Below are 57,441 nucleotides of genomic sequence, written 5' to 3'. Positions count from 1 at the left end.
GGCATCTAAAAGGCTTACCCGCGCGAGCAGGACGGTTGGAATTGATGGGGACCATTATTTTAGTTACGCCCGGCATTGTGATCAGCACCGGATTATTTTTATTATTACGCGATCAAGTCGATGTATTTAGCCTCGCTTTTTGGGTGGTGATACTGGTAAATAGCTTGATGGCGCTGCCGTATATTATTAAAACCTTGTCGCAACCTATGCTACAAACGGCGCAGCAATACCAATTTTTATGTCAAACTTTAGGCATGACTGGTTGGACGCGTTTTCGCTTGGTTGAATGGCGGGCACTGAATAAACCGATCGCACATGCTTTCTCAATCAGCTTTATGTTTTCGATGGGAGATTTAAGTGCGGTGGCATTATTTGGTAATCAAACCTTTACCACTTTACCATTATATTTATTCCAATTATTAGGCAGTTACCAAATGGATGCGGCCGCGGCGGTGTCCCTATGTTTACTGCTATTTAGCGTATTATGCTTTGCTTTAATTGAAACCGTGTTCAAACGCGGCAGTTGTTAAGGTTATTTATTTGCTTATTGATTAAGAAGAAGTTGCCACATGCTTGAGTCTGCTATTTCCATCCAACAGGTCATTTATGATTACCAAGAGGAAACCTTTAATTTTGACTTAGTTGTTGAAAAAGGCGCGATCATGGCATTAATGGGGCCAAGTGGCTCGGGTAAATCGACCTTGTTGAGTTTGGTCGCCGGTTTTATTGAACCCAAAAAAGGTGATATTAAAGTTCAGGGCTCGTCGGTTGTAGGATTAGCGCCTTACGAAAGACCGCTGGCAATGCTGTTTCAAGAGCATAATCTATTTAGTCATTTAAGCGTGCGGCAAAACATTGGTCTGGGTTTGCATCCTGGGCTTAAACTCACTCAAGCTCAAAAGCTGCAAGTACAACAAGCGGCGCAACAAGTTGGGTTAGACACTTTATTAGATAGACTACCGGAGCAGTTATCTGGCGGACAACGTCAGCGGGTGGCATTGGCAAGGTGCTTTGTTCAAGCGCATTCGATTTGGCTGCTAGACGAACCGTTTTCAGCTTTAGATCCTATTTTGCGGGAAGAAATGTTGCAGCTGGTGGCAAGGCTTGTACGGGAACGTTCAATCACGGTATTGATGGTGACGCACCATTTAACCGATGCTAAAGCGATCGCTACCCATTTTGCTTTTATGGAGCAAGGTAAGGTCAGTGAACACGGCCGAATTACGAGTTTAGATGAGTTGCATCCCAACCCTCATTTAGCTGCATTTATTAAAGCAAGTGGTTATTAGGCACTTGCTTAGATCGTGGTATTTTAATTGTGATGATGAGTCTGAAGTTGCGATAACTTCTCGCCTACTTCTTGATGGCTAAAATCGACTAAATAAGAAACGCAAGAAAAGAAAATAACCATATACCCCAACATTTCAGTGCCTTCTTCCGCGACGTTTTTGACCGCTCTTTCTGGGTGGGCTTGCATTAAACCATCCCATAATGATCCCATGCAAAAAAGACGAGAGAACACAAATAAAACCCCCATGCCTAAACACATTGAAATAAAGTTGTGGCTTTGCACGAATAAGCAGAAGGTTTCTATGGTTTGTTGTTTTTGTTTTAATGCATAAATAATAGAACTGGCAGCAACAATAGCAGCAGGGTACACCCAAAAACCATGAGAAATAAGGTCAAATAATCCATCGAGTTCGCGGATCAACAAGCAAGCAATACACATAAGAATAAAAAACGCAGAAAGCTTTTCAATAAAATATAATAGGGGTGATCGTTATTCATGTTTTGATCTCACAGTTATTGTATTAATCATGTTCCCAATATTCTTTGGGCTATGGGTCGCAAGGTGAGATCCTTCGCATCTTACTGTGTGTTATGTTACTTGGCTCGAATATATCGCCAGTGATGATATTAAATCAAACATTTTACAATGTATGAACATGTACAGATAATAGTGTTTAATTCTATAAGATGTTTATTTATATGATTATTTCATAACAATATGGAATTATATAAGATTGATATTATATGTTTGTCTTACTTTATACGCTTTAATTAAGTGCTAAATAATGAGTTTTTACCTCTGTAGTCTGTGACAATTAATACAGAATAAAGTAAGATTACCACCCAAGTTAAATGATGATTACTTGGGGTGATACATGTAATGTCAATATAAAAACACCGTTATTAATAATGAGTTATAAATTCTCCTCGGCAAATTCCGCTAAACGGCTGCGTACTACGCCATTTAAGTGCACGTTAACGCTGCCTTCAAAGCTTTTAAATCGCTCTACCATATAAGTTAACCCTGAAGTCACAGGGGTTAAATAAGTGGAGTCAATTTGCGCCAAGTTACCCGAACAGACAATTTTAGTACCTTCACCGCAACGAGTAATAATGGTTTTTATTTGTGAGGCGGTGAGGTTTTGGCACTCATCGAGCAATACAAATGCATTTTGAATCGAACGTCCGCGCATAAAGTTTATCGACTTAAATTGAATGTTGGCTTTATCGCAAATGTATTTAAGCGAGCCCTCGGTGTTGTGGTCGTTTTTATGCAACGCTTCTAGGGTATCGGTGATCGCGGCCAGCCAAGGCAGCATTTTTTCTTCTTCGGTGCCGGGCAAAAAACCAATCGCCTCACCAATATCTGGCGTGTTTCGGGTCACGATGATCTTATCGAACATCTTGCGTTCAATCGTCATTTCCAAGGCAGCAGCCATCGCTAACAGAGTTTTACCACTGCCGGCCGCACCGGTTAAAATAACTAAATCAATATCGGGATCGAGCATGGCATCCATCGCCATGGCTTGATAAATATTTTTGGGGTGAATATCCCATGCTTGTCGGTGCAATAAATGCTCTCGACCTAAATCTCTTATCTTGGCGGTCGTTGGGCTTAATTCGGCCACTCGACCTGCAAAGTCGCTATCTTCATCAATTAAATACTGATTGATATAAGTAGGCTCTAGGTTTTCACGAGCAACGGTATGAAAGGTTTTACTGCCACAGTTTTTACTTTCGACTTGCTTGAAGTTATCCCAAAAGTTGCCTTGGTATTCGGTGAAACCTTTGGTGAGAAACTGCACGTCATCAATTAATTGATCGCTGCGGTAATCTTGCACATGCTCAATACCCGCGCCTTTAGCCCGCAAGCGCATATTAATGTCTTTGGTGATCAAGATAACTTCGCGCGGCGCTCGGCGATGTTGCAGTGCCAGTACCCCATTAAGGATGCGGTTATCACCCATTTTATCGGCAAAGGCTTTATCTCTGTCTTGAATATCGTAATCGGCCAGTATTGATATGGTGCCACTGACTTGGCTTTTATCGGTAACATTTTGCCCAAATGGGATGCCTTGGGAGATCTCATCTGGCGTGGCGTCGTGGAAAATCGCTTCTAAGCCACGGATCGCTACTCGAGCATCACGCGCCACATCGCGTTTACTGTCTTTAATGCGATCAAGTTCTTCTAATACCGTCATGGGAATAACGACATCGTGTTCTTGGAAGGAATAAATCGCGTGAGGTTCATGTAGCAGGATGTTGGTATCAAGGACAAATATTTTACGCGATGAGGTATCGTGGTCGGCTGGGGTGATGAGTGTCTTTTGGGTAGTTGCCATAACTTCTCCATTTTTCGCAATACGAAAGGTTAGCCATGTTCTTTTTGAGTATAAGCAAGATTTTGGCTTTCCTCCTGACATTTTTAGCGCCATGACACAATAACGGTGAAATGGTGACACTTTTATGTCAGTCGGCAAATATTAATGCGATTCAAGGTGATAAAAAAGACGCTGTGCAGTAAGATGTGCAGCTTTTTTATCAACAGGTGAATTGTGGGTTTTATTTTTGTAAAAGAGCCATTTTTACAAGAAAAACACAAAGCTTGGAACTAAAATACATACAGTATTGAATAACAATTTTGGTTAGAGGTAGTCGATTACATGGCATTTGCGTTAGGTCAGCGTTGGATTAGTGATACAGAAAGTGATTTAGGTTTGGGTACGGTGGTGGCGATAGATACGCGTACCGTGACTGTGATGTTTGCGGCCTCTGAAGAAAATCGGTTGTATGCCCGCAGTGACGCCCCGATCACTCGTGTGATTTTTAACGTTGGTGATGTGATTGAAAGCCAGCACGGTTGGAGCTTAAAAGTAGAATCCTTACAGCTTGATGGCGAGGTATTGACTTACATTGGGACTCGTCAAGACAACGAAGAAACCGATGTAGCGCTACGTGAAATCTTTTTAAATAACCAAATTCGCTTTAATAAGCCACAAGATAAACTATTTGCCGGTCAAATCGAGCGTATGGATAATTTTGTGTTGCGCTACCACGCGCTTGAAAACCAATACCAGCAACATAAAAGCCCAATGCGCGGTCTGTGTGGCATGCGCGCCGGTCTTATTCCGCATCAACTTTATATTGCACATGAAGTCGGTCGTCGTCATGCGCCACGCGTATTGCTAGCCGATGAAGTTGGGCTAGGCAAAACTATTGAGGCGGGGATGATCATCCATCAACAAGTCCTAAGTGGCCGTTCAGAGCGTATTTTGATTGTGGTGCCAGAAACACTGCAACATCAATGGCTGGTGGAAATGCTGCGCCGTTTCAATTTGCATTTTTCTGTATTTGATGAAGAGCGTTGCGTTGAGTCGGAATCGGAATCGGGTAATCCGTTTGATAGCCAGCAATATGTCTTATGTTCATTAGATTTTCTGCGTAAGCAATCGAAGCGCTATGAGCAAGCTTTGGCCGCGCAATGGGATCTATTAGTGATCGATGAAGCACACCATTTAGAGTGGAGCAACGATGCGCCAAGTCGTCAATATCAAATGGTCGAAGGGTTAGCCGCTAAAATTGCTGGTGTGTTGCTACTGACCGCCACCCCAGAACAACTTGGGCATGAGAGTCACTTTGCTCGCTTGCGCCTGCTTGACCCTGATCGTTTCTTTGATTATCCAACGTTTGTTAAAGAAGAGCAGCAATACGCGCCAGTAGCCGAAGCGGTTGCCAGTTTAGAGTCTGGAAAATCACTGACCAATGATGAAAAAAATAGCATTACAGAACTGCTTTCGGAGCAAGATGCTGAGCCACTGTTCCGCATTTTAGATGGTTGCCATTCCAAGCAAGAATTCGATCAAGAGCAAAAAGCGTTAGCTCGCCAAGAGTTAATTGATAACCTAATGGATCGTCATGGTACTGGGCGTATTTTATTTCGTAATACCCGCGCCGCGATCCAAGGTTTCCCAACGCGTAATGTGCATTTACTTGAAATGCCAATGCCTGAGCAATATACCCGTGCAATGCGAGTGGCTAAAATGATGGATGGCGAGTTGCCAGAAGGCACTCAAGCATTGAAAAACCTGTATCCAGAAGAAATCCTACAAGATCTTGAAGGCGATAAATCCTCTTGGTGGAATTTTGATCCACGGGTCAGTTGGCTGCTAGATAAAGTGTTAGCCAAACGCTCAGAAAAAATCTTAGTGATCGCTTCGCGTGCCACGACGGCATTGCAACTGGAACAAGCCTTGCGTGAACGTGAAGGCATTCGGGCGACGGTGTTCCATGAAGGGATGTCGATTTTAGAACGAGATAAAGCGGCGGCGTATTTCGCTCAAGAAGAAGGCGGCGCGCAAGTCTTGATTTGTTCTGAAATTGGCTCAGAAGGTCGCAACTTCCAATTTGCAAATCAGTTAGTGATGTTCGACTTACCGTTTAACCCTGATCTACTTGAGCAGCGTATCGGTCGTTTGGATCGTATTGGTCAGATGCGCGATATTGATGTGTTTGTGCCTTACTTGACCGATTCTGCTCAGTCGATTTTGGCCCATTGGTATCATCATGGGCTTAATGCTTTTGCCGAAACCTGCCCAACCGGTCGTTCGGTATATGATCAATATTCTGAGCAATTGGTGGCGATGCTAGCGGCGGTGGATGTCGATGAATTAACTCAACTGGTTGAAGAGTCAGCCAAGCTGAATAAAACATTAAAAGCGCAATTAGAACAAGGTCGAGATCGCTTACTTGAGATCCATTCTAATGGCGGAGAGAAAGCGCAAAAAATTGCCGAGCAAATTACAGCGGGCGATAACGATACTAACTTGATCACTTTCTCTTTAGGCTTGTTTGACACCATCGGCCTAAACCAAGACGACAAAGGTGAGAATGCGCTGGTGGTGACGCCATCGGAGCACATGTTAGTGCCAAGTTATCCTGGTCTGCCGTATGAAGGGGCGACCATTACCTTTGATCGTGAAACGGCGCTGTCGCGTGAAGATATGCACTTTATCAGTTGGGAACACCCAATGATCCAAGGCGGCATTGATTTATTGCTGAGTGAAGGGGTCGGCACTAACGCGGTCTCGTTACTGAAAAACAAAGCACTTCCAGTTGGCACTATGTTCTTAGAGTTAATCTATGTGGTCGACGCCCAAGCGCCAAAACGCAGCGGTATTAACCAATTTTTGCCTAAAACACCGATTCGTTTATTAATGGATGGCAAGGGTAATGAATTGTCGGCGCAGGTACCGTTTGATACCTTTAATCGTCAATTAAGCCCAATTAACCGTCACATGGCGAGTAAAGTGGCCAGTTCAGTGCAAGATCAAATTCACGCCTTAATCGACAAAGCAGAAGAAGCAGTACTGCCTCATTTAGCGGAGGTGCGTCAAAGTGCCAATAGTGAGATGGAGCAAAAACTGAATGCTGAATTAGAGCGTTTGCAGGCGTTAAAAGCAGTGAATCCTAATATTCGTGATGAAGAAATCGAGATCATTGAGCAACAAATCCAGCAGTTATCGGGCTATATAAAAAGCGCTCAATTGCAATTGGATTCATTGCGTTTAATTGTGGTCGCGCATCAATAATATATCACCGCAGTGACTCTTATATTTATAGCCGTGACACTTGAAGCTTCAAGTCTAACGGCTATATTTTTAGCCCCTAGAGAACCTCATTTATGGCTTTACTCGAATACCTTCCTCCTACCGAGCCTTGGACGGAGATTGTTTATCAAGATCAACATATATTAGTCGCCAATAAACCGGCGGGCTTGCTTTCGGTTCCTGGGCGATTAGCCGAACACTACGACAGCATTTGGAGCCGTCTGCGTGAAAGCTACCCGAATATTGAAGTGGTGCATCGGTTAGATATGGCCACCTCTGGCTTAATGCTATTTGCGTTAACCAAAGAAGCAGAGCGGCATATAAAAAAACAGTTTCAATACCGACTGACGCATAAAATTTATTATGCTCGGGTATGGGGCTTGGTTGAACAAGATCAAGGTGAGATTGATTTGCCTTTAATTTGTGACTGGCCAAATCGGCCAAGACAAAAAGTGTGTTATCAAGATGGTAAGCCGTCACTCACCCGTTATCAAGTGGTGGCGAGAGAGGCGAAAACGACTTTAGTGCGCTTATTGCCTATCACAGGCCGATCGCATCAATTGCGAGTGCACATGATGGCCATCGGGCATTCGATAGTGGGGGATGAGTTTTACGCCACTGGTGACGCGTTCGAGTTTTCTGACCGTTTACAATTGCATTCGGCTGAGCTAAGTTTTTATCATCCGCGTGATAATCAACTCGCCACTTCGTTTGTGGAATGTGATTTTTATCCCACCGCTGAAGCGCAAATTTTGCAACACTTTAGCGCGCTACCCGAACTGCCAGATTATAAAACACTGGTGTCATCTTAAACCATTGTGTTTACACCTCGCATGATTAGAAAAGGATTTCTTATGCCAATCACGCCTAGCAGTTTACCCAGTAAGCCAACGGTTATTTTTCTCGATGTAGGGACGATCCCCGAGCAGATTAAAGTACCGAACCTGACCTTTGAGCATCAATGGCAGCAGTTTGACTTTACCAATGAAGAACAAATTATTGAGCGGATTCATGCGGCAGATATTGTGATCACGAATAAAGTCAAACTGAGCGCTGAAGTTCTCGCTTATGCGCCTAATTTACGTTTAATTGCGGTGGCGGCAACCGGAACCAATAATATTGATTTGGACTATTGCCGTGAAAATAACATTGCGGTGAGCAATGTTCAGGGCTATGCCACGCGTTCGGTGCCAGAACACACCATCGCGATGATGTTTGCTTTGAAACGTAACTTGGTGGGGTATCATCAAGATATTGCAGCCGGTGTATGGCAACAACAAAAACAGTTTTGCTTTTTTACCCATTCGATCAGTGATGTTGCAGGCTCGACTATGGGGGTCATCGGTAGTGGCAGTTTAGGTAAAGCGGTCGCCAAACTGGCAGAAGCGATTGGAATGCAGGTGATATTTTCAGAGCGAAAAGGCGCCAAAACGTGCCGAGCTGGATACGTTGCATTTGAACAAGTATTAGCACAAGCCGATGTATTAACGCTGCACTGCCCATTAACCGAAACCACCACCAATTTAATCAGTCAGCCCGAGTTGCAAGCCATGAAAGCCAATGCGATCCTCATTAATGTTGGACGCGGTGGTTTGGTGAATGAGCATGATTTGATCGAGGTATTAAAAAGCCAGCAAATCTCCGGCGCAGGGTGTGATGTATTTACCCAAGAGCCCGCCGATGAAAGTAACCCATTGATTGCCAATATGGACTTACCTAATTTAATTCTGACGCCACATGTGGCGTGGGGCAGTGATTCTTCTATTCAAGCTTTGTATAATATATTAATGGATAACATTGTTAAATTTCAACAAGGTAGCCGTCAAAATAGAGTGGTGTAACTTCAGTTTGTAGGTTTGAACGTTAAACGTTTTATTTTCTGAGTCCAATTGCCGATATTTCCCTTGCCTAAATTGGTTGCCTCTTATACAATTCGCCGTCCTGAAATCTCGGTCTTTTATTTTTTTCGTTCCTTGTTTCCTCCGGACGGCCGAGCCCATGTGGAAACTAATAATCCGTAAGGAGCAACCTATGCGTCATTACGAAATCGTATTCATGGTGCACCCTGATCAAAGCGAGCAAGTTGCTGGCATGATCGAGCGTTACACTGGTTCTATCACTGAAGCGGGCGGTACTATTCACCGTCTAGAAGATTGGGGTCGTCGTCAAATGGCTTACCCAATCAACAAACTTCACAAAGCTCACTATGTTCTTATGAACGTAGAAGCTGGCCAAGAAGTGATTGACGAGCTAGAAACTGCTTTCCGTTTTAACGATGCAGTTCTACGTAACATGATCATGCGCACTAAAGGCGCTGTGACTGAGCAATCAATTATGCTTAAAGTACGTGAAGAGCGTGCTGAACGTGCTCCACGTCGTGAAGAACGTGAAGAGCGTTCTGAAGCTAAGCCAGAAGCAGACGCTGAGTAATATTTGATGACCAATCGATTGGAGTTAAGCGGCAGTGTCGTAAAAGCTCCAGTTAGAAGCCTAAGTCCTGCCGGCATCGCCCATTGCTTTTTTAGCCTTGAGCATCGTTCGACAGTGATGGAAGCCGACTTACCTAGACAAGTTTATTGTCGTATACAGGTTGTCGTTAGTGGGCAAAGGTCGCAAGCATTAACTCAACATTTAGTTTTAGGCAGTAACATTAAGGTAGGTGGCTTTGTCGCTTATCAGATCGGCCGAAATGGTTTGGGAAAATTAGTGCTACATGCTGACAACATTACTCAAATTTAAGATCAGGAGATAGCCCATGGCTCGTTTCTTCCGTCGTCGTAAATTCTGCCGTTTTACTGCAGAAGGCGTACAAGAGATTGATTACAAAGACGTATCAACTCTTAAAAACTACATCACTGAAGCTGGTAAAATTGTACCTAGCCGTATCACTGGTACTAGCGCTAAATATCAGCGTCAGCTAGCTCGTGCTATCAAGCGTTCTCGTTATCTAGCACTTCTTCCATACACAGATAAGCATCTGTAATTGGTCGCAGTTAAATAATTTAAGAGGACTCAGATAATGCAAGTTATTCTACTTGATAAAATTGGTAACCTAGGAAATCTTGGCGACCAAGCAAGCGTTAAATCTGGCTACGCTCGTAACTACCTTATCCCACAGGGTAAAGCAGTTATGGCGACTAAAGCTAACGTTGAAGTTTTTGAAGCTCGTCGCGCTGAATTAGAAGCTAAAGTTGCTGAGCAACTAGCTGCTTGTCAAGCACGTGCTGATAAAGTTAACGCATTAGAAGCAGTTGTTCTTGCTTCTAAAGCAGGCGATGAAGGTAAACTATTCGGTTCTATCGGTACTCGCGATATTGCTGATGCAATTACTGCTGCTGGCGTTGAAGTTGCTAAAAGTGAAGTTCGTCTTCCTGAAGGCGCACTACGTAACATTGGCGAATTTGATATTAGCATCCAACTTCACTCTGAAGTTTTTGCTGAAGTTAAATTACAAGTTGTTGCTGCTGAGTAATTTCAGTTCAGAAACAATGAAAAAACCGACTCTCGTAGTCGGTTTTTTTTCGTCTGAATGTTGAGCGAGATAATGATACCAACTCCATAAATTTAATCATCGTTCAAAATTGAGTACAGAGAAAAGTGTCAAAGGCCATGGATGGGCTTTCTCAAGCGACTAAGGATGGATTAGCGTCTTTTCGCGTATTCAAATTGATCAAATATTAAATGGAATTAGTATAACTACGATGGGTATTATTTAAAGCTAAACAATAAATTGATAGTGACAGTACTGTTGGTTTTTTCTAAGTTGTTGGGAACGCGACTTAAATGCTGACGGGATTGGGCAATTTTGAGTGCGATGCTTTCGGATATTTGATTGACAATGCTGATTTCAGAATCAAAACGAGTATTGCTTGAACCGGAAACCAGCGTACCTTCAAAGTTAAATGAGGTATTTTTAAATGGTTTCCAGAAGGCATTAAAGTTAGCTCGAATAATGGGTTCATTCACATTTTCCGGGAAAATGGCGTCATCATCATCGATCTCATCAGTATTGGGTTCTTGATAACGATAACCCGGACCGAATTCGACCTCTACTTTCATATCTTCGGTATTGGTGACTTGATAACCTAAACCGGACGAAATAGTGTAATCATGGAAATAAGAATCATATTTAGAATCGATTCCTTTAAAGTTACCGTAAGCATACATTTTAGGGCTGAGCTTATAGTCACTTTGTAACTGGTAGGTTTGCTCGCGTTCATCGACTTCGCCATCTTCATTTTTCATGTAGATTTTGATTTCGCCATTATTGCGTAAGCGACCTTTAATGTAAGAAAGTGATAGGCGGGTATTTAATGATTGTTCATCGTCATTGCCTTGCTCGGAGCGGTAACCAAATTCAATCTCTGATGTCCAAGGAGAGGGTTCTCGTGGTGCCTCATCTTCCTCTTTATTATCATCTTCATTTAATAATTTGGCAATCGCGGCATCATCGATTTCGCTATCGGTAGTATTGTCATTCTCAGGCGCTTGTGTTTTTGAGCCGTTAGCCCCTGAAGTTTCGTTGGTTGTTTTATTTTCTGAGGAATCGCTTTGTACCTCAGTGGCTTTTTCTGGTACTGGTTGTTCAAAGGTAATGGCTGGTTTTTCTACTTGAGTGCTATCGCTATTCGTCGCCATATTCGGATTTGATGCGCTATCTTCATCTGACGTTGATGATGTTTTTGAGGCAGCAGGATTCGCACTTTGAGTCTCATCTGAAAGTGAGGTAACAGGATCTGGTGTTATCTCTGTTGATGTTGTATTGGCATCAGCACAATAAACTTGTCCGCTACACAATAAAAACAACAGAGGCAATAAACGTTTTGACGCCAATTCACTTACCTAAGTTAATCAAACTAATCGTTAATCAAACCAATAGCTCATAAAATAAAGAGTTAATAAAACCATGCGATTATAGCCGAGTATAATAACACGGCTGTCATTATAGAGTTAATTCTGTATTTTATGCGATCGTGTGATTACAAATCGACACACTCCGTTATAATGGACGACTAGAATCTGCAACCAAGTGATCCCATGGCTGATAATCAAACTCGAAAAATCATCGACTCTCAAGTCGATGCTCTTAAAGTACCACCGCACTCTTTGGAAGCGGAGCAATCTGTTTTAGGTGGTTTATTACTTGATAATGAACGCTGGGATTCTATTTCAGGCAAAGTGGTCGGTAAAGATTTTTATAGTCGTCCGCATCGTTCTATTTTTGGCGCGATTAAATCGATTCTAGATGATAATCAACCATTAGATCTGATCACGTTATCAGAACATCTCGAACAACGCGAAGAGTTAGAATCGGTTGGAGGTTTTGCTTACTTAGCTGATTTAGCAAAAAACACCCCAAGTGCTGCCAATATCAATGCTTATGCAGATATTGTATGTGAGCGAGCGGTGGTACGCAGTCTAATTGGGATCGCCAATGAAATCGCCGATGCCGGTTATGATCCGCAAGGTCGCAGTTCGGCCGATTTATTGGATATGGCCGAAAGTAAAGTCTTTGCCATTGCCGAAGAGCGTACAACCGAAAACGAAGGCCCTCAAAGTGTTGATACAATTTTAACCAAAACTCTTGAGCGGATTGAGATTTTGTACCAAACGCCACAAGATGGTGTCACTGGTATTAATACCGGTTTTGGTGATCTGAATAAGAAAACGGCGGGACTACAAGGTTCGGACTTAATTATTGTGGCGGCGCGCCCATCGATGGGTAAAACCACCTTTGCGATGAACTTATGTGAAAATGCCGCCATGGATCAAGACAAGCCTGTGTTGATTTTCTCTTTAGAGATGCCCGCTGATCAGCTCATGATGCGTATGTTAGCCTCACTCTCTCGGGTTGACCAAACTAAAATTCGTACCGGTCAACTTGATGATGAAGATTGGGCGCGGATTTCCTCGACGATGGGAATTCTGACGCAGAAAAAAAATATGTATATTGATGACAGTTCGGGACTTACGCCAACTGATTTACGTTCTCGCGCTCGTCGTATTGCGCGTGAAACTGGAGGGTTGTCGATGATCATGGTCGATTACTTGCAGTTAATGCGAGTGCCAGGCATGCAAGATAACCGTACTTTAGAAATCTCGGAAATTTCACGCTCATTGAAAGCGCTGGCCAAAGAGTTAAATGTTCCGGTGGTGGCACTGTCTCAGCTGAACCGTTCTTTGGAACAACGCGCCGATAAACGTCCGATTAACTCGGATTTACGTGAATCGGGAGCGATCGAGCAAGATGCGGATTTAATTATGTTTATTTATCGTGATGAAGTTTACAATCCTGAAAGTGATTTAAAAGGGATCGCGGAAATCATTATTGGTAAGCAGCGTAACGGCCCAATCGGTTCGGTTCGATTAACCTTCCAAGGGCAATATTCCCGTTTTGATAACTATGCAGGCCCTGCATTTGATGATGAGTAACTCAATCGTATGAATGACAGTTCAAATCCAACGGCAAATAATAATGCTTTGCAGGCTGCAACCGCGTACGTTAATTTATCCGCGCTTAAGTCTAACTTAGCACGGATAAAGCAACAGGTGCCATCGAGTAAAGTAGCGGCAATCATTAAAGCCAATGCCTATGGTCATGGCGTAGTGCCTGTCGCGGTGAGTTTAGGCGACGCTGATGCTTTTGGTGTTGCTCGTTTAGAGGAAGCGATTGAATTACGGACCGAAGGTATCGAAAAACCAATTTTATTATTAGAGGGTTTTTATGCCGCCAGTGATGTGAAAATGCTTAGCGAATATGATTTACAAACGGCGATTCACTGTGAAGAACAACTGCTGGCTTTAGAACAAGCATGCCTCACTAAACCGATCACGGTATGGCTAAAAATCGATACCGGAATGCATCGGTTAGGGGTTCGGCCTGAGCAGGTAGAGCATTTTATTGAGCGTTTAACCGCGTGCGATAATGTGCAACAACCGCTGTGCTTTATTAGTCACTTTGGTTGTGCTGATGAATTAGATAATCCGATCACAACGCAACAAATTCAAGTGTTTAAATCTCTAACCGATAACCTAGGTCCGCGCTCTCTGGCTGCATCATCTGGTATTTTAATGTGGCCTGACAGCCATTTTGATTGGATCCGACCGGGTATCATTATGTATGGTATCTCGCCTTTTTCGGATTCTAATGCTCAACAATTAGGTTTTCAGCCAGTAATGACGTTGACTTCACATTTGATTGCAGTGCGGGACGTTAAAGTGGGGGAAAGTGTCGGTTATGGTGCGACGTGGACCTCAAAGCGAGATACTAAAATGGGCGTGATCGCGATGGGCTATGGTGATGGTTATCCACGCACTGCGCCCAACGGGACACCAGTTTTGGTTAATGGTCGTAGAGTTGAATTAGCCGGTCGTGTGTCGATGGATATGCTTACGGTGGATCTTGGACCTGATAGTCAAGATGAGGTCGGTGATGAGGCTATTTTCTGGGGCGAGAATTTACCTGCAGAAGAGGTGGCGCAGCACATAGGCACCATTGCTTATGAATTGGTCACTCAACTGACCGGCCGCGTAATATTAAAATATACTCAGGAATAACACCTTCCATGCATGGATTGGCAATGATGTTCAAATCGCTTTTATCGCCACGCCAGATCTTACTTGCCGGCGTATTAGTTTGTACCTCATTGTCGGTTAGTGCTAATGGACCTAAAAGCTTGCCAACCCCAAGTAACCCAACTGCAGACAATACTCAATCGTCATCTGAAACTCACACAAAAGCGCAATCAGGTTCTGGCTCATCATGGTATTCCGATTTTAAAGTCGTGCCTTTTGGTTTTATCTCTAGCAGTATCGGTAACTCGATTGGCGCGGCAGGGGTATTAAAAGGTGCCGGTCAACCCCAAGCGGCTTTAATTGGTGCTGGCTTTGTGTCTGATAAAGGCAGTTATATGACCTATTTGGGGGGGTATAACTACCAAATAGCCAATAACTGGTTATTGAATATGGATGGTTATAGCGCTCGCTTTAAAGATTATGACTACTATTTAGGCGCGAACTCGCACAATAATTCCAACTATGACGATTCGGTAGAAAGCGATGGCCAAGAATCACGCTTGCAAGCTTCTTTTCGTTATATTCTGCCAATCGGCTTAGGGGCAGAACTGGGAGGAGCGGCTGGTTTCGCGCCAACTCGAGATGTGACCTCGGCCAACCCTCTAAAAAGTGGTGTCTCCACCTTATGGATCAGACCTTTCTATAAAACGCGTGATTTAGATGATTATGAGGATTATGAATCAAATTCCACTTGGGGAGTTGAGATCAAAGCGGATTGGGATAATCGTGATGATATTCGTAATACCACCACCGGCTCTCGCACTCAACTCGGTTTAACCTATGCGCCCGACTTGGGTAACGATAACCCTTGGACCACATGGGAATTTCAAAACAGTCAATTTTGGGATTTAGGTTCGCTGGGCAAATTATTCAACAAGCAAGTCTTAGCGTTTGATTTTTATACGGCGGGTACGCCAAGTTGGGATAACGGCAGTGCGGGTAATGAGCACCGTCCGCCAGAGTATGCAGGCGTTCGCCTTGGTGGCATATTTCGTCAGCGTGCTTTTTCCGGTGGACGATTTACCGGACGAGCGGCAATTAACTACAGTTTAGAATACCGAGTCATGCCCGACTGGCAGCCACTGCAAAATTGGCCTATTTTTGACTTGTACAATGTGCCTTGGTGGCAGTGGGTGGTGTTTACCGATATTGGTCGAGTGGCAGATGACTATGATATCTCAACCTTGCATAAAGATATGCAAACCAGTGTTGGCGGCGCGATCCGTTTCCAAGTTGAAGGGGTTGTGGTTCGAACCGAAATGGCTTGGGGCGATGAAGAAAGTATCTTCCGCGTCATGATTAATCAGCCATTTTAAATTTGTTAACTTACATCAGCTATTTTAAAACGATTCAAAACGACAAAAGCTACAGAGATAGATAAGACCAGTATCAATGATATAACGCAATATCGATCATAGAAATCGTTGCGATAATCAAAACAGATAATAATTAACCATACCGCCAAGTTAGTTGAGTGGGTATGTGCTCAATAATTTCAATGAAGATTGAGTGTGAATTTATTTTTAATCGGGGGTTCGCTTTATCGGTATGTCATCGATAGAGAGGAATAAATCCAACAGACATCAGGATCATCATCATGCTGAAAAATATTAATCCAACCACTACCGAGGCGTGGAAAGCGCTGACCGCTCACTTTGAAAGTGCGCAAGATATGGAACTCAGTGAGTTGTTTGCCCAAGACAGTGCGCGTTTCTCTCAATTCTCGGCTAAATTTGGCTCGGAAATTTTGGTGGATTACTCTAAGAATTTGATCAACCAAGAGACCATGACTCACTTATTCTCTTTGGCTCAGCAAACCGAATTACAATCTGCGATTGATGCCATGTTCAATGGTGAAACCATCAATAAAACCGAAGGCCGTGCGGTATTGCATACTGCGTTGCGTAATCGCAGCAACAAATCTGTTGTGGTTGATGGTCAAGACGTGATGCCTGCCGTTAACGCGGTATTGCAAAAAATGGAAGCGTTCACTAACCGTATCGTTTCAGGTGAATGGAAAGGTTACACCGGAAAAGAAATTACCGATGTTGTGAATATCGGAATCGGTGGCTCAGATCTTGGCCCATACATGGTGTCGGAAGCATTGGCATCAAGCAAAACACGTTTGAATATGCACTTTGTCTCTAACGTAGATGGCACTCATATTGTTGAAACATTAAAAGATTTAAACCCAGAAACGACTTTGTTTTTAGTGGCATCAAAAACCTTCACCACTCAAGAAACCATGACTAATGCTCATAGCGCTCGTGATTGGTTCCTAGCCACAGCAAATGACAGTGCCCATGTTGCAAAACACTTTGCTGCGCTTTCAACTAATGCTAAATCAGTCGCTGAGTTTGGTATTGATACTGACAACATGTTTGAATTTTGGGATTGGGTCGGCGGTCGTTATTCACTTTGGTCGGCAATTGGCCTATCAATTTGTTTATCGGTTGGGTTTGATAATTTCGTTGAGTTACTCGAAGGCGCGCATGAGATGGATAACCACTTCTCAAGCACAGAGTTTGAGAGCAACATTCCCGTGATCTTGGCGTTAATTGGTATTTGGTACAATAACTTCCATGGTGCAGAGTCTGAAGCTATCTTGCCGTACGATCAATATATGCACCGTTTTGCCGCTTACTTTCAACAAGGCAATATGGAATCCAATGGCAAATGTGTTGACCGCAATGGTGATATGGTTGATTACCAAACAGGCCCAATTATTTGGGGTGAGCCAGGAACTAACGGCCAACATGCGTTCTACCAATTGATCCACCAAGGGACCAAATTAATTCCGTGTGATTTTATCGCGCCAGCTATTAGTCATAATCAAGTGGGCGATCATCATCAAAAACTGATGTCAAACTTCTTTGCTCAAACAGAAGCGTTAGCGTTTGGTAAAAGCAAAGCCACGGTTGAAGCTGAGTTTGCGGCGGCAGGAAAAACTGCTGAAGAAATGAAAGATTTAGTGGCATTTAAAGTGTTTGAAGGCAATCGTCCAACCAACTCAATCTTAGTCAAGCAAATAACCCCTCGTACATTAGGTAACTTGATTGCTATGTATGAACATAAAATCTTTGTACAAGGTGTGATTTTAAATATCTTCAGTTTTGATCAGTGGGGCGTGGAACTTGGTAAGCAATTAGCAAACCAAATCTTACCTGAACTTGCGGATGCAAAAGCGGTGGATTCGCACGACAGTTCAACCAATGGTTTGATTAACGCATTCAAAGCGTTTAAAGCTTAAGTTGATAACTAGTCACCATTTCAGATAGTAAGTGGAATGGTTATAGCAAATAAAAAGGTTGGCATTGCGCCAACCTTTTTTGTGTCTTGGATTTAGAGATCTAGATATTTAGCTTACACGCAGTTTTTGCAAGTACCATGAGTTTCAATCACATGGTTAGTCAGCTTAAAACCATGCAGATCGATATTCTTGGTCAGCAGCGCTACTAACGCTTCATCTTGCAACTCACTGACATCACCACATTGATCGCAAATCAATAAATGTGAAAAGTGCTTATGTTCATGGCTATGCTCACCAAAAAAACAGCATGAAACAAAGCTATTGGTCGATTCAACCCGATGGATAAAACCTTGTTCTAGCAGAAACTCCAGCGCGCGATAAACCGTCGGTGGCTTAGCTTGTGGTTCATTGATTTTTAATTTATCTAATAGCTCATAAGCGGTGGATGAGCCTTTTTGTTGCCAAATGAGCTCTAGCACTTGTTGGCGTTGCGAGGTTAAGCGAACCCCTTTTTGCTGACAACGTTCAAGAACTTGCTGTAATAAGCGTGTATTCAAAATAAGAACCTTTCTTTATAAAAACACGGAAATTCGTGCTTGGAGTCGCTGAAATAGAGTAGTCGAGCTGAATTATTCAATGGTGTATGCCATTTGTGCCTATGGTAAAATATTTAGCCTAATAATTCAGAGATATTTATCCCATTAAGACTGCCATGAAAAATTACCCATTACAAAGATTCAGCGTCGCTCCAATGCTTGACTGGACTTACTTTTAATTAAATAAAGGTTTCTTGTGTGTTGAGGCGTACTATAGGAGTACTGCAAATTTTAAAATAGTAGGTTATAATGTGGTCATATTCTCTGGGGAGGGATGACAATGCGAATTTTAAAACCACTATGTCCAGTCTGTTCTGGTCGCAATACGCGAGTGAGAACCAGCCGAAATGAAAGCAATATGTTCCAAACTCTATATTGCGATTGTCTAAATGAAGATTGCCTTACTCGATTCAAAGCTGAACTAACAACGGTAAGTGTTATTCATACTTTAGCTGATGAATTATCAAAAGTACCAGCTAAGCAAAGCAATCCACTAAATCAAATCTCTTTAGCCTTTTAAGCCTCATCTTTAAATGGATTAGCAAACTGAATCACAGGTTTGCCGAAAATCTTATTTACTCCCGTCAATAATTTCTGCATTGGTCGCACTTCGTTTTCATAGTAAGTGCGATTGTACTTTTCAGGATCACCTAACGCGCTACCTTGTGCTGGAATAATTCCAGATAATCCAGCAGGGAATCGATGTGCAACCATAATGTCCTGCGCTGAAATATTCTTAATATTCACAAACTCATCTTTGGTAGCAATGTCACCAATCGGTAGAATTTGCACACCTTTCTCTTGCCCATTCGGGATATTCAAAAGCATAGATTTAAAGTTACCAGCACCACGGCTATTTTTGAGTGCCTTGGCAAGTTCTTCCTCGACTTCTGGCGTCATGTTCGGGTCGGTAGTGTAGAGAATGAAACCCAAGTGCGCCCCGTTTAAATAATATTTACGGCGAAAGCGTGTAGCCTCTTGTGAAAGCAATGCTGACTCTAATCCGCTTAAGTAATCCGGTAGGCCATAGATATTCTGCTTAGGGTCGTAAAGTTTAATGTGAGCAATTTCATTAGGTTTAAACCAGGTAAGTTGGTTCGTGTCTTCATTAAGGCGAGCAAAGCGATTGTTTTTACCTTTGCGCATAGGCTGAAAAGGAACATGTCCAAGACGAACCGGCACACGAAATGCGTTAGTAAAAACTTGAAACCCACACTGGCCAAAGCCGACTAAATCTTTAGCAATATTCATCATCTCGCCAAAGGTTAAGTATTCATTTTCAATAAAATCTTTTGCAATGATACGGGCACGAGCTTCCACGATTGAACCGTGATAACTGTTCGCTATCATCATGTCGGAAAGGTCATCAGGTTCAATTGGTGGGGTATAAATACCGAGTGCTTCATCAAAGGTGACTTCATCATATTCGGCAGGCGTCGGGATGCGCTCAATAGAACCAAACTCTATTTGGGTTATTTGGTTATTTTGCGGCTCTGGATTGCTTACTTGAATATCGTCTAACTGAATTAATTGATCATCTGCCATCTTATAAACCTAATCTTAAAGTTGTTTTCCCACGTCTTGCCACGTTTAATCCCTCTTTGATAAGGGCGTGACAAATAGCAAAGAAGCTATCTGCATGGCCTGTTTCTTCACTGCGTTCTGCTACAAATGTCATGTTGCCGTGTCCGGTGGTTTTACGTTTTATTGCCATGAACGACACGCCAATATTTTTAAAATCATCTCGCCAGCGCAAACGTCCCTGGTGAACCACATCAAGGGCTTTTAACACTAGGTCCTGTTTGGATTGATAGGTGTAGTTGATCAGCATGGCTCTTGGGAAAAAAGCTTGTACTTGTTCGGCTACACCGCTACCAATACCAGAGCAATCCACACCAATATGCTGAACGTTATATTTATGCGTTAAGTTCTCGATTTGGTCTGATTGCCACTGCCAGTTAAATCCTTTCCATTCATGCTCTTCAATCACTCGAAAATATTTATATTCATCATCCGGTGGGGCGATGACATAACAGCGTGCCTGGTCGTTAATTCGTGATGGGTCGTAGCCAATCCACACAGGCTTATCACCAAGTGGTCTCATTGATTGATGGTTGAAGTCTTCCCATTCACCCATAAACATCGGGCATTTTTCAATATCAGCTAAGCGGAATATGCTGTCGGCTTCATCCATGAACTGACAAAGGAAAAGATAAGCGAACGCATCCGAGCTATAACGCTCCTGAAGGTCTTCTTTATCAATTTTGTTGTTACCACCTGCAATGGCATCATCAATGGTGATAACAAAGCGCCAGCGTTTATCTGGGCATACTTGCGGTGTCTTTCGTAATACCTTGTATTCTAAATCTTCGGTAGGGAATTCAATGCTTGTTCGTTTCGGATCTTTACCTTTCCACCATTTACCCGTCCAAAGTGAATAAGCTTTGTGCTGTTTGGTTGATGGTGTTGAAAATACTGTAATAGTTCGATCAGCAAGTGTGGCCATTGCCGAGGCTACTTCGTACATCTTGTCGAATTTATTGATCCAAAATGCTTCATCGATGTAGACGTCGCCTGAATAAGATTGAGCGGTGTTCAAGTTGGTACCGAGAAAGTGAGCCGTTGCGCCATTGGATAAGCGAATCGGGTTCCCTGTTAGCTCAAGGTCTAAAAACTCTTTAGCAATGTGTACCATGTAAGAGCGGAATACTTCGGCCTGTGCTCGTGATGCCGAAAGGAAAACTTGAGTCTTTCCATCCACAACCATTTTAAATAACGCTTCGCCAGCCGCTTCATAAGTTAAACCAATTTGACGACTTTTTAATGTCCACCGCTCTTTGTGCTTACGGGCATTAAATTGAATTTTTTGGTACTTATAAAGGGAATCAATCCATTCTTGAAAATCATCTTCGGTTAGGTCTGAAACATCATTTCGTCTTGGCTTTTTCTTTTTGCCAGAGCTTTTAGCTGTACCGCTTGAGTTTGAGTGGTTGTCTAGGTTGGCTTCACGTTCTTTGAGTGATTGAAAGCGTTCTTCAAGTTCGCAGCTGGCTTTGCGGATTTTAACCAGGTTATCAACGATGCGATCAATTTCATCGAGTTCGGTCTTGGTTTTCTTTTCACGCTTGGTGAGTTCCAGCACGCGGTTTTCAAGTTGCATCTCAAGACTGAACTCAGACATCAACGAGTTCCAATTGCCTTTATTTATCCAGCTATACACCGTCCTTGGGCTATTAATACCCAATTTTCTCGCGATTTCGGTAGGAGTCAGAGAAGCCAGATAAAGCTCTTTTGCTTTGGCTTTTATTTCGTCTGAATACTTGCTTTTACGTGTCGTTTTCATGCTTCAATATTAACGACATCCCACCTCGTAATCTTTTCCCTTTGTTGTATATAAGCCCTTTAACAACAAGGCTTTATGAAAAATAAAATCAAGTTGGTTAATCTAGTTGTATTGAAAAACACAACACATTCTTAGGTTTTATTTATGCCACTTCAAACAGGTTTTAAGCGTATCGGCTCAGCAGGAAAAACAGTTGATGGACGTAATGTTCAAAAGAACTGGTTATCTGAAATGGCTGAAAGTTATGACGCGGAAAAATATGGCGCAGTGATTAACTTAAATCATTGGGACCCTCGTTGGGCTGGTAGCTATGGAAAAGTGTTGGCGTTGAAATTAGGAGAGAAAGACGGCAATCCAATTTTGCTGGCAAATATCGAACCTAAAGAACAATTAATCGCTTTGGCAAAACAAGAAGTGCTTTACACCTCGATGGAAATTAATACGAATTTTCAGGACACAGGCAAGGCATATTTAACCGGCCTAGCACTTACGCCAAAGCCTGCCAGCGTAGGCACTGAAGAACTTAAGTTTTCTTGTGGTCAGCCAAAAGATGAAACCCATTTATTTAGTGAATTCCTCCCCGTTGAATTGAGCTTTTCTGAGCAAGAAACTGAAACAGAAGAAGCAAAGTTCTTCACTAAATTAAAGAACTTCTTTGCAGGTTCAACCCATGATCAATCCACCCCTGATGAACATTTAACTACAACTGACCCCGAGGATGATTCTGATATGAGTCTTTCAAAAGAACAGGCTGAAAAGCTAACCGTGGCGTTAACCGCACTGACTGAAAAACTAGAAACCTTTTCACAAGGCGGGCAACCGGCAGAAGAGCCGAAAACGCTTGAAGAGCAATTTGCAGAATTGCAGGCAGAACATAAAGACCTGCAAGCCAAGTATGCTCAATTAGAAAAGGGTGAGCCAGAAGATAAAGGCGAACAATCTACCGAGCTTTCAGCTATTCAAGAGCAGCTTACAAAACTCAGTGAGCAACTAAAGCAAGCAACAGGTGAACAGCCTGGTACTGACTTTGGTGTGCAAACAGGCGGTGAAGCGGAAGATCACTTCGTTTAATTCGCTAGTTTTTCACTCGATTATTTATTTCTAGGAGACATTTATGTCAGGTATGCGAACCGAAGCCTTACGCAAGGCGGTAAAAAATTACTGCTCAGGTATGGCGAAATCTTTCAACGTGGAGACCACTTCCGAATATTTTGAAGTGTCTGTACCGAAAGAAACCAAATTAAAAGAAGCGTTAATGGCATCGGCTGAAATGCTAAAACGCATCAACTTTCTTGATGTAGAGCAAACCGAAGGCCAAGCCGTAACGGTTGGTAAAGATCAACTTTCCACTGGTCGTGTGAAAAAAGGTCGCTTTGCTGGTACGACACCAGCCATTGACGGTAATACCTATAAGTTGAAGAAAACCGACTCTAAGGTGCAAATGGAGTGGGAGAGAGTGGCGATTTGGCTTAACGCTGGTAAACAAGGCGAATTTAATAAGCTATTGACTAAATATGCCAACGATCAGTTTGCGGCCGATTTAATCCGTGTTGGCTGGAATGGTACACACGCTGCCGAAGAAACCGATCCAGAGCAATTCCCTAATGGTGAAGATGTAAACGAAGGTTGGCACGCACGTGTGAAGCGTTTAGCCCCTGCGCAAGTGGTAACAGCTAACACTAGCGACGACATCATTTACTTTGACCCTGACGGCACCAAAGACGCTGACGGTAAGCCCTTGTATGACTATAAAACAGTCGATGCAATGGCAAGTGATTTGAAAAATAACCACTTGCATGAGCGTTATCGTGAAGCGCATGACGCGATTGTGTTAATTGGTCGTGATTTAGTTGCCGCTCAGCAATACAAACTTTACACCGAAGCGGATAAGCCGAGTGAGCACATGGCTGCGCAAAAACTTGATCAGTCTATTGCTGGCATGCCTGCGTATGTTCCACCGTATTTCCCTGGTAACCGTTTAGTCGTGACGACCTGGGCCAACCTTTCTATCTATAACCAAAAAGGCAACAAACGTCGCAAGGTGAAAGATAACGATGATGCAGGTTGTGTCGAGTCATCTTACTGGCGTATGGAGGACTACATGGTGGAAGACCTAGAAAAGTACGCTGCGTTTGATGAAAACGCGATTGTGATTGGTTCAAAAGATATTGCACCACCTGCACCAGCTATTACCACAGAACCGCAAGATACGTCTGTGGCCATTGGTGATACGGCAAACTTTACCGTAGTGGCTGACAATGCTGATTCATTCTCGTGGACGCTTGATGGTACTGATTTAGGCGAAAGCTCAGATACTTGCGCAATTGATACCACTGGAAAAGCGGCAGGCGATTACACCGTGGAAGTAACTGCAATTGGTGAAGGTGGCAGCGTGAAAGCAAGCGCAACACTCACCGTAACTGAACCAGCATAAGCAATACGATAAGGGCATTCACATGACTTCACCTCTGCAACGTAGACGAGCACGATTAAACCGAGAAAGCGTATTAGTGAAACAGGCAATAGCGAAAGGCATTACGCCAGCTTTTTCTAGTACGCATTCACCCCAACCCCAGTCGGATTGGTCGCTAGTTCGAGGCACGCTTGCAGAGGATAAGCGCAAGCTGAAAAACATGAAGCAACATGCAGACAAAATCGCGTTTAAAGCTCGTGTGATGCCTCATTATCGTCCGTACCTTGACCGTACTGATGCACCTAATGATTTCTTAGCGCAAATGATGGTGTGGCTATTTGATATTAATGATCTAGCGGTGGCGATCCCATTGGCAGAAATGTTAATTGATTTAGGTGCAACGATGCCGGAAGGCTTTAAATCTGAAATCCCTGATTTCGTAGCCGATATGGTTTTTAACTGGACCGTCACTCAATACAAAGCAGGGCATTCAGTAGAGCCGTACTTTAGCCAAATCTTTAAATACGTCACTGAAGTGTGGAAGCCCTACGAAATTGTCATGGTTAAGTATTACAAGCAAGCAGGCTTGATGGTGCTAGGCAAGCATGGAGTGAAAGTAACCCATGTTGCTGACCCTGAATTATTGCAAAAAGCATTGGCGTTGTTTGAACAAGCCGATGCCATTTATACCCATGCAAATTTGGGTACTAACTCCGGTGTGGGTACTCGAATTACTCAAATTAAAAAGCGTTTAGCAAGGCTTAGTGAAGGTTTAGATCCTGAATCAAATGAAAGCGTGCTAGAGGCTTAAAGGCTCCAACCCCACCGTAGCTATTCAGCAAATAGCATCCGCCAATGGGCACAGAATGTGATTTTGCTGTTTTAGCTACACCCATTAAAGAAAGAGAGGTCGCTATGTTTCAAGCACAAAAAACCACAGAGCCGAATCAACCAGATGATGTGATCAGCAATGATGGTGAGTTTTGGCCAAGCATCTCTATTTCTGATTTTGTTCGTGAGCGTCGCATTCCAACCGAATATGACAACGTGCAAAAGCGCAGCACATTAATTCAAAGTATGGCTGCGATTAACATTGAATTGCTTTCTTGGCAGCGTCTACAAGAAGACCGTGGCATTGAACAAGCCAGTGACTGCCAAGGCAATATCGGCGGTGAGAGTATTGCCGTCACTATGTATAAGAATGCGGTACATAGTCGAGCCAAAGCCTTGTTGCTTACGCATTTCGCCAGCGTTAACCGTAAAGATGAAGCGGAAAACGTAGGTAAAGAAAGTCGAACCACATCCGATGAATTAATGGCGGAATCGCAACGAGCAGTGCGCTCAATTAAAAGCATGACAACCGCATCGGTGAAGCTGATATGAGCGATACGCAACCGACTTCCTACATGCAAGCGCTATCCAATGACTTGCTTGAGTATTTAGAAAAGAAAGCCGGCAGCACGGCCAAAGATAAGTTTGATGCCTTTATGGTGAGTGGTGATGTGAAACCGTCATTTAAAAATATGGGCGATGGCATGGTGGTGTGTCGTTTGCAATATACCGCTCAGTTTAGCTTTGAAGATTTACCAACTGGGCTTATTGACCCTCGTGTGATTTTTGCTCGCGTGACGACCTGGCTATTCGCTAATGACCCGATGCGTGACCGTTTAAAACTATCGACACCAAGCATGGATATCGATGCCTATCAAATGGGTGAGTTAGCCGATTTGGATATTACGATTGAATTTATTGAAGACGTTCCGATGCGTGAAGCGCAAGGCGGGGATGTGAATTACAACGGTAAAGCCTGGCAAATAGAGCCTTTCAAAATCTACACCGCTGAAAATGGTCAAGTGGGGCTAGATGAGCGCAATTGACTTGCAATTTTCACTTGATGAAAACGATGTAGAGCACTTGCTGAATACCGTTGAATTGATACGAATGCCTGCGGCTAAAAGGCGGAGAATTTTAAAGAAAATCTCGCGCCCCATTATAAAAGATGCGCGCATCAATATTCGAAATCAAACCACAGTAACAGGTCAGCCGTTTATTAAGCGTAAAGGGCGAAAACGGAAAAAAATGCTCAGCAAAATGGGCAAAGGTTTGGTTGGGTATGCTAGCTCTGAAAAAGTCGATATTGCCTATCAAAATAAGCTCAAGGGCATTGCAGGTAAAACTCAACAAGATGGTGAGTCGCAACGGTTTACCGCAAAACAGCTTAAAAAAATCCGTGGTGGTTCGGATAAGTACCAAGAACCTGCCACTCGCAAACAAGCCAAAGTGCTATTAAGTGCCGGCTACACGGTTAAGCGAAAGGGCGGTAAAGGACGTAAAAAACCAACCGTTAAGTGGATAACCGAAAATCTAAAACAAGGGCAGCTTTGGGCGATATATCGAGAGATAACCGGCAAGAAAACAAAACAGTCGTGGAACGTTACACCTCCACCACGTCCATACCTCGGCATGAGTTCACAAGAAGTGTCAGGGCTATTGGAAGTTGAAATTACACAAAGCAGAACAAGGTAAAACATTATGCTAGGTAAAATTCAGGTCACAAATATCAATGCTTATGTGAATTCCATTGCTGGGGTTGAAAATAAGCTCATTTTCGTAGGTCAAGTTTCTGATGCTGCACTGATTGGAAAAGTCACCGGCCTTAATGCTAATTCGGATTTAGAAACCATTTTTGCGAAAGATGCGCAGTCGTTATCACTTAAATTTTTAATTGCGACACAACTTAACGCAGGGCAAAACTGGGAAGCGGTTTTCGTGGGTATCGATGCGGATATGGCTTGGCAAGATGCGGTTGATATTGCCAATAAAATCGTGAATTACGAAGGCGTGGTGGTATGTGATCCAATCAGTGAAGCCAAAGACCTCACGGAAGCTGGCGACAAAATGAAAGAGCTTGAAGCGAAATACGCTCGATACATGTTCGTCATGATGTGCGCACCTGCGATTGATAATACACAAGGCACAGAAGAAGAACCTGCAGGGCAGAGTTGGACTGATTATGTGTCAGCGCTTTCAGCTATGACGACCGATGTGGTTTCTGAGCGAGTGATGTGTGTTCCTACCTTATTTGAAAACGATTTAGGCATTCTGGCAGGTCGCTTATGTAATCGTAATGTGACGATTGCCGATTCGCCAATGCGTACCAAAACAGGCGTATTGCTCGGCATGGGTAGCCCATCTTTAGACAACACTGGCGCAGAAATGCCAGATACCATTTTCAGCCAGCTAGACGGTAAAAAGTTCAGCGTTCCACAAACCTATCCTGGTGATGAAGGTTGGTACTGGGCAGACGGCAATACCTTCGACAAAGACAATGGTGATTACAAAGTCATTGAAATTTTACGCCCGGCATTAAAAGCCTGTCGTGAAGTATACAAGGTTGCATTACCGACGATTGCTGACCGCGCGTTAAATAGCTCACCAAACAGCGTGGAAATGAATAAAGAACTTTATCTTAAGCCATTGCGTGAAATATCGGTAGGTAAAGACATTAATGGCGTGCCGTTCCCTGGCTTGATTTATCCACCAGAAGCGACGGCAATCGACATCGTTTGGGTGAATAACACGACCACTCAAATCATGGTGACAGTCCGCCCATATAACAGCCAAAAAGATATCACTATCGGTGTTGGCGTTGATTTAAGTCTGTATAACTCTGCAGCGTAATTAGGAGAAAAACCAATGCCACAAATTAGTGCATTAGAAGTCGATATCTCACTTGATAGCTCAAATATCATCGCCAACAAAATGACGATATCGATCACCGATAACAGCAAGACGGCGAAAAGCAAAGGCATGCCAGACGGCACATTGCGCGGCAGTGTTGAAGCCACGGGTAGCTTTGAATTTGATTCTTATAACTTTGGTTTATTGCTCGAAGATGCAAAAAAAGCGGGTTCATTTCGCGCAATGGACCCTGTTGATGTGATGGCGCATGCCGATGCTGCCGTAAAACTCAAAGTTGGCGCGTATGGCTGCAAGATGAAGTTATCCGATTTATTAGACATCGATACCACCAGTGAAGATGGTCTGGTGCATAAGGTGGAATTTGACGTGACGGGCAAAGACTTTATCAAGATCAATGATGTGCCGTATCTCGATTCAGACGAAGTCGCTCACTTGCGCTAAGGGTTGTCATGCTGAATGAATTTAGTCACAAGCTGCAAGAAAGTGCATCGGTGATTGTGATGTTCTTGCTGGCCTGTATTGCCAGTTTGTTTAAAGCCAATAACCATAGCTTTAAGACCATTATTTCTGGAATTGTCTTCGTAGGCTTTGTGGCTTATGGCGTCAATCTTGCCTTAATGGATATGGATTTAAGTGATAACCAAAGGGCGGTGATTGTCGGTTGCTGTGCTTACTTAAACCGATATGTTTTGGATTTATTAAACGCTTTTGCTGATCAGGTATTAAGCGACCCTAAATCCTTCCTAACCACATTGAAAAACTTATGGAGTAAGCGCTAATGGTTAAGCATTACGTATTAAAGCGCCGTTATTTTGAAGCTGGAACGTATTCGATTTTATATCGCCAAGATGGTTCAAAAGTGTGTTGCGTCGTTGAGAAAGCGTGGCGCAATAATGAGCCTAATCAGTCGTGTATTCCAGAAGGCACTTACGATTTATACCCGAATCAATCACCGAAGTTTGGGGAGTGTTACGCACTTGAAAAGCTTGCTCTTGGTGTCACTCGTGATGGTAGCGGTTTGCGTTCTTACATTCTTATTCACAAAGCCAATACGCCAAGTGATTTAGAAGGTTGTTTAGCTCCAGGTGTTGAATTCGGCACGGTCAATGGTGAATGGGGCGTATTGAATTCCACTGCAGCTTTTAATTCGCTTATGGCCGAGTTAGCCGGTGAATCTGCAACGTTAACCATCGTTAAGGATTAACTATGAACTATACCAAATTGATTATTGGTGTCGTTGTTGCTGGATTGATTTTTTCGACCTTAGTCGCTGTGGAAGCCCACGGTTACAAAAGTGGTTATAACCAAGCCTCGATTGAATATGAAACTAAGTTAAGCGAACAGAAAACACAATTTATTAACGATCAAGCACAACTTGAAAGTCAGCTCAGTCAAGCAAATAAACAAGTCGCTGAAAAGGCCAATCAAGTACACCAAGTGTTTGTGCCAGTGGAAAAGGAGATCATCAAGTATGTTTCACGCAAGCCGAATCCTGATGATAAGTGTGGTGTTGATGTTAGTCGTTGGATGCAGCTCCACAACGCTGCCACAAATCCCTATGACGTGCAAAGTCGCGCAAGCCTCAATGGTTCCACCGCCAATGCAACTGGAGTCAATTGATAACGATGTTCTTGAAACTGGCAACCTAGATTTAGCTTTGCCCGTTATCGAACGTAACTACAAAACCTATTTTCATGTTGCTGAGCAACTCAATGGATTACAGCAACAAATCACTATTCAAAATAAACAGGACCAAAGCAATGACGAAGCAAATTGAACAAGCAACCGAAACGAGCGCCATTGATTTACTGAAAAGCCTACAGGGTGACAAAACCATTGTGGTGCCTTTAGTGATTAACGGCCAACGTATTCACGAAGGGGTGACCTTTAAAGTTGGCGTGTTTGAGTACAACAACTTTTTGAATGCTAGCCAGAATCCGAAAACCACCATGACGGCCTCTGCGTCCACGTTCCTAAAGCAAACTGTACTCGATGAGCATCAAGATATTTTAAATGAAGCGATCAAAGTGCCTGGCATGTTGGATTTCTTCATGGGTGAAGTGGTTGCCAAAGTCGCACCAGAAGTCGGTTCAACATTGGACTGATTGAAGCCCTAGCAAAAAGTTACGACAAGAACCGGTTAAGCCAAATCCTGTCATTACGAGCGTATCACCTGCCTGATGCCGAGGATACGCCCGAAAATTTGGCTAGGGCGATATGGTTAGACAAGCACCAATTTGAACTAATGTCGATGGCGGTCAATAACGGGGCGGCTAAGCTGTTTCCCAAATCTAAATAGGTAATGCAATGAGTGATGCACTGTACGATGAAATTGTGATGAATGGTCTTGGGTTATCTAGCCCAAGTATTGCTGTGGCTGACAATTCAATTTCAGATTTAAACAGTGTGAGTAGTGCGCTTGATGCTTTACCTATCGCTACACCGCCTGCCCCTGGCTTTACTCAAGAGTGGGTGGATTCAGCAAAAGCACCAGTGAATAGCTCAGTGGTTGAATTGTCTTCTGCTCAAACGACGATGCAAACCAATTGCGACAATGTGTTTACCAATATTCAAATGTCGAGTTCAGTAAACCGTATAGAAGGCGTACAAGGTTGTGGCGATTTAACCAACGTGACGGGTTCTATCATGGGTGAGCTTGACCCTATGTTTAATGCCATTTCACAAACTGCGCAATCACAGCTGGATCTCATTAGTTCATTTTTAGCCGGCACGCTCGATATCAATGATTTTATGAATCAATTTGATGCGTTGGGTGAGAGTTATCAATCATCACTCGATGCAATTCAAAATCAGTTTGATAAAGAGTCATCATTGCTTTTTGACATGATGAACAAAGTGACGTCCAGTAGCCTGGCAAAGTCGGTTTCGCTTTTGTGGAATGACCCTTGTGCCCAAGCTGTATTGGATAACACCTTGTCACCGGATGTGAAAGATATTCTAAACCAAGGAGGCTTGTAATATGGCCTCAACTAAGGATCTCAAGTTTACCGTTAGCCTGATTGATAAAACTCAAAAGGGCTTTAAAAGCGTGCGTAGCAATATGCTCAGCATGCAAAAAACCGCGCAACAAACCCAAAAAAGCTGGATGTCGATTGGTACTGGTGCCGCAGGTTTGTGGGGGACAGGTCAATCACTTGGCGCGCTGATAAATCCTGCACGTGAGATGGATGCCGCTCGTGGTGAGTTGATGTCGCTATTAGGCGATGGAGGTAGTGCAACAGCTAACATTGTTCAAAACCAAGCGATGGACTTTGCCGAGCAATATGGATCTTCTGCAACTGAATTTGTGCGCGCTTCTTATGATATCCAATCGGCCATCGATGGCCTGTCAGCGAATAATCTTGCTCAATTTACCAATGCGTCTGCCGTTCTTGCGACCGCGACGAAAGCGGATACCGCAACTATTACCAATTACATGGGAACCATGTACGGCATTTTTGAAAAGAACGCCAAGAAAATGGGAAAAGGCCAATGGGTTGAGCAGATTGCAGGTCAAACCGCTACGGCGGTGAAAATGTTCAAAACCAATGGTAATGCCATGAATGAGGCTTTTGGTAGCTTAGGTGCTCGCGCGGCTAACTACAACATTAGCTCTGGTGAACAATTCGCGATACTTGGCCAACTTCAATCAACACTAAAAGGAGCGACAGCTGGTACCGCTTATGCTGGTTTTTTAGATGCACTACCAAAGGCTGAAAAAACATTAGGGATCAGCTTAAGTGGTGCCGATGGTAAAGCCCTTGGCATGGTCGATATTATCGATAAATTAAAAGAAAAATTAGGCAGTGATTTAGGAACCAAACAAAAAGGTTTATTAGGCCAAGCGTTTGGTACTCAAGCTGCAGGTATGTTGGATTTACTTTGGAATAAAACCGACTCACTAAAAGCCAATATTCAATCGCTTAATCAGGTTAGCGATATGAGTAAAGCCGAACAAATGGCCACGGCTATTGCTGACCCTTATGAACAACTCGCACAAGCAGGTAATAACGTTCGTATCGTATTCGGGCAGGCGTTATCTGGTTCACTGATGCCACTTATTTCCTATATGACTGGCGGTGCCAATACTATTCGTCGGTGGACAACTTTATTCCCTAACTTAACCAAAGTCGTAGGCTATTTAGTTATTGGTGTTGCAGGGCTTACTGCTGCAATGGCAACAATGGCAATAATTACGGGTGTATCTTCTTTAGCCTGGACTGGCCTTACTGGAATTTGGATTGTCTCTAAAGTTGTTTCAATGGGTTTATTCTCTGGCCTTGCTTTGATCACCAAAGGGTTAGTCACAATGCTTCCTATGATTTGGAGTGTTGGCGCTGCTTTCTTTGCTGCTTTTGGTTGGATTGGGGTGTTGATTGTTGGTGTTATCGCTGCGGTTGTGGCGCTCTGGTATTACTGGGATGACTTTACCGCTGCTATTGCTAATACCGAGTGGTTTAAAGCGATTGAAGAAAAATTTAAATACTTCATTCAGTTGTTATCTGAATTTAAAAATATGGTGAGTGAAGCTTGGGATAGCGTGAAAAATTTTGGTAGTGGCGTGCTTGATGGTGCAAAAAATATGGGCGCAGATGCCTGGTCTAGCACTAAGAATTTCTTTGGCTTTGAATCTTCGGTTGATACCGAGCAACAACTTACCGACATGAACAATCGGGTGCCGAGCGTGAGTAGTTCTACTGATGCTAACCGTGTGGCCACAATGCCGTCTTACATGATCAGCAATAACCAAAATCAACAAACGACCCAAAGCACACAAATTGGGGCCGTGAACTTCAATACTCAAAATGCGCCAGATGCAATGGCCATGAATTCTTATATGGCAATGGTGGCACCATGATCGATTACTTAACCGACGATATATTCCGTGACTTGTTTATTGAAAATGAAGATGTGGTTTTAGATGCAGGTCGAAACCCGACCATTATCAATGACCGTACTGTGATTGCGCAGGATCTCAAACACGCCATTTTAGAAAGCGGCTTAGCGGTTGAGTTAGTTGCCGAACGTAGCCCTAGTGAAATTGCTGATGTGGAATATCGCATTATCTTATTAGTTGAAAATGACCTACGGATTGTACCAGGCAGTGCAAAAATTCAGATGATGGATAACAAGCGTTTGCTGACGGCAACCAGCTACGATTTTGGAGGCTTGCAAACATGGCTGTAACTGATGATCTAAACCAAGACTTTATCGATGTGCTTGATAATGCCGGCGTACCTATTACCGAAGAAGAAGTGCTGAAAAACTTTAATGATGAAGTGAAAGCGCAAGGTTCTTATATCAACAATGACTCTCAATTTTCACCATTTTGGCGATTGATTGAAGCCATGATCGTGAAGCCTTATTTCTGGTTGATGTCATTTTTAGTGACTACGGTTTTTCCTCAATCGTTCGTCCGAACCGCAACAGGTCATTACCTGGACTTGTGGCTTTGGTCGGTCAATCTTGAGCGCAAAGAAGCGGTAAAAGCTCAAGGCATTGTGGTGTTTGAACGTGATGACAATTCACCGGAAATTGTATTGCCAGCAGGCTTTACCATTAGCACCGAGCGTATCAATGGTGTGGTGTATAAATTGCTTTTATCACAAGACACCACATTACCCGAAGGTAGCACGTTAGATACCGTGAACTGCATTGCTGAAAAGGTTGGTAGTAGCTACAACCTGGGAAGCGGTTATTACCAAATACCTCAAACGCCTGTCCCTGGTCTAGTTCGAGTTTATAACCCTGACGATTGGTTAACCGTACCTGGAGCGGATAAAGAATCTGATCCTGAAGCTCGCGAACGTTATCGTTCTCAATATACCTCGGTGTCTGGCTGGTTTATTGATGATAAATACAAGCTTGTCATGGCCGAATTTGGCGGAGTGAAAACCGAACAAATTTATATTGAGCATGGCGCGCCTCGTGGGCCAGGTAGTGCTAATGCTTACATTCTGCTTGATAGCGGTGTGCCGAGTGAGCCGTTTCTCGATGCAATAAATAAAGCGGTGGTTGAAGATGGTTATCGCGGTTTAGGCGATGACATGGTGGCAATGGCTTTGCCTGAAAAACTTATGAACTTAAGCTTTGAGATTTTGCCCGTCGCGAATTTAAAAGAAGCCGATAAAGCCATTTTGATGGGTGATGTTGAACAGTATATCCGTTGTGTTTTTCGGGAAAACCAAGCTTACGCCCAAGCGACGTTAGTTTGGCCACAATCATTGTTTAGCTTTTCAACTTTAAACCAAGAGCTGCGTAATACCTTTATTGGTCTTGAGTCGGTGTATACCGAAAGCCGAGATTTTAAAACAGGCTTAGAAATTCCACGTATTGAATCGCTGACCTTAACTGAAACACCAAGGACGTAATGATGAACTTAATTCAATTACCGTTCTGGATGAATAAAGGCGATCTGAAAAAGTTAGCCGCTGCAGGGCAGGGTTTTTGGGAACAAGTTGAACAATGGCTAACCTTGCCATTAAGCAAAACCGACTTATTAACGTGTGATCTCATTCTCGTCGATGCCGAAGCCTGGCAACGTAAGATCACTCGCCTTGATGGTGAGGATGAAATGATTTATCGCAAGCGTGTGAATTATGCGTTTTTGAATGCGCAAGATGCTGGCATGACGATAGGCATAAAGCGAATATTTGCACGGTTAGGTATTCAGATTTACGACATTAAAGAGCGCCAACCAGAACGAGATTGGGACATTGTGACGATTGAATTGGACGATGCCACGCTTTCAGATAATCGAGACTTGGTTAATTTATTGATTCAAACCTATGGCGCAACGTGTCGACGTTATGAATACAACGTAAGTAACACAATTGATGATTTAACCGTGTTTCACGGTGAGATGAGTTGGACGCACCAAACTTATGTTTGTCAGTTTTCAGCCGGAGAATAAAGATTATGAGTAAGAATATTTTAACCAATGCGTTAGCCGGCTATAAAGCGGAATGTGAAGCCAATAATCAATCTGTGGTACTCGATCAGTTTGTGTTTGCCAATATTCCTGATTTAGATGTGGAAGCCGATATTTCACCAGACGAAACACTACCGCCAGAAGAACAAATAGTAGGGCGTTTTCCTGTGACACAAAAAGGCAAAATAAACCCGAATGCCGTGGTGTACTCGATCATTCTTGGTACCGATGTCGGTAGCTTTGATTTTAACGCCATCTATCTTGTGAACAGTGAGATGGATTTAGCCGGTGCTATTATCCATTTAAAAACACAAACCAAAGAAGCTGCCGACCCAACCAATGGCATTGAAGGTGACACGCTGACGCGTAATATTATTACGCCTTATTTGAACGCCTCGGAACTGACTCAAATTGTCGTCGATGCCGATACCTGGCAACTGGATTTTAATAACCGTTTTACCGCCATCGATGAGCGTCAACGTCAAAATAATTTGGCGCTATATGGTGATGCTGGTTTTATTGATGGTGGCTACCAAGTGTCAGTGAATCAAGCCGATAATCACTTTATTGATATTGCACCTGGCGTTGCTTATGTTGGCGGTTTGAAGTGTGTGAATGCCTCGATTCAAACGTTAGATATGACGGGAATTGTTTTACCTAAAACAGTGTATTTGGTCGCGAGCTTTCAAGGCGATATTACCAGTGAATGGAAAACATTTACTGAAGCCAAAGTTGCCGACTCGCTTGAGAATACTTGGATTGACAATGGAGTGACCTATTACAGCGCGCCAGTCGCAAAGTTGACTACGTCAGGCATTCAAGATTTACGTTCACCGGATTGGCGAACTGATCATTTAAACTCATCTAAAGACCCACATCCGCAATATGCGAAAAAATCAGAAACTGAAATTAGCTTAAACCAAATCACCGCGATTATGCGTCAAATGGAAGGAAAGTTAGGCCGAGTGCGAATTTATATGGCCAATGATATGGATGCTGAGTATTTACCAATTTTAGGTCAAACCATTACCAAAGCGGATTATCCTGATTACTTCGAATATTTGGGGATTACCGATGATGAACTTACGCTGCCTGATTGGTCAAAACATCCGTATTTACATCAAGCCAGTAACGAGGTTCCGGCTGGAACGACACTTGAGCAGCAACTTTTAAAGCATGCGCATACCGCAAGTTCTAATTCAATAGGGGCACATAGTCATACAATTGATAATAAAGATTTAGGTACCAAGACAGTGTCTACTAAGGATTTGGGGAATAAAACAACGAATACTACGGGGAATCATAGTCATACAACGTATACATGGATGGGAAATTCATCACCCTCTCAAGGTGCTGCTTATTCTTCGTATAATAAAGCTTCACATGCAAGTGATACGTCTTCAACTAATGGCAACCATAGCCATACAGTTGCCATTGGTTCCCACAACCACACCGTTGCAATGGGAGCGCACAACCACACCATGCAAAGTGCAGGTGCTCATAGTCACACCATCACGGTAAACGAAAATGGCACCGATTTACTACGCCCGAACTCCACTGCAGTTGTGTTTGCGGTGAAGGTGAAATACTTAGTGCCTAGTTCGCTATTGGTGGCGTAATGGCGATGTCATTTCCTGATTCCTCTAATGCTATTCACCAACCGTTAGCGGATTTTATCGATCAGTTAAAAGGGCAAGTGAGTAGCCAAAAAGCCAAGCTTGATGGTCTTCAATCGCCTGTCTATACCCCAAGTATCCTAGCGAATAGCGCGGCTGAGCTTAACGTATTACGAAATGAGCTTAACGCATTACTGTTTTCGGGGTTCGCGATTGGTTTTAATCCTTATCAATATCGAGTCGGTAACGATGGAAAACTATCGGCCAATACCGCACTGACGTTTGCCGCTGAAAAGCTCAATGATAGCCGTGATGCGATCACTGGTTCTTATGGCTTGGCTTTGATTGTTAGCTCTTCAAGTGAATCGGTCTTTGCTCAAAACCTACAAACTATTATCCAATTAATGCCTTTCCCTGAATGGGTTCACTGTTATCACTTAGCCGTAAAACATGCGGTCATGCCCGTTGAAAAAATGCAGGTACCGACCGCGCGTTTAAACCCAAGGTGGCGATCGGATAATTTTCAATTTAGCGAGCCATTAACTACTACTTATCAATACCTAAATGCAGAGTTGGCCACAAGTGAAAGCGTTGCAGAATCGGGTACTAATCCAGTTGATAGGCTTAAACAACTGGCTGATAAAAAGAATCAGGTGTTGTCGAAATTGGTTAATGACATGAACGCTTTTATCGCGACTTTTCAAGGTGATTGCACCGCAATTAAATTAACCGGCACAACAAGTCAAATGGCAAAACAGCTGCAGGACACCACCGTGAGCGAAGAGCCGTATAGCACAATTTTAGTAATGGTGAGCGATACCGTTCCTACGTTCTTTTATCAAATGGTTGGCGTGGAGTAGGTTTATGACATTACGACTCAATAACAAAATGGTGAATGGTAAAGAGATGAATATCAGCATCAAATTACCTTTTAAAGATTCAGACTTAAGTGGTCAAGGCAGTGGTACCGAAAGTGCGGAAACCGGAACCAAAGCCAAAGAAATGACCGTGAGTTTAGTCGTGCCGTTTGAATACCCTGAATGGTTAACGGAAATCACGGAATTTGCTGAGGCAATTGATACCGCGACAGGGCGACGCTTAGTTTATCGCGTTGGAAATGAAGCTGCGGATGCAATGAAGTTTTACCAAGCTTGTTTCAGTGGTGAGTTAAACGTCATTGAATTAACCGATCCACTCGCTTGGAAGGTGAGTTTTTCAATGCGGGAAAAGCTATCGGTTCCAGAGCGTAAACAACAACGTGATGAACTCGCGCCAGCGCAGCAACAAAGCTTAGGGGGTGATAGTGAATCAAGTGAATTAGAGGAAAACGACAATATCCCACCTGATGCGAATTTATCAGGCTTTGAACGCACCTTGGCTTATATGGATAGCAAATTAGGCGAGTATGTATCATGAAGTTTAATGAACGCTTATATGTGGGGAATGCAGAAGCGACGCCAATGAGTGTGATGTGCAACCTCGGCTATCGAATGCCAGGTAATGCCACCATCATGACCAATGTTAAGCCCAACATGAAACAAGTGATCGCTTATGAATGTGGCTACGATGGCAAAATGATGCGCTATTTCATGGGGTACGTTGAAAGCTATAAACAGATTAACCAGGGACAATATTCCCTATTTTGCCGTGAGCTTGTTGGCGCATTACGAAACTCGTTGCCGGTATCCATTCAGCACACCACATTAAAAGAATTACTCACGCAAGTGACGACTATGACTGGCTTAGAATTTGTGTCTCTCGATGCGGATTACATGAACACACCAGTGCCACATGTGATAAACCACGGGACAGGCTTTGCGCTTTTAGACTCGCTTGGTGATACGTTTGATATTCCTAAATACCTTTGGCAACAAATGGGCGATGGTCGGATATTTGTTGGCAGTTGGTTAGATTCAATGTGGTACGCCCGCAATATTCCCATTGCTTATGATTTGATATCTCAAGCCAGTATTAACACGGTAGAAGTACCCTGTATGCCACAGCTCCGTCCTGGCGTAATGGTGAATGGCCAACGGGTTCGCACCATTCAACAAAACAAAAATAAAATGCTTTTAACCTGGATGGACTAAGGGGAGCAAATGGACGATAAAATCGCACTGATTATTAAAAAACATTACCCCGAAATTGCTAACGGTTGGCATGTGCCGGTATGGGCGAACGTGACCAGTATTAATGAAAACGTCAATGAAGGTGATGTATCTGACCGTTTTCGTCCACGTTATGCAGTCAGCGCAAAACTACTCGATCGCACAGGCAAAGAGACAGGTTTAGTGATGGAAAATATCGCGCTGACAGGTTCCTTTTGTTTCAATGGTGGCGGTATGGTTCAGTTTCCACAAGAGGGCGCAATTGTTGAATTATCCTTTGCGTTTGGTCAGGTTGATAAACCGTATATTTCGAACGTGCTGCCTTTTGGCCTATCGTTACCCGAATGTAAACCCGGTGAAATTAATATTCAATCTCGCATGGGTAGCAAAATTCATTTTGATGACAGCGGTAATATCACTCAACAAACTGATCACAAGCTTAAGCAAGTAGCGAACGAGTTAGAGCAGATCACCGGCAAGCAGGTTCTCGATATGTTATCGCGTACCAGCAAAGTGAAAAGCCATGCGAAAGAAGAAGTCGGCGGTACCTTTGATTTATCCGCCCTGGGTGCATTGATTTTACAAACCGCTGGTCATGCAGAAATATCTAGCCTTGAAAGCCTAAATCTAACCACAGCCAGTGACTTAAATGAAAATATTGCAGGAAAGCGCCAAACGGTCGTGAAAGAATTACTGTCTATTTTAGTAGACAATAAAAGCAAGCTGCAGATAGATAAAAACGGTTTTGAAACAATGGTAGACGGTGGCTATGTGTATCTAGGAACGCAAAGCGTTGATGTGGTGAAATGCTTATATGATTTGTGTGATGCAGTAAGCCAAATCGCGCAATCACTTGCTATGCACACCCACCCAACGTCAGTAGGGCCAACAAGTATGCCTATTCAAAGCAGTGATTTTGCAGGCCAAGGCTCACAGGTTGAAGCCTTGGCTAAGCAAGTTGGGGAGGTGGTGAAATAAGAATTACTCGTCACTAACGGTTTCTAATGGTGTTACAACTTCTTTCTTCGGTGCTTTTGGTGTTCTTTTTAATTTTGTTTTGCTAGCAAACCTACCTGCTTCTGTTGCTAACGATGGGATGCTATCAATTGCCTTTTTAAAAGCTTCAGAATCGATAAATTCATGCCATGGGCTATTGTAATCTTTTCCTTCTAGCAAGCGCAGTGGCATTTCATCTAAGCGATCTAACGTAGAGTTGAATAACCTTTGCTCGGTTGCTTCATCGAAACGTTTAGCTTGTTTTTTAAATCCAGTAAATGATTTTGCAACAGTTGCTTTATATGCATAATCTTCAGAAAGTTTGAAGCGTTGATTAATTTGTTGTGTTGAGATCCAAGCAAGCCAAAGTGGGCCACCAACTGAAAAGAAAGATATAACGGATTGGAGGATAGCTTGTCCAACGGTTAAATCTGTACTTAGTGCGATACTGAGATCTTTAACTCGATCTACACCAATCAGTACACCTGAGCCTAATGCAATTAATAATCCAACTATCCATACCCAAATAGAGCGTTTTAGTTGCCTTTCTTTTTGATCAAATCCCGCAGCGAGACCTACTGTCGTGGCTATTTGCAATGAATCATCACAATCTTTAACCAACCCTTTAGCTTCTATTTGTAGGTCAGCCATTTGTTGTTTTAATGTGGAAATTTCACCATAGACGGTTATTATTTGAGCTTGGTTTTTTATCGCTTCAGTCTTTATTTGTTCGATTTCGTTCGCATTTTTATTAATACTAGCTTTGGCATTTTTTAATAGTTGATTCAGTTCATTCCGGGTGTTTTTCAAAGATTCTAAATCTGTAGGTAACTGTTCAGCTGCGTCATGAGCTTCATTAATTAAGTTTATTTTTTCATTTAATGATGCAGTTGAGCTTTCAATTTCATCTAGACGTGCTGTAGAGCTTCTTAGCCTTCGAGTTAAAGCTTGAGGTAATAGCTTTTTATCTTGGATGTTTTCATATGAGAAAAGTTCATAATCTATATCTGAAAAAATCGTATTTAGGGTTAGTAATAATACAGGAACCATACTTATCAAATGTGCAGCTTGATCGTTGAAGTGAGAAGTTACTGTTTTCTGTAATTTACTAATGTTAGCGATATGAATCGGGATGGTTTTTTTTAAGCCTTCGGTGATATCGGCGTCACCATAGTGTTCCATTTTTTCAATGTAATTATTTAGAAAATAATAAACATCATTTTTCGTTAAGTGAACTTGATTCCAACCGTGTCTAGCAAAACCTGCTTCATGAATTTGTTTATCGTTTATTATTTCTTGTAGTTGTTTCAGTTCGGTAATTAATTCTAATAATTGCTGATTCAAAATTATGCCTCCTAAAATGAAAAACCCACCAATAGGTGGGCTTAGTTTTATGCTGAGTGTTGTAGTTCGTGTGTTGCGGCTACTTGTAAAAAGTGGCTGCGATTTTTGTATAGATCAGGATGTGCTTTTACTTGCTCATCAATCTTTTTAGATAATAAGTTTGGAAGCGTGACATTTAACTTACTGGATTTACCTAAGTAAGGCTCGATATCGATTTCGACAACCGCCCATGCCCAGCCTGTATACTCTTCATCTTTTTGCCATTCTGATAATGACTTAGCTTGCGGTGGCAATCTGCCTTCTTCGGCCAAATCTTCTAAGTAAAAGTCAGCTGCTTCTTTAGCATTGCTTAATGCTTCTTCTAAACTATCACCTGCAGAGAAACATCCTGGTAAATCAGGAAATGCAACGCTGTAAGCGTGTGTATCGTCTCCGATTTCAATTGCAATTGGATATAACATAGTGATGTCCTTTGTTGTTTTGTGCTATGCACGTGAAATATCGTGTGTGCTGTTAAGGGGGCTTATAGCCCCGCTTGTTTTTTCAGTTTATTGACCAATCCTATTTTTAAATCTTTCTTAGGATGGGGAACAATAATGGGGTCTTTAAAGTCAGGATGCCGAAATTTATGATGACTTCCTCTAATACTTTTAAGCTCCCATCCGTTCTTTTTCAAAAGCTTGATGAGGTCTGCACTTGTCACGCTATCTCCTGTTTTGTTTAATGTGGAGTTATGATAACCCTGTTATTTAATGGTGTCAAATTTTATAACTCTAATAACTCTTTTTTTGCTTCTGTGTTACTGTTTTTATATACAGTACCACCTGATTTTGGTAAACTACTTTTAGTTTTGATGCCTTGAGTACCTGAGACCTAAATGCAAATTTAGAGAGGAAGCAGCAAGACCTAGATATCACCTAAAAGCCACGCCCAGTGGCTTTTATTTCATGTATTCAAGGTTCCTTTTTTCCATACCGGAGCAATGAAACATGCCTAAAATCTTTTCTAATGATCAAATTCAATTAATCCACTCGGATTGCCTTACCCATTTAAAAACAATGCCGGATAACTGTGTTGATTTGGTTTTAACCGATCCCCCATATTTTCAAGTGAAGAAAAATGCCTGGGATAATCAGTGGCCAGATATTGAAAGTTTTCTTGCTTGGCTTGATGAGGTCTTGGTTGAATTTTGGCGAGTGTTAAAACCTGCCGGAAGTCTGTATTTGTTTTGTGGTTCAAAGCTAGCTGCAGATACAGAAATACTCATTCGCAATCGCTTTGAAGTGATAAACCATATTGTTTGGGCAAAACCGTCTGGACCATGGTTAGGAACACATAAAGAGAGCTTGCGATCATTTTTCCCATCAACTGAACGTATCATTTTTGCTGGTCATTATAATGCAGAAGGTTTTGCGAAAGGTTCGACTGGATACGCCACTAAATGCCAAGAACTTAAAGCTCAGGTATTCGAGCCTTTAATCAATTACTTTAAACAGGCACGCGAAAGTCTTGGTGTTAGTGCTAAAGAAATTAATGAAGCGACAGGCACTCAAATGTGCTCACATTGGTTTTCGTCAAGCCAGTGGAAGTTACCCACTGAAAAGCAGTACCAACAATTACAAGCATTATTCGCCAGTAAAGCAGGAGAACTATCAAAATCTCATTCAGACTTAGTTGATGAATATCAGTCATTGAGTGATAGCTATCAATTCCTAGTTAAGCAATATGATGATTTGAAGCAACAATATCAAAATTTAAGACGACCGTTCTCTGTGAATAAAGAAGTCCCTTATACCGATGTGTGGAACTATGCACCGGTGCAATATTATCCTGGCAAGCATCCGTGTGAAAAACCGCAAGAACTCCTGCGTCATATTATTCAAACTAGCAGTAGACCAGGACAAGTTGTTCTTGATGCGTTCATGGGATCAGGTTCGACGGGTAAAGCTTGTGTTGAGTTAGGACGCAAATTTATAGGGATTGAATTGGAAGAAGAAAGCTACAATAAGGTTGTTGAAACATTACTGTAGATGGTTTTGTTTATGTAAATTGTTAGGAAAGTCGCTATTCTTAACAATTTTCTTCTATTGTTTCAGCATCACCCCATGTCATTTCCATAGCAGTCTCAAGCGCATAGTCACACGCTTCATCTCTATCCATTCCGCAGTCCACCACACAGCAAATAATCTCTTCGATTTGTTCTTTAGTTAGTTCGTATTTCATATTCATTACCTCATTAGCCAACCATAGACGCACAAATACTCAGCGCGAGACATAAAACTATTTTTTGCGAAAAAACAACTCATCCTCCCCACACCTCGAGCGTTTTCGTGTCAGATTTTCGCACGTAAGCAAATGTCGCAAGTAAGCCCTCAAACAAGGCCCTATAAGGCTTTGTGCGTGGTTATGTGATCCTTTCCTTAAGTGCAAAATTGATCCTTTTTGCAGTTCACACAGGGCTTATGTAAAACCCCCAACCATTAACCCATTGAAAATAAGAGAATAAAAACTTTTTCGCTTATCTGCCCGCCCAAAACAGCAGATCATTAAACAGGCTAGGCGATCCCTTTTAGATCATTGCTACAACTGGTTTTAAGCGTGTTTTTGGGTATTGGTGTTAATTGCAAAGTGTGCAATCACGTTTGAATCAGTCGACCGTTCCTCAAGGCCAGAGTCATAAATTTATCGATCGGAACTTTTGCGCCTTTTTTCAGTGGTGAAATTAGGCATTGAACACCGCGCTCGCTCCATCCTGTTACTCGCGTGAGCGCCTCAATTAAGTGCTGGTTACACTTATTTTCAGTGCTCCAAGGAGAGGCATCCGCCTCTTTAGAATCAAGAGCCCTCCGCTTTACGTCTTTTGTTTTCACTAAACTGAAATGCTCGCGGCAGGTTTCGATCACTTTGCCTAACCAATCAATACCAATGACACGCTTCACGGTGTCACCGTATTTATTGAACTTTTCTTCGTAGGCTAACTTGGCTTTAAAGCCTAATTCACAAAAACCTTTCCAGCGTGAGTTGTCAGCGTTGTCTCGTAACTTTTCTAATTCTTCATCGAAGGCAGTATCGAGTTTTGATGCGCGACGAAGTTGGCGCCATAACCCAACTGCAGGTGAGCCGGATTGAGAAAATTGCTTGATTCTATGAGTTGAAGCCCAAGCTCGAGCAGATTGTGCATTAATATTTGCATCACTTTCAGGTAAGTGTTCACCATCTATATTTTTACAAATATATTTGATGATATAACCCGTTGCAGTGCCTTTTGAAGGATCGCCTTCTTTTGCTAGGAATCGTTTTTCTTCAATTTCAGGCGTTAATAACTCATCAGAATCTTCATTGCGTGCAATGTCGGCACATACCTTAATTAATTGCTCTCTTTGGCTAGGATGAACATATAAAAATAAATGTGCATGAGCGGTGCCATCTTTGTGCGGCTCGGCTACGCGCAAGCCAAACCAATCAATATCTAATTTTTTAAACCAAGCACGAGCCAGTTTCCATTGCTCCATGATGTTTTGGTGACCTTCTTTAACCGTACATCCATTCCATTTTTTAGATTTACGGTGGTATTTACTGGCTAATGTCCAAGTGATAAATACACCAACATACCCCAAATCAATTGCACGCTCTTCATCGCCACGAGAGCGAACCACCAACTCAATCCGACGGTTTTTCGGGTTGGCCGTTGTGCGTTCTACTACATCAGAAAGTTTAAAGCTTTCACCTGTTTCTTCGGATACTACCGACATTGATTGGATAAATTGTTCGCCATCTTTTTGTTTCTTTTCCCAACGAGCAAAAGAGCGAGAGGAAATATATTCCCTTTGTCCTTTATCTTCGCCCACTCGATCTAATGCAATTTGGCTATGTTCAATATATTGAGAGCGCAAAAACTTAAACTTTCTAACCAGGTAATCAATATCTAAGCAACGACGAATGGCGCGTTCTAGTTCGCGCTCGGCTTTTACTATACATTCATGCTTATTTTTAACTTTTGGTGGTTTGATATATACCGTCTCCATGATTTCACTCATTTTTAAAAAGGCATATTTCAAAGCATCAAAATAACTGCGAGTGTTATCTTCATCTAGACCAATTAATCCCATCTCACGAGTAAATCGTTCTGTTAAATTGGTGGCTAAGTGCTTCACCGCATCATCACTCATTAAAACCTCATGGCTTAAACGAATCGAGCTGCGAATAGCGCTGTGATGGTGTGGTGTATCAACCGAGTTACTGCGGGCATCAACAAATGAAAATTTATTTTCAATAACCGGCGACCATTTCAATGCGTGCTTTACCGCTTCATTAGTAAACCTTTCGATGTTTTCGCGTGTGGGATTGCCACGTTTTTTACGGCGTGCAATAGAAAATCGCACATCTTCTTGTACGATTTTGGGAAGTTTTGGCAAAAAGTGAGCGCTGAATGTTGTCATTTTTGATGGTTCCAGTTCTGAATCGCTAAATGAGATTTTACTGCTTCCATGCCTTCGTGATTACAATCTTGGCAAGCAACGTAATAGCCTGGATTCGAATCTAATATTTGCTCGCAAAATACTTGCTTGCTTGAGCATTTAGGGCAGGGCTTGATGTAAAGAACATTAATGAAAGTGCTCATAACCCCTCTCTTAATGCGCTTAACTTGGTCGTCAATTCATAGGCTTGTTTTTCAATATCTTTACGAACATATTCACGTTGTTCATTTTTGTATTTATCTCGAAGTAGAAACAGCCTTAACTCGCACACCTTAATTTGAGCGTGTTTTTTTTTATCGGAAGACATAACAAAGCCAGCGATATCAGGACAGGGACGGTGAATGGGGTTTGGGCTGTGGGTGTTCATATTTCACTAAACTCCTGTGCATCCATCAGCACCACTAAATATTTACTTGTTGCAGCAAATACGCCACGGTGAATATGGATGAGATCAAATTGAATTTCGGCTTGGGCAATAGCATCACTGGCACTTTCAAACTCGCCCAATAACGAGTTTTTCACCTCACCGCTATCGTTACGGATAGCAGTTCCGGTTTCATCGTAGTGAACAATGAAGTAGTTCAAACCGCCCCCATAACATCGTCTTTGATTTCACAAAGCGTATTAAGTAGCGAGTCGAAGTTCTTATCGCAGTTTGATTCGTTTGATAAATCGAAATCAGCAATGCCGTGCTGAACAAACATCACGTTATTACGCTCTGTTTGTTTACGTTGTTCTCTGATTAATTCAATTGCAGTATCAATGGCGAGTGCCTTTGAAAATTTGTTCATATCCAACCCCTTGGAATGTGTGTTTAAAATTTGAAATGCATTTAACGCTCTAAAAGCATTTCAAATTGGCTCTGCATCAAAGCCAATTCAAATTAGCCATGAACCATGCGCCAATCGGCTAATGCGAGTTCACGACGTTTGTCGATGTAATCCCCTAAGTCGCTTACGTCCACCATGATTGGGCAGCGTTGACTATCGTCTAATCGGAAGGTGGCAATAGGCAGTACCTGGCTTATTGCTTTCTGTTTTGCCGTCTTTGGGCTAATGCCAAAAAACTCTTCACAGATATCTTCAAGGTGCACGACAGGATTACCAAAGCGTGCATGTAGCGCATATTTTGTGTTCATAGATTCAACCTGCTTTCGTTATAGAACGTATCTTGTATAATCAACTCATTGACACTCAAGGCAACTCAAAGATGTTTATTTTTGGATTCCTTGCTGTTTATGTCTGGATTCTAGATCTCAGTTATCTAGTGTGTCAATGTTTATTTTTGGATTTTATTATGCGCGAGTGGTTTTTAACAACAGAGTTAATACAAATTAATGGCCTGCCAAGCAGCCCTCAAGGATTTAGCCAAAAAGCAAAAAGAGCTGATTGGAAATCAAGGAAAGCTAAAGGAAAAGGCACGACTTTGGAGTATCACATTTCAAATTTTGATGATGATGTCGTGGCACAATTGCGTGAAAAATTTGGTGATGTTGGCGAAGGAAAGGTTCATCCTATCCAGTCGAACGTACGCAGAGTTCAAGAAATTGAAGATATCGATGTGACACCGATTCCTGTTTACAACGTTTATGCTGCTTGTGGTTTCGGCTCGCTGGTAGACAGTGAGTATCAGATTCGCACAACATATTTGCCGACGGAAACGTTAGCTCGCTTTGGGGTTTGTAGTAAAACCGCACGAATCATTACTTGTGATGGTGACTCGATGGAAGACACCTTAAGCGATGGTGATGAAGTGTTAGTGGATATCCGCGAACTTGAGCACCCGGTAAAAAATGGCGTGTATGTTATTCGCATTGGTAAGCATGTTTTTATCAAGCGTTTGAAGTACAACATCCTTGCAGAAAGCTATGATGTAATTTCTGATAACACGGCAGAGTATGAACCGTTCACGCTCACAAAGCATCAGCTAGAAGATTTTGCCATTGAAGGTAAGATTGTGACCGTTGTGATGAAGAGAATTTTTTAATAGAATAAGAGCAAGGCTCTTATTCTATTACATTATCTATCTTTCATTGAGGATATTATTTATATATATAGCATGCTTCTTTGCATACCAATGAAGCATGTGGCAGCAATCTCTATAAAATGGTTTGTAACCTTTATCCATTACTTTACACTCGTTGTCTTTACATAAATAATCCATAGGATTTATTTGCGTAACGCCATTTTTTTTTGTTAACTTCCCTATATATTCATAATACCATTTGTAACTACTTACTATTTTATCTTTTCTAATGTATTTTTTTGCGGTCTCATCTTTCAATAATTTTGACTCGATAATCTTTGGATCAAAATCATTTCCTGTTGGGTGTGGCATAATCAAATAAACATTATTAGTGTTTGCCTTCAGTTCTTTGAATAAATCATCTATTTTATTCCCTGCTATTAATCTTCCTTTTTCTGTGTTTAATTTAATGGATTTTCCATTTTCATTGTAGGTGTATATTTTTAAATAATTAGCCCAATTGGCTCCGACAATTATCTTGGAGAATTTAATAGCGTTTAATAATTCTTTGAGTTTATCCATCTTATGGCATTTGTTATTCCTGTCCCCTATGTTTTTAATCGGCATGCATCCACCCTCAGTATAGAATAGACTATTTGATTTTTTGTTATTAAGTGAAGTTGAATAATATTGCTGTATGAAACTATCACCTAAGAATAACACTGTGTGTTTTGATTTTTTGTCGATGAATCTTAAGTTCTTTATGTTATCAATAGAGTAATTATATTCAGGTAGAAACTTTTCATCTTGATTATGCTTTAGGTTGTATATAAATGATTCTTTTTCTGGGTATCTAAATGTAGCACCATTAGTAAATAAAACTATAAAAGAAATAATCATTGAAAATAAAAACAAAGAGGAAGTTAATTTGTTGTTTTTATTCTTTTCTATTAATTGGAATGATATCGCTCCAAATATAAAGGAAGCTGCAATTATATAAGATGGGTTTATGTCCGGCATGTATTTTTTATAAGCAACCAATAGCGGCCAATGCCATAGATAAATAGAATAAGAATACTTGCCAATTAATTGTAATATCTTTGAGTTTATTAGTTTTGATTTATTGTAGTTGCTGGCTAAAATTAAATAAGCGCCTAGCGTAGGCATTAAGGCGAGGTAGCCAGGCCACAAGTCATTATTGTTGATGGTAATGAATGAAATTAATACTATTACCAGTCCTATGCTTTGATATAGCCTTTTGTTTTTTTCTTTTAAATTTAGAGGTATTAAGAATGCTAATCCACCAACCATCATTTCCCAAGCTCTAGATATTAATGAGTAGTATGCATTGTCTGGATAGTAATGTGATAAATAAACGTTTGAAAAAAAGCTAACAACTAATAGTGATGATAAAATAAACCTTATTTTATGTATTAATTTAGTCTTGCTAATTATAATTATTAAAGTTGGGTATAAAATATAAAACTGCCATTCAACAGATAAGGACCAAGTGTGCAATAACCATTTTTGTAATGCTGAAACGTCAAAATAACCCGCTTCATTGCTATAGATAATATTTGATGTGAATGATAAGGAGGATATTGAATGCTTACTTAGTTCTTTAAATTCAAATGGCGTTAAAAAAAAGTAGCCGAATATTATTAAGGAGATACATAAAATAGATAACGCAGGCATTATTCTATTTGCCCTGTCGATATAAAATGAAAGTATAGAAAACGAACCTCTACCGACTCCCGTCATGATTATTTTAGTCATTAAAAAACCAGAAATTACGAAAAAAACATCAACGCCAGAAAACCCCCCAGGTAATAAATACGGGTTAAAGTGAAATAGCACAACAGATATGATAGCAATTGCTCTCAACCCATTGATATCTCGTCTAAATAATTTTTTCAATGTTTATAATCCTATGTGTTTTAATATAATTTTTTTTCATGTAACTTATGTGGAAATAGTTGTGTATAAACCTGCCATAAAATATTCAAATTCCTATGACCAGTCACTTGGGCTACTTCTTCAATGGAGTAGCCTTTTTCAAATAATCGGCTTGCACCTTCACGGCGTAAATCGTGGTAGCGCAAATCTTCAATATCTAGTGCATTTCTAACTCGTTGAAATCCAGCAGTAACAGAGCGAGAGTTATAAGGGAATATCAGTTCGCCTTTTCTCGGTTGCGTTATCACGATATCAAATGAACCAGCAAGCAGTGGTACTATCATGTGATTGCCTTCTTTCTTACGTGGGTCTTTTCTATCTCTAACAATCACTGTCTTGTGATTTTCGTTTAAATCTTCCCAACGTAAGGTGCACACTTCACCAATCCGCATACACGTTAAAATACTGAATTCTAAAATATCGCAAAAAGGGATTCTTATCGTACCATTACTACGAAAGTTTTCACGTTCTCGCAATGCCTCTTTTAGTTTATCTAGTTCTAGCGTTGTAGGCCTACGTGTTCGCTTATCACTTTTGCCAATCAACTTCATGTCGATAAGTACAGGAATAGCATCCTCAAAAATACTGACGTTATTGGTGATATTGAATACAGGGTTAGCCTTTTTCATTACAGAGCGCAGATAAGCAATATCATGATAGATGGTGGCAGGCTTGGCTCCTGCGCCCTTGCGATTTTTACAGTGCTCGACAAGATCACTAACTTTCAACTTATCAGTTTCAACTTTAGCAATGTCGCAATCGCGTAGCATTTTTATTACGTACTGTTTGGTACGCCCTGTATTATCCCACAGGTCACGTTCACCCATGAAACGATCTAGCATTTCACTTATGGCCACAGCTTTAGAGGTAAATAATCCGTTCTCTTCAATTTCTTGAACTTGTTTTTTGGCCCATGCACGCGCTAATTCTTTTTTCCTGAATGTTTTAGCCACTCGGTGTATAATCTTGCCAGATTTTTTTACCGTGATAGTTGCTTTGAAGCGTGCCTCACCACTTGTGAGTGTGCGTTTTTGAATGCTAAAAGATGCCATTTAATTTACCTATAAGGCGTACCAGGATTTAAAATTCAAGGTGTACTATAGGCGTACTATATAACGCAATTCATAGTAATTCAAAGTAACTCGTAGCAAATAACCAAGAAGCTAAAACCTTTATGAACCTAGATTCTACAAAGAAACCCAATGATTATGTGATGCAGCGTTTTTCCGTGGCACCGATGCTCGATTGGACTGACCGTCATTGCCGCTACTTTCATCGTCTGATGTCAGAGCATACTTTGTTGTATACCGAAATGGTAACGACGGGCGCAATTATCCACGGCAAAGGGGATTTTCTTGAGTATAGCCAACAAGAACATCCGATAGCGCTGCAATTGGGTGGTTCAAATGCGAAAGATTTAGCGCATTGTGCCAAGTTAGCCGCTGAACGTGGTTATGATGAAGTGAATCTAAATGTGGGATGCCCATCTGATCGAGTACAAAATGGTAAATTTGGTGCCTGCTTAATGGCAGAACCAGAGTTGGTGACGGAATGTGTGGCAGAGATGCGTGCGGTGGTGGATATTCCTGTGACAGTAAAAACGCGCATTGGTATAGATGATCAAGATTCGTATGAGTTTTTGACTCGCTTTATCCACATGGTGCATGAGCAGGGCGGGGTCGATCAATTTACGATTCATGCTCGCAAAGCTTGGCTTAGTGGTTTAAGTCCAAAAGAGAACCGCGAAATTCCTGAATTAGATTATCCGCGTGCGTATCAGCTTAAACAAGACTTCCCGCAGCTCAGTATTGCGGTTAATGGTGGGGTGAAAACATTAGAAGATTCTCTACTTCACCTGCAGCATCTAGACGGTGTGATGGTGGGGCGTGAAGCTTATCAAAACCCTTATATGTTGGCAGAAGTTGATCAGCGTTTATTTGGTAGTGATAAGCCAATCAAAAAACGCAGTCAGATTGTGCAAGAGATGTACCCGTATATTGAAAAACAGTTATCTGAAGGTGCATCACTTGGTCATATGACTCGCCACATGCTAGGAATATTTCAAGCGATGCCTGGCGCACGTCAATGGCGTCGTTATATTAGTGAGAATGCTCATAAAAAAGGCTCAGGGATAGAGGTGGTCGAAACTGCATTAGCGAAAATCCCAACTGAGCTAGATGTTTAACTAACAAGTAAATAATTACATCAGAAATTAATTAACTTGGCGAATTTGACGAACAGTAAGTCAAATTCGCCTTTTTATTGTTTTTGGTTAATCGTTATATTTTTATGTTATTGATTATTAATGATCTTAACTTGAAAGCTGCATTAATCGTTATAATCTAGGGGCTGTTGATTTTTCGTGATTAAATTTTGTTCGAGATAAAAGCCTTTTAATCGAGGCAAGTCGATTGAAGCCTAGTATTCTAAGTAAATGAGACTTAACGAAGAGTAAAAGGCTTTTAGCCGAACCCTTCGGGCTGCGTTTGTTGGTCTTTTCTACTTCGACATCGGCTTTTCGTGTAGCCAGCTACACCACAAAGCCTTTTCCTTGTATAAAAACCCAACAACTCGCAGCAAAAACAACCACGAAAGATCAATAGCTCCTAGGAGAGTACTATGTTTGAATTGTTATTTATCTTAATGTTGATTGCTATCTTCGTACTGACTGGCGCGACGATGGTGTCTTTCTTTATCGCCATGGGCGCAGCGCTATTATTAGGCGCTATTTTTGTGATGGTCGGTGCGGTGGTGAAGTTATTGCCTTGGATCATCGTTGCACTTATTGCGTTGTACATTTATAAGTATTACAACAAGCCCGATCAAAATATATAAAGTCGCACTATTTGAAATATGCGTCATTATTAAAGGAGTCGTCATAGGGTTGACGACACTTTGGATCCTTCTATAGGGCAGGGTTGATGATGACGGTTACTGAATTACAACGCTTGTATCAAGACCAGTTATTGGTCGAGGCGATTATAGAGTCTTCGGCGGAAGAAGCGGCATGGATTGTCGAGTTCCGCCATCGCCGTGGTGGGTTAGTCTTGCTGACGGATGTGTATGGCAAGGAATGTCATTGTAGCGATATTGATGATGCTTCTCGCTTAGCGCAAAAAGTGGGTTTTAAGCAAGTGCGTATCGCCAATAAATAAATTCTCGGCTCTGAGTATCTCTATTTTTAGTTTTAACACCAAGATCTTAGTTGGCGTTTTGTATCGCCTTCCTTTTGAAAAATCCTCGCTATTGTCCAAAAAGTTATAAAACATACTTATCAATTCTTTCTCGTCATTAATCAAAATGGTTAATCTATTAAGACGAAATATTAGGAATGCAATATAGATAGGGATGTCACTCATGCTACCAAAAGAACTTTCCGCTCTCGCCAGTCCACTCAATGATCAGCAAATTGGTCAGCTCCAGCAAACCATGTCTGAGTTATCACCTCAGCAATTGGCTTGGCTGAGTGGTTATTTTTGGGGGCTAAGCCAAACGGAACAATCGACAACGGCTCAATCGTCCCATGCTCAACTTTCTGTTGCGGCGCAACCTGCCGGCAAATTAACCATTATTTATGCTTCTCAAACGGGTAATGCCAAAGGTGTGGCAGAAGCATTGAAAAAAGAAGCTGAAGCGAACGATATCGCGGTTGCTCTATTTGATGCCAGTGATTACAAAGGTAAGAACTTAAGTAAAGAGACGCATGTTATTTTTGTGGCGTCGACTAATGGGGAAGGCGAAGCGCCAGATAATGCGCTTGAATTGCATGAATTCCTCCAATCTAAAAAAGCGCCTAAATTACCAAACCTACAATACGCGGTGATTGGTTTAGGTGACTCAAGCTATGAGTTCTTTTGTCAAACAGGTAAAGATTTTGACGCCTTCTTAAGCAAGCAAGGGGCTACGGCATTTCTTGAGCGTCTTGATTGTGATGTAGATTATGAAACACAAGCAATCCAATGGCGTAAACGAGCATTAGATAAAGTGAAAGAGACGCTTTCAAATGGTGATGCGGAGGTAGTTCAACTTCCGGTTGGTAACGCCGCACATGTAGAGAGCCAATGGAATAAACAAAATCCTTACACTGCTAGCTTACTAACGAGCCAAAAAATCACTGGCCGAAAGTCTGGAAAAGATGTTCGCCATATCGAAATTGATTTAGAAGGGTCTGGTTTAACTTATCAGCCTGGTGATACGTTGGGGGTTTGGTATGAAAATAGCTCTGAGCTGGTGGCGGCTATTTTAGAACAAGTCGGTTTATCTGGGATTGAGAGTATTGATTTGGATGGTGATAGCTTATCTATCCATAGCGCTTTAGTGGCGAAATTTGAAATAACCTCCGCGAATCCTCAATTTGTGACCAAGTATGCTGAAGCTTCGGCTAGTAAAAAACTGCAAAAACTAGTGCAAGATAAAGACAAGTTACGTGAATATGCCGGTAATACACAAGTGATTGATGTATTAAAAGAGAAAAAGACCAAACTGTCGGCAGATGAATTAGTCGGTTTGTTGCGCCGATTAACCCCGCGTCTTTATTCTATAGCTTCAAGTCAGGCGGAAGTAGAAGAAGAGGTACACTTAACCGTAGGGCTGGTGGAATATAATCAAGGTGAAGAATCGCGATTTGGTGGCGCGTCTGGTTTCTTAGCGCGCAACTTGGAAGAGGGCGATGAGGTTAAAGTGTTTATTGAGCACAATAACAATTTCAAATTGCCACAAGATGATAATACTGACGTGATCATGATTGGCCCTGGAACCGGTATTGCGCCATTCCGCAGCTTTATTCAAGAGCGTGAAGCGCGCGATGCAGAAGGTAAAAACTGGTTATTCTTTGGTGATAGAACCTTTACTCAAGACTTTCTGTATCAAGTTGAATGGCAGAAATATCTAAAGTCAGGTGTGCTGAATAAATTAGATGTGGCATTTAGCCGAGATCAAGCAGACAAAGTTTATGTGCAAGACCGTATTTTAGAGAATGCCGAGCAAGTTTGGTTATGGTTACAAGCCGGTGCGTATGTCTATGTTTGTGGTGATGCTAATCGCATGGCGAAAGATGTACATAATGCTTTGATCACGGTTGCACAAAAGCAAGGAAGTTTAAGCCAAGAGCAAGCTGAAGAATTTATCAATGATTTACGCAAAGCAAAACGCTACCAAAGGGATGTGTACTAATGAGCACGAAAGAACAAGTTGTATTAGGTGAAGTATTAGGACCGCTTTCCGATGGTGAGCGTTTAAAAGCGGAAAGCAATTTCTTACGCGGAACTATTGCTGAGGATTTAGCAAACCCAATCACTGGAGCGGTGACGGGGGACAATTTCACCTTGATCCGTTTCCATGGCATGTATTTACAAGATGATCGTGATATTCGCGCCGAAAGAGCTAAGCAAAAATTAGAACCGCTGCATACTTTAATGGTTCGAGCTCGATTGCCTGCCGGAGTGATAACGCCAACTCAGTGGCTTGGTGTCGATAAATGGGCTGATGAACATACGTTATACGGAAGCATTCGTTTAACCACTCGTCAAACTTTTCAATATCACGGTATTTTGAAGCCCAATATTAAAAAGGTCCATAAGGCATTAAGTTCGATTGGTATTGATACCATAGGTACTGCCGCTGATATGAATCGAAACGTACTATGTACCGCCAATCCATATCAATCGGAAGTACATAAAGAGGCTTATGCTTGGGCTCAAAAAATTAGTGAGCACTTTTTACCTCATGCTTCTGGCTATGCTGAGGTTTGGTTAGATGCTGATAAAATAGAAAGCACGGTAAAAGAAGAAGAGCCGATCTTAGGCAGTACTTATTTACCGCGTAAGTTCAAAACGACTATTGCCATTCCGCCATTAAATGATGTGGATGTGCACGCTAATGATTTGAACTTTGTTGCGATCCAAGAAGACGGAAAATTAATCGGCTTTAATGTGCTGGTTGGTGGTGGCTTAGCAATGACGCATGGCGATACCTCAACCTATCCACGCCGAGCGGATGATTTTGGTTTCATACCGGTTGAAAAAACATTGGCCTTTGCTCAAGCTGTGGTGACAACTCAACGTGATTGGGGTAACCGTTCTAATCGTAAAAATGCTAAAACAAAATATACTTTAGATCGTGTTGGTATCGATGTGTTTAAAGCGGAAGTCGAAAAACGTGCTGGTGGTGAGTTTGAAGTCAGTCGCCCGTATGAATTTACCGAGCGTGGTGATCGAATCGGTTGGTCTGAAGGCATCGATGGTAAGCACTACTTGTCTCTATTTATTGAGAATGGTCGTATTCTAGATTTACCTGGTAAGCCGTTAAAAACAGGGATGACGGAATTAGCCAAGATACATAAAGGTGATTTCCGTATTACCGCCAATCAAAACTTAATTGTCGCAGGTGTACCATCCGATCAAAAAATGGCGATTGAAAAAATTGCTGTTGAACATGGCTTAATGGATGAATCTGTCAGTGAGCAGCGTAAAAACTCAATGGCGTGTGTGGCCTTTCCTACTTGTCCGTTAGCGATGGCAGAAGCAGAACGTTTCTTACCTTCTTTTGTGACAGATGTAGAAGGCTTATTACAAAAGCATCAATTACCGACAGAAGAAAATATTATCTTGCGAGTCACTGGTTGTCCTAATGGTTGTGGACGTTCAATGTTGGCCGAAGTGGGTTTAGTTGGCAAAGCGCCAGGGCGTTATAATTTACATCTTGGTGGTAACCGCAGTGGTACTCGTATTCCTAAGATGTACAAAGAAAACATAACGGATAAACAAATTTTATCCGAGCTTGATGACTTAATAGGGCAATGGAGCCGAGATCGCGAATCTAATGAAGGCTTTGGTGACTTCACTATTCGTACCGGCATTATTGATGAAGTCTTTGTCTCTAAAAGGGATTTCTATGCATAGTTCAACTGAATTAAATCAAAAAATGACGAGTAAGCTTGATCTGGTTGAGTTATTAACACTTAACAAAGTAGGGCAGAGCTTAAAATTAGCCGAAATAAATGCACATCTAGAAGATCTTAATGCCGAACAAAGAATTGCTTGGGCGATAGAAAATCTTGAAGGCGAGTTTGCGCTATCTTCAAGTTTTGGTCTGCAAGCGGCGGTTATGTTGCATTTGGTTACTAGCGTAAATCCCGAAACGCCTATTATCTTAACCGATACAGGTTACTTATTTCCTGAGACCTATCGTTTTATCGACCAGTTATCTGTTAGCTTAAACTTGAACTTAAAAACATTCCGAGCAGAGCAAGGCCCAAATTGGCAAGAGGCTCGTTATGGGAAGTTATGGGAGCAAGGGATCAAAGGGATAGAAAAGTACAACAAGATTAATAAAGTCGAACCAATGCGTAGGGCGTTAAGAGAGTTGGATGTTGCTACATGGTTTTCTGGTTTACGTCGAGATCAATCGGGTTCACGCAATCATCTTCCAATCTTGGCTATTCAAAACGGTGTATTTAAGTTTCTGCCTATTATCGATTGGAGTAATCAAGAGATAGATAAATACCTCGAATTACATCAATTGCCGTATCACCCATTAAGAGAGGAAGGTTACTTATCAGTTGGGGATACCCATACAACACGAAAATGGGAGCCAGGAATGAATGAAGAAGAAACCCGATTTTTTGGTTTGAAGCGTGAATGTGGTTTACATGAAGATGACAACACACCAGAAACGGATGGTTCGGGTATCTGATCACGACTATTGAAAGAGTGAAGCATCAACCAAAAGGTTATCTATTATAGATAGCCTTTTATATTTTTAAGTATTAAGAGTGTATCTGATAATAAAAAGCAGGATTAATCGTGGTTTTAAAAGAGAAAGCCAATCACTTGGTAGAGGTGGATTGTGAGCGTAAAAGGATAAGTCTGTGGATAAGCTGTATTAAACATGATGCTAAATTGGTATAAATAAGGCTTTGAATGTAAAATGAGCACCTAACACTTATTTTTGAAATAATTGAAAGAAAAGGCTTGCCAATGTGACGGCGATCTCTATAATGCGACCTCACTGACACGGAGCACACAGCCTAACGGCCGCAACGAGTCAGAGGTCATAACCTTCTCAAAAAGGTTAACGAAAAAAGATTGCAGAAAGTGTTTGACACGCTCAATCAAATCGTTAAAATGGCCGCCCTGTTCAACGAGACGCAAGTCGCACGAACAGTTGCTCTTTAACAATTTAAACCTATCAATCTGTGTGGGCACTCGTTGATGATAATCAATAAAGCTTCTTAGGAAGCAAAAATGATTTCAATGAACTGAGTGACCAAATT

64 protein-coding genes (1 of these 64 only partly in view) are annotated in these 57,441 nt (G+C 41.9%); 46 read left to right on the top strand and 18 right to left on the bottom strand.

What is annotated here, in order from left to right; translation table 11 throughout:
- Positions 1-530, top strand: the 3' end of a protein-coding gene (thiP, locus tag HC723_RS07745; protein ID WP_190338700.1) for a thiamine/thiamine pyrophosphate ABC transporter permease ThiP. The gene continues 1,084 nt to the left of window position 1, outside the view; 530 of the gene's 1,614 nt are visible here — the last part of the coding sequence; the start codon falls outside the window, past its left edge; the stop codon is at positions 528-530.
- Between the two features lie 39 nt (positions 531-569).
- A complete protein-coding gene (gene thiQ, locus HC723_RS07740; RefSeq protein WP_190338699.1) occupies positions 570-1,289 on the top strand; it encodes a thiamine ABC transporter ATP-binding protein in 720 nt (239 codons plus the stop codon).
- 23 nt (positions 1,290-1,312) lie between these two features.
- Here thiQ and HC723_RS07735 read toward each other — a convergent pair whose 3' ends face one another.
- Both HC723_RS07735 and HC723_RS07730 read right to left on the bottom strand, forming a co-directional pair.
- Positions 1,313-1,729 carry a hypothetical protein gene (locus HC723_RS07735; RefSeq protein ID WP_190338698.1) on the bottom strand — a complete coding sequence of 139 codons (417 nt, stop codon included), beginning with the start codon at positions 1,727-1,729 and terminating at the stop codon, positions 1,313-1,315.
- A gap of 475 nt (positions 1,730-2,204) precedes the next feature.
- Positions 2,205-3,632, bottom strand: coding sequence for a PhoH family protein (locus HC723_RS07730; protein ID WP_190338697.1), 1,428 nt, complete (start codon positions 3,630-3,632; stop codon positions 2,205-2,207).
- Positions 3,633-3,953: 321 nt separating this feature from the next.
- On the opposite strand from HC723_RS07730, the gene rapA reads away from it, so the two are divergent.
- From rapA to rplI, 7 genes are all read left to right on the top strand, one after another.
- On the top strand, positions 3,954-6,878 hold the full coding sequence (gene rapA / locus HC723_RS07725) for an RNA polymerase-associated protein RapA (protein ID WP_190338696.1): 2,925 nt from the start codon (positions 3,954-3,956) through the stop codon (positions 6,876-6,878).
- A gap of 92 nt (positions 6,879-6,970) precedes the next feature.
- Positions 6,971-7,708, top strand: coding sequence for a bifunctional tRNA pseudouridine(32) synthase/23S rRNA pseudouridine(746) synthase RluA (rluA, locus tag HC723_RS07720; RefSeq protein ID WP_190338695.1), 738 nt, complete (start codon positions 6,971-6,973; stop codon positions 7,706-7,708).
- A 42-nt stretch (positions 7,709-7,750) separates the two neighbouring features.
- Positions 7,751-8,737: a D-2-hydroxyacid dehydrogenase gene (locus tag HC723_RS07715; protein WP_190338694.1), complete on the top strand. Its 987-nt coding sequence runs from the start codon at positions 7,751-7,753 to the stop codon at positions 8,735-8,737.
- Between the two features lie 190 nt (positions 8,738-8,927).
- Positions 8,928-9,326, top strand: coding sequence for a 30S ribosomal protein S6 (gene rpsF / locus HC723_RS07710; RefSeq protein ID WP_153447879.1), 399 nt, complete (start codon positions 8,928-8,930; stop codon positions 9,324-9,326).
- A 6-nt stretch (positions 9,327-9,332) separates the two neighbouring features.
- The gene (gene priB / locus HC723_RS07705) at positions 9,333-9,635 is read left to right on the top strand and encodes a primosomal replication protein N (protein WP_153447878.1); all 303 of its coding nucleotides are present in this window, start codon (positions 9,333-9,335) and stop codon (positions 9,633-9,635) included.
- 16 nt (positions 9,636-9,651) lie between these two features.
- Positions 9,652-9,879 carry a 30S ribosomal protein S18 gene (gene rpsR / locus HC723_RS07700; RefSeq protein WP_027695404.1) on the top strand — a complete coding sequence of 76 codons (228 nt, stop codon included), beginning with the start codon at positions 9,652-9,654 and terminating at the stop codon, positions 9,877-9,879.
- Positions 9,880-9,915: 36 nt separating this feature from the next.
- Positions 9,916-10,368, top strand: a complete 453-nt coding sequence (rplI, locus tag HC723_RS07695) for a 50S ribosomal protein L9 (protein ID WP_153447877.1) — start codon at positions 9,916-9,918, stop codon at positions 10,366-10,368.
- A 236-nt stretch (positions 10,369-10,604) separates the two neighbouring features.
- Here rplI and HC723_RS07690 read toward each other — a convergent pair whose 3' ends face one another.
- Positions 10,605-11,351 carry a DUF481 domain-containing protein gene (locus HC723_RS07690; protein ID WP_446751397.1) on the bottom strand — a complete coding sequence of 249 codons (747 nt, stop codon included), beginning with the start codon at positions 11,349-11,351 and terminating at the stop codon, positions 10,605-10,607.
- A 582-nt stretch (positions 11,352-11,933) separates the two neighbouring features.
- Between HC723_RS07690 and HC723_RS07685 the strand changes: the two genes are divergently transcribed.
- The 4 genes from HC723_RS07685 (at position 11,934) to pgi (ending at position 17,721) form a co-directional block, all read left to right on the top strand.
- Positions 11,934-13,328 (top strand): replicative DNA helicase, encoded by a 1,395-nt coding sequence (locus HC723_RS07685; RefSeq protein ID WP_153447876.1) that lies wholly within the window; start codon positions 11,934-11,936, stop codon positions 13,326-13,328.
- 48 nt (positions 13,329-13,376) lie between these two features.
- The gene (alr, locus tag HC723_RS07680) at positions 13,377-14,453 is read left to right on the top strand and encodes an alanine racemase (protein ID WP_153448215.1); all 1,077 of its coding nucleotides are present in this window, start codon (positions 13,377-13,379) and stop codon (positions 14,451-14,453) included.
- Positions 14,454-14,476: 23 nt separating this feature from the next.
- Positions 14,477-15,787: a hypothetical protein gene (locus HC723_RS07675; RefSeq protein WP_153447875.1), complete on the top strand. Its 1,311-nt coding sequence runs from the start codon at positions 14,477-14,479 to the stop codon at positions 15,785-15,787.
- A 281-nt stretch (positions 15,788-16,068) separates the two neighbouring features.
- Entirely contained in the window at positions 16,069-17,721 is a 1,653-nt protein-coding gene (gene pgi / locus HC723_RS07670; protein ID WP_190338693.1) for a glucose-6-phosphate isomerase, read from the top strand.
- 113 nt (positions 17,722-17,834) lie between these two features.
- On the opposite strand, the gene zur is transcribed toward pgi, so the two are convergent.
- The gene (zur, locus tag HC723_RS07665) at positions 17,835-18,278 is read right to left on the bottom strand and encodes a zinc uptake transcriptional repressor Zur (RefSeq protein WP_153447873.1); all 444 of its coding nucleotides are present in this window, start codon (positions 18,276-18,278) and stop codon (positions 17,835-17,837) included.
- Between the two features lie 313 nt (positions 18,279-18,591).
- Between zur and HC723_RS17880 the strand changes: the two genes are divergently transcribed.
- A complete protein-coding gene (locus tag HC723_RS17880; RefSeq protein ID WP_446751394.1) occupies positions 18,592-18,837 on the top strand; it encodes an ogr/Delta-like zinc finger family protein in 246 nt (81 codons plus the stop codon).
- Here HC723_RS17880 and HC723_RS07655 read toward each other — a convergent pair.
- Positions 18,834-19,862, bottom strand: coding sequence for a phage portal protein (locus HC723_RS07655; RefSeq protein WP_190338691.1), 1,029 nt, complete (start codon positions 19,860-19,862; stop codon positions 18,834-18,836). The two genes, HC723_RS17880 and HC723_RS07655, sit on opposite strands and share 4 nt — an antisense overlap.
- 1 nt (position 19,863) lies before the next feature.
- On the bottom strand, positions 19,864-21,660 hold the full coding sequence (locus HC723_RS07650; protein WP_190338690.1) for a terminase large subunit domain-containing protein: 1,797 nt from the start codon (positions 21,658-21,660) through the stop codon (positions 19,864-19,866).
- 144 nt (positions 21,661-21,804) lie between these two features.
- Between HC723_RS07650 and HC723_RS07645 the strand changes: the two genes are divergently transcribed.
- The 24 genes from HC723_RS07645 (at position 21,805) to HC723_RS07535 (ending at position 39,408) form a co-directional block, all read left to right on the top strand.
- Positions 21,805-22,731, top strand: coding sequence for a GPO family capsid scaffolding protein (locus HC723_RS07645; protein WP_190338689.1), 927 nt, complete (start codon positions 21,805-21,807; stop codon positions 22,729-22,731).
- A 43-nt stretch (positions 22,732-22,774) separates the two neighbouring features.
- A complete protein-coding gene (locus tag HC723_RS07640) occupies positions 22,775-24,094 on the top strand; it encodes a phage major capsid protein, P2 family (protein ID WP_190338688.1) in 1,320 nt (439 codons plus the stop codon).
- A 22-nt stretch (positions 24,095-24,116) separates the two neighbouring features.
- Positions 24,117-24,884 carry a phage terminase small subunit gene (gene gpM, locus HC723_RS07635; RefSeq protein ID WP_190338687.1) on the top strand — a complete coding sequence of 256 codons (768 nt, stop codon included), beginning with the start codon at positions 24,117-24,119 and terminating at the stop codon, positions 24,882-24,884.
- Positions 24,885-24,988: 104 nt separating this feature from the next.
- The gene (locus tag HC723_RS07630) at positions 24,989-25,456 is read left to right on the top strand and encodes a head completion/stabilization protein (RefSeq protein WP_190338686.1); all 468 of its coding nucleotides are present in this window, start codon (positions 24,989-24,991) and stop codon (positions 25,454-25,456) included.
- Complete coding sequence (locus HC723_RS07625; RefSeq protein ID WP_190338685.1) at positions 25,453-25,950, top strand: phage tail protein; 498 nt, start codon at positions 25,453-25,455, stop codon at positions 25,948-25,950. The genes HC723_RS07630 and HC723_RS07625 overlap by 4 nt, the downstream gene beginning before the upstream one ends.
- The gene (locus HC723_RS07620) at positions 25,937-26,599 is read left to right on the top strand and encodes a hypothetical protein (protein WP_190338684.1); all 663 of its coding nucleotides are present in this window, start codon (positions 25,937-25,939) and stop codon (positions 26,597-26,599) included. Before HC723_RS07625 ends, HC723_RS07620 begins: the two co-directional genes overlap by 14 nt.
- Positions 26,600-26,605: 6 nt before the next feature.
- Complete coding sequence (locus HC723_RS07615) at positions 26,606-27,754, top strand: DUF2586 domain-containing protein (RefSeq protein WP_190338683.1); 1,149 nt, start codon at positions 26,606-26,608, stop codon at positions 27,752-27,754.
- Positions 27,755-27,769: 15 nt separating this feature from the next.
- The gene (locus tag HC723_RS07610) at positions 27,770-28,216 is read left to right on the top strand and encodes a phage protein (protein ID WP_190338682.1); all 447 of its coding nucleotides are present in this window, start codon (positions 27,770-27,772) and stop codon (positions 28,214-28,216) included.
- An 8-nt stretch (positions 28,217-28,224) separates the two neighbouring features.
- Positions 28,225-28,554 carry a hypothetical protein gene (locus tag HC723_RS07605; protein WP_190338681.1) on the top strand — a complete coding sequence of 110 codons (330 nt, stop codon included), beginning with the start codon at positions 28,225-28,227 and terminating at the stop codon, positions 28,552-28,554.
- A complete protein-coding gene (locus HC723_RS07600) occupies positions 28,554-28,979 on the top strand; it encodes a DUF5675 family protein (protein ID WP_190338680.1) in 426 nt (141 codons plus the stop codon). Before HC723_RS07605 ends, HC723_RS07600 begins: the two co-directional genes overlap by 1 nt.
- A gap of 2 nt (positions 28,980-28,981) precedes the next feature.
- Positions 28,982-29,395, top strand: coding sequence for a hypothetical protein (locus HC723_RS07595; RefSeq protein ID WP_190338679.1), 414 nt, complete (start codon positions 28,982-28,984; stop codon positions 29,393-29,395).
- Positions 29,376-29,552, top strand: coding sequence for a hypothetical protein (locus HC723_RS07590; RefSeq protein ID WP_190338678.1), 177 nt, complete (start codon positions 29,376-29,378; stop codon positions 29,550-29,552). The genes HC723_RS07595 and HC723_RS07590 overlap by 20 nt, the downstream gene beginning before the upstream one ends.
- The gene (locus HC723_RS07585; protein WP_190338677.1) at positions 29,536-29,880 is read left to right on the top strand and encodes a putative phage tail assembly chaperone; all 345 of its coding nucleotides are present in this window, start codon (positions 29,536-29,538) and stop codon (positions 29,878-29,880) included. The genes HC723_RS07590 and HC723_RS07585 overlap by 17 nt, the downstream gene beginning before the upstream one ends.
- Positions 29,871-30,074 carry a DUF6890 family protein gene (locus HC723_RS17875; RefSeq protein ID WP_446751396.1) on the top strand — a complete coding sequence of 68 codons (204 nt, stop codon included), beginning with the start codon at positions 29,871-29,873 and terminating at the stop codon, positions 30,072-30,074. The genes HC723_RS07585 and HC723_RS17875 overlap by 10 nt, the downstream gene beginning before the upstream one ends.
- Positions 30,075-30,082: 8 nt before the next feature.
- Positions 30,083-30,754, top strand: a complete 672-nt coding sequence (locus HC723_RS07580) for a DUF7217 family protein (RefSeq protein WP_190338676.1) — start codon at positions 30,083-30,085, stop codon at positions 30,752-30,754.
- 1 nt (position 30,755) lies between these two features.
- Positions 30,756-32,633 carry a phage tail tape measure protein gene (locus HC723_RS07575; protein WP_190338675.1) on the top strand — a complete coding sequence of 626 codons (1,878 nt, stop codon included), beginning with the start codon at positions 30,756-30,758 and terminating at the stop codon, positions 32,631-32,633.
- Positions 32,630-32,962, top strand: coding sequence for a DUF2590 family protein (locus HC723_RS07570; protein WP_190338674.1), 333 nt, complete (start codon positions 32,630-32,632; stop codon positions 32,960-32,962). The genes HC723_RS07575 and HC723_RS07570 overlap by 4 nt, the downstream gene beginning before the upstream one ends.
- Positions 32,953-34,146, top strand: coding sequence for a baseplate J/gp47 family protein (locus HC723_RS07565; protein WP_190338673.1), 1,194 nt, complete (start codon positions 32,953-32,955; stop codon positions 34,144-34,146). The genes HC723_RS07570 and HC723_RS07565 overlap by 10 nt, the downstream gene beginning before the upstream one ends.
- Positions 34,146-34,688, top strand: a complete 543-nt coding sequence (locus HC723_RS07560; RefSeq protein ID WP_190338672.1) for a phage tail protein — start codon at positions 34,146-34,148, stop codon at positions 34,686-34,688. The genes HC723_RS07565 and HC723_RS07560 overlap by 1 nt, the downstream gene beginning before the upstream one ends.
- A 5-nt stretch (positions 34,689-34,693) precedes the next feature.
- Positions 34,694-36,325, top strand: a complete 1,632-nt coding sequence (locus HC723_RS07555; RefSeq protein WP_190338671.1) for a phage tail-collar fiber domain-containing protein — start codon at positions 34,694-34,696, stop codon at positions 36,323-36,325.
- Positions 36,325-37,182: a hypothetical protein gene (locus HC723_RS07550; RefSeq protein ID WP_190338670.1), complete on the top strand. Its 858-nt coding sequence runs from the start codon at positions 36,325-36,327 to the stop codon at positions 37,180-37,182. The genes HC723_RS07555 and HC723_RS07550 overlap by 1 nt, the downstream gene beginning before the upstream one ends.
- Before the next feature lie 4 nt (positions 37,183-37,186).
- The gene (locus HC723_RS07545; protein ID WP_190338669.1) at positions 37,187-37,738 is read left to right on the top strand and encodes a baseplate complex protein; all 552 of its coding nucleotides are present in this window, start codon (positions 37,187-37,189) and stop codon (positions 37,736-37,738) included.
- A complete protein-coding gene (locus HC723_RS07540; protein WP_190338668.1) occupies positions 37,735-38,412 on the top strand; it encodes a hypothetical protein in 678 nt (225 codons plus the stop codon). The genes HC723_RS07545 and HC723_RS07540 overlap by 4 nt, the downstream gene beginning before the upstream one ends.
- A 9-nt stretch (positions 38,413-38,421) precedes the next feature.
- Positions 38,422-39,408 (top strand): hypothetical protein, encoded by a 987-nt coding sequence (locus HC723_RS07535; protein WP_190338667.1) that lies wholly within the window; start codon positions 38,422-38,424, stop codon positions 39,406-39,408.
- 3 nt (positions 39,409-39,411) lie between these two features.
- Here HC723_RS07535 and HC723_RS07530 read toward each other — a convergent pair whose 3' ends face one another.
- The 3 genes from HC723_RS07530 to HC723_RS07520 form a co-directional block, all read right to left on the bottom strand.
- On the bottom strand, positions 39,412-40,770 hold the full coding sequence (locus HC723_RS07530; protein ID WP_190338666.1) for a hypothetical protein: 1,359 nt from the start codon (positions 40,768-40,770) through the stop codon (positions 39,412-39,414).
- A gap of 47 nt (positions 40,771-40,817) precedes the next feature.
- A complete protein-coding gene (locus HC723_RS07525; RefSeq protein ID WP_190338665.1) occupies positions 40,818-41,231 on the bottom strand; it encodes a type II toxin-antitoxin system HicB family antitoxin in 414 nt (137 codons plus the stop codon).
- Between the two features lie 62 nt (positions 41,232-41,293).
- A complete protein-coding gene (locus HC723_RS07520) occupies positions 41,294-41,473 on the bottom strand; it encodes a type II toxin-antitoxin system HicA family toxin (protein WP_100801454.1) in 180 nt (59 codons plus the stop codon).
- Positions 41,474-41,759: 286 nt separating this feature from the next.
- On the opposite strand from HC723_RS07520, the gene HC723_RS07515 reads away from it, so the two are divergent.
- Complete coding sequence (locus HC723_RS07515; protein WP_190338664.1) at positions 41,760-42,800, top strand: DNA-methyltransferase; 1,041 nt, start codon at positions 41,760-41,762, stop codon at positions 42,798-42,800.
- A 40-nt stretch (positions 42,801-42,840) separates the two neighbouring features.
- Here the strand turns inward: HC723_RS07515 and HC723_RS07510 are convergent, their stop codons facing one another.
- From HC723_RS07510 to HC723_RS07480, 7 genes are all read right to left on the bottom strand, one after another.
- Entirely contained in the window at positions 42,841-42,993 is a 153-nt protein-coding gene (locus tag HC723_RS07510; RefSeq protein WP_190338663.1) for a hypothetical protein, read from the bottom strand.
- Positions 42,994-43,406: 413 nt separating this feature from the next.
- A complete protein-coding gene (locus HC723_RS07505) occupies positions 43,407-45,209 on the bottom strand; it encodes a replication endonuclease (RefSeq protein ID WP_190338662.1) in 1,803 nt (600 codons plus the stop codon).
- Positions 45,206-45,391 carry a Lar family restriction alleviation protein gene (locus tag HC723_RS07500; protein WP_190338661.1) on the bottom strand — a complete coding sequence of 62 codons (186 nt, stop codon included), beginning with the start codon at positions 45,389-45,391 and terminating at the stop codon, positions 45,206-45,208. The genes HC723_RS07505 and HC723_RS07500 overlap by 4 nt, the downstream gene beginning before the upstream one ends.
- Positions 45,388-45,615, bottom strand: coding sequence for a hypothetical protein (locus HC723_RS07495; protein ID WP_190338660.1), 228 nt, complete (start codon positions 45,613-45,615; stop codon positions 45,388-45,390). Before HC723_RS07495 ends, HC723_RS07500 begins: the two co-directional genes overlap by 4 nt.
- Positions 45,612-45,833, bottom strand: a complete 222-nt coding sequence (locus tag HC723_RS07490; protein ID WP_190338659.1) for a hypothetical protein — start codon at positions 45,831-45,833, stop codon at positions 45,612-45,614. The genes HC723_RS07495 and HC723_RS07490 overlap by 4 nt, the downstream gene beginning before the upstream one ends.
- Positions 45,830-46,039 (bottom strand): hypothetical protein, encoded by a 210-nt coding sequence (locus tag HC723_RS07485; RefSeq protein ID WP_190338658.1) that lies wholly within the window; start codon positions 46,037-46,039, stop codon positions 45,830-45,832. Before HC723_RS07485 ends, HC723_RS07490 begins: the two co-directional genes overlap by 4 nt.
- A 92-nt stretch (positions 46,040-46,131) precedes the next feature.
- A complete protein-coding gene (locus tag HC723_RS07480; RefSeq protein WP_190338657.1) occupies positions 46,132-46,386 on the bottom strand; it encodes a pyocin activator PrtN family protein in 255 nt (84 codons plus the stop codon).
- 158 nt (positions 46,387-46,544) lie between these two features.
- Between HC723_RS07480 and HC723_RS07475 the strand changes: the two genes are divergently transcribed.
- Positions 46,545-47,234, top strand: coding sequence for a helix-turn-helix domain-containing protein (locus tag HC723_RS07475; protein WP_190338656.1), 690 nt, complete (start codon positions 46,545-46,547; stop codon positions 47,232-47,234).
- 36 nt (positions 47,235-47,270) lie between these two features.
- Here HC723_RS07475 and HC723_RS07470 read toward each other — a convergent pair whose 3' ends face one another.
- Both HC723_RS07470 and HC723_RS07465 read right to left on the bottom strand, forming a co-directional pair.
- Complete coding sequence (locus tag HC723_RS07470) at positions 47,271-49,130, bottom strand: acyltransferase family protein (protein ID WP_190338655.1); 1,860 nt, start codon at positions 49,128-49,130, stop codon at positions 47,271-47,273.
- A 20-nt stretch (positions 49,131-49,150) separates the two neighbouring features.
- Positions 49,151-50,221, bottom strand: coding sequence for a tyrosine-type recombinase/integrase (locus HC723_RS07465; protein ID WP_190338654.1), 1,071 nt, complete (start codon positions 50,219-50,221; stop codon positions 49,151-49,153).
- 122 nt (positions 50,222-50,343) lie between these two features.
- Here HC723_RS07465 and dusA point away from each other — a divergent pair, with 122 nt between their 5' ends.
- The 6 genes from dusA (at position 50,344) to HC723_RS07435 (ending at position 56,861) form a co-directional block, all read left to right on the top strand.
- Complete coding sequence (dusA, locus tag HC723_RS07460; RefSeq protein ID WP_190338653.1) at positions 50,344-51,354, top strand: tRNA dihydrouridine(20/20a) synthase DusA; 1,011 nt, start codon at positions 50,344-50,346, stop codon at positions 51,352-51,354.
- A gap of 434 nt (positions 51,355-51,788) precedes the next feature.
- Positions 51,789-52,004 (top strand): envelope stress response protein PspG, encoded by a 216-nt coding sequence (locus HC723_RS07455; protein ID WP_153447858.1) that lies wholly within the window; start codon positions 51,789-51,791, stop codon positions 52,002-52,004.
- Between the two features lie 86 nt (positions 52,005-52,090).
- Entirely contained in the window at positions 52,091-52,324 is a 234-nt protein-coding gene (locus HC723_RS07450) for a hypothetical protein (protein WP_407701678.1), read from the top strand.
- 202 nt (positions 52,325-52,526) lie between these two features.
- Positions 52,527-54,341 (top strand): assimilatory sulfite reductase (NADPH) flavoprotein subunit, encoded by a 1,815-nt coding sequence (locus tag HC723_RS07445; protein ID WP_190338652.1) that lies wholly within the window; start codon positions 52,527-52,529, stop codon positions 54,339-54,341.
- Positions 54,341-56,068: an assimilatory sulfite reductase (NADPH) hemoprotein subunit gene (gene cysI / locus HC723_RS07440; protein WP_190338651.1), complete on the top strand. Its 1,728-nt coding sequence runs from the start codon at positions 54,341-54,343 to the stop codon at positions 56,066-56,068. Before HC723_RS07445 ends, cysI begins: the two co-directional genes overlap by 1 nt.
- A gap of 22 nt (positions 56,069-56,090) precedes the next feature.
- Complete coding sequence (locus HC723_RS07435) at positions 56,091-56,861, top strand: phosphoadenylyl-sulfate reductase (protein WP_407701703.1); 771 nt, start codon at positions 56,091-56,093, stop codon at positions 56,859-56,861.
- Positions 56,862-57,441: the final 580 nt, after the last annotated feature.

It is taken from the genome of Vibrio sp. S11_S32, assembly GCF_014694465.1.
GTDB classification, from domain to species: Bacteria; Pseudomonadota; Gammaproteobacteria; order Enterobacterales; family Vibrionaceae; genus Vibrio; species Vibrio algicola.
The sequence above is the reverse complement of the archived record's forward strand: the minus strand, read 5'-3'. Positions and strand labels throughout refer to the sequence as shown.

Coding starts and splice junctions, on each gene's coding strand:
- thiQ (WP_190338699.1), top strand. CDS start 570: ATGCTTGAGTCTGCTATTTCCATCCAACAGGTCATTTATGATTACCAA.
- HC723_RS07735 (WP_190338698.1), bottom strand. CDS start 1,729: ATGTGTATTGCTTGCTTGTTGATCCGCGAACTCGATGGATTATTTGAC.
- HC723_RS07730 (WP_190338697.1), bottom strand. CDS start 3,632: ATGGCAACTACCCAAAAGACACTCATCACCCCAGCCGACCACGATACC.
- rapA (WP_190338696.1), top strand. CDS start 3,954: ATGGCATTTGCGTTAGGTCAGCGTTGGATTAGTGATACAGAAAGTGAT.
- rluA (WP_190338695.1), top strand. CDS start 6,971: ATGGCTTTACTCGAATACCTTCCTCCTACCGAGCCTTGGACGGAGATT.
- HC723_RS07715 (WP_190338694.1), top strand. CDS start 7,751: ATGCCAATCACGCCTAGCAGTTTACCCAGTAAGCCAACGGTTATTTTT.
- rpsF (WP_153447879.1), top strand. CDS start 8,928: ATGCGTCATTACGAAATCGTATTCATGGTGCACCCTGATCAAAGCGAG.
- priB (WP_153447878.1), top strand. CDS start 9,333: ATGACCAATCGATTGGAGTTAAGCGGCAGTGTCGTAAAAGCTCCAGTT.
- rpsR (WP_027695404.1), top strand. CDS start 9,652: ATGGCTCGTTTCTTCCGTCGTCGTAAATTCTGCCGTTTTACTGCAGAA.
- rplI (WP_153447877.1), top strand. CDS start 9,916: ATGCAAGTTATTCTACTTGATAAAATTGGTAACCTAGGAAATCTTGGC.
- HC723_RS07685 (WP_153447876.1), top strand. CDS start 11,934: ATGGCTGATAATCAAACTCGAAAAATCATCGACTCTCAAGTCGATGCT.
- HC723_RS07675 (WP_153447875.1), top strand. CDS start 14,477: ATGATGTTCAAATCGCTTTTATCGCCACGCCAGATCTTACTTGCCGGC.
- pgi (WP_190338693.1), top strand. CDS start 16,069: ATGCTGAAAAATATTAATCCAACCACTACCGAGGCGTGGAAAGCGCTG.
- HC723_RS17880 (WP_446751394.1), top strand. CDS start 18,592: ATGACAATGCGAATTTTAAAACCACTATGTCCAGTCTGTTCTGGTCGC.
- HC723_RS07655 (WP_190338691.1), bottom strand. CDS start 19,862: ATGGCAGATGATCAATTAATTCAGTTAGACGATATTCAAGTAAGCAAT.
- HC723_RS07650 (WP_190338690.1), bottom strand. CDS start 21,660: ATGAAAACGACACGTAAAAGCAAGTATTCAGACGAAATAAAAGCCAAA.
- HC723_RS07645 (WP_190338689.1), top strand. CDS start 21,805: ATGCCACTTCAAACAGGTTTTAAGCGTATCGGCTCAGCAGGAAAAACA.
- HC723_RS07640 (WP_190338688.1), top strand. CDS start 22,775: ATGTCAGGTATGCGAACCGAAGCCTTACGCAAGGCGGTAAAAAATTAC.
- gpM (WP_190338687.1), top strand. CDS start 24,117: ATGACTTCACCTCTGCAACGTAGACGAGCACGATTAAACCGAGAAAGC.
- HC723_RS07630 (WP_190338686.1), top strand. CDS start 24,989: ATGTTTCAAGCACAAAAAACCACAGAGCCGAATCAACCAGATGATGTG.
- HC723_RS07625 (WP_190338685.1), top strand. CDS start 25,453: ATGAGCGATACGCAACCGACTTCCTACATGCAAGCGCTATCCAATGAC.
- HC723_RS07620 (WP_190338684.1), top strand. CDS start 25,937: ATGAGCGCAATTGACTTGCAATTTTCACTTGATGAAAACGATGTAGAG.
- HC723_RS07615 (WP_190338683.1), top strand. CDS start 26,606: ATGCTAGGTAAAATTCAGGTCACAAATATCAATGCTTATGTGAATTCC.
- HC723_RS07610 (WP_190338682.1), top strand. CDS start 27,770: ATGCCACAAATTAGTGCATTAGAAGTCGATATCTCACTTGATAGCTCA.
- HC723_RS07605 (WP_190338681.1), top strand. CDS start 28,225: ATGCTGAATGAATTTAGTCACAAGCTGCAAGAAAGTGCATCGGTGATT.
- HC723_RS07600 (WP_190338680.1), top strand. CDS start 28,554: ATGGTTAAGCATTACGTATTAAAGCGCCGTTATTTTGAAGCTGGAACG.
- HC723_RS07595 (WP_190338679.1), top strand. CDS start 28,982: ATGAACTATACCAAATTGATTATTGGTGTCGTTGTTGCTGGATTGATT.
- HC723_RS07590 (WP_190338678.1), top strand. CDS start 29,376: ATGCAACTGGAGTCAATTGATAACGATGTTCTTGAAACTGGCAACCTA.
- HC723_RS07585 (WP_190338677.1), top strand. CDS start 29,536: ATGACGAAGCAAATTGAACAAGCAACCGAAACGAGCGCCATTGATTTA.
- HC723_RS07580 (WP_190338676.1), top strand. CDS start 30,083: ATGAGTGATGCACTGTACGATGAAATTGTGATGAATGGTCTTGGGTTA.
- HC723_RS07575 (WP_190338675.1), top strand. CDS start 30,756: ATGGCCTCAACTAAGGATCTCAAGTTTACCGTTAGCCTGATTGATAAA.
- HC723_RS07570 (WP_190338674.1), top strand. CDS start 32,630: ATGATCGATTACTTAACCGACGATATATTCCGTGACTTGTTTATTGAA.
- HC723_RS07565 (WP_190338673.1), top strand. CDS start 32,953: ATGGCTGTAACTGATGATCTAAACCAAGACTTTATCGATGTGCTTGAT.
- HC723_RS07560 (WP_190338672.1), top strand. CDS start 34,146: ATGATGAACTTAATTCAATTACCGTTCTGGATGAATAAAGGCGATCTG.
- HC723_RS07555 (WP_190338671.1), top strand. CDS start 34,694: ATGAGTAAGAATATTTTAACCAATGCGTTAGCCGGCTATAAAGCGGAA.
- HC723_RS07550 (WP_190338670.1), top strand. CDS start 36,325: ATGGCGATGTCATTTCCTGATTCCTCTAATGCTATTCACCAACCGTTA.
- HC723_RS07545 (WP_190338669.1), top strand. CDS start 37,187: ATGACATTACGACTCAATAACAAAATGGTGAATGGTAAAGAGATGAAT.
- HC723_RS07540 (WP_190338668.1), top strand. CDS start 37,735: ATGAAGTTTAATGAACGCTTATATGTGGGGAATGCAGAAGCGACGCCA.
- HC723_RS07535 (WP_190338667.1), top strand. CDS start 38,422: ATGGACGATAAAATCGCACTGATTATTAAAAAACATTACCCCGAAATT.
- HC723_RS07525 (WP_190338665.1), bottom strand. CDS start 41,231: ATGTTATATCCAATTGCAATTGAAATCGGAGACGATACACACGCTTAC.
- HC723_RS07515 (WP_190338664.1), top strand. CDS start 41,760: ATGCCTAAAATCTTTTCTAATGATCAAATTCAATTAATCCACTCGGAT.
- HC723_RS07510 (WP_190338663.1), bottom strand. CDS start 42,993: ATGAAATACGAACTAACTAAAGAACAAATCGAAGAGATTATTTGCTGT.
- HC723_RS07505 (WP_190338662.1), bottom strand. CDS start 45,209: ATGACAACATTCAGCGCTCACTTTTTGCCAAAACTTCCCAAAATCGTA.
- HC723_RS07500 (WP_190338661.1), bottom strand. CDS start 45,391: ATGAGCACTTTCATTAATGTTCTTTACATCAAGCCCTGCCCTAAATGC.
- HC723_RS07495 (WP_190338660.1), bottom strand. CDS start 45,615: ATGAACACCCACAGCCCAAACCCCATTCACCGTCCCTGTCCTGATATC.
- HC723_RS07485 (WP_190338658.1), bottom strand. CDS start 46,039: ATGAACAAATTTTCAAAGGCACTCGCCATTGATACTGCAATTGAATTA.
- HC723_RS07480 (WP_190338657.1), bottom strand. CDS start 46,386: ATGAACACAAAATATGCGCTACATGCACGCTTTGGTAATCCTGTCGTG.
- HC723_RS07475 (WP_190338656.1), top strand. CDS start 46,545: ATGCGCGAGTGGTTTTTAACAACAGAGTTAATACAAATTAATGGCCTG.
- HC723_RS07465 (WP_190338654.1), bottom strand. CDS start 50,221: ATGGCATCTTTTAGCATTCAAAAACGCACACTCACAAGTGGTGAGGCA.
- dusA (WP_190338653.1), top strand. CDS start 50,344: ATGAACCTAGATTCTACAAAGAAACCCAATGATTATGTGATGCAGCGT.
- HC723_RS07455 (WP_153447858.1), top strand. CDS start 51,789: ATGTTTGAATTGTTATTTATCTTAATGTTGATTGCTATCTTCGTACTG.
- HC723_RS07450 (WP_407701678.1), top strand. CDS start 52,091: ATGATGACGGTTACTGAATTACAACGCTTGTATCAAGACCAGTTATTG.
- HC723_RS07445 (WP_190338652.1), top strand. CDS start 52,527: ATGCTACCAAAAGAACTTTCCGCTCTCGCCAGTCCACTCAATGATCAG.
- cysI (WP_190338651.1), top strand. CDS start 54,341: ATGAGCACGAAAGAACAAGTTGTATTAGGTGAAGTATTAGGACCGCTT.
- HC723_RS07435 (WP_407701703.1), top strand. CDS start 56,091: ATGACGAGTAAGCTTGATCTGGTTGAGTTATTAACACTTAACAAAGTA.